At 73.0% G+C, this 57,245-nt stretch carries 47 protein-coding genes and 1 tRNA gene (1 of these 48 running past the window's edge); 28 read left to right on the forward strand and 20 right to left on the reverse strand.

Annotated features, from left to right (window positions below; genetic code table 11):
- The first annotated feature begins 108 nt into the window (after positions 1-108).
- On the forward strand, positions 109-507 hold the full coding sequence (locus ABZ883_RS00005) for a VOC family protein (protein ID WP_360898801.1): 399 nt from the start codon (positions 109-111) through the stop codon (positions 505-507).
- Entirely contained in the window at positions 507-1,100 is a 594-nt protein-coding gene (locus tag ABZ883_RS00010) for a histidine phosphatase family protein (protein WP_360898804.1), read from the forward strand. Before ABZ883_RS00005 ends, ABZ883_RS00010 begins: the two co-directional genes overlap by 1 nt.
- 12 nt (positions 1,101-1,112) lie before the next feature.
- On the opposite strand, the gene ABZ883_RS00015 is transcribed toward ABZ883_RS00010, so the two are convergent.
- On the reverse strand, positions 1,113-1,487 hold the full coding sequence (locus ABZ883_RS00015) for a cupin domain-containing protein (RefSeq protein ID WP_360898807.1): 375 nt from the start codon (positions 1,485-1,487) through the stop codon (positions 1,113-1,115).
- A gap of 89 nt (positions 1,488-1,576) precedes the next feature.
- Between ABZ883_RS00015 and ABZ883_RS00020 the strand changes: the two genes are divergently transcribed.
- From ABZ883_RS00020 to ABZ883_RS00030, 3 genes are all read left to right on the forward strand, one after another.
- A complete protein-coding gene (locus ABZ883_RS00020) occupies positions 1,577-2,029 on the forward strand; it encodes a MarR family transcriptional regulator (RefSeq protein WP_360898810.1) in 453 nt (150 codons plus the stop codon).
- A gap of 43 nt (positions 2,030-2,072) precedes the next feature.
- On the forward strand, positions 2,073-3,062 hold the full coding sequence (locus ABZ883_RS00025; RefSeq protein ID WP_360898812.1) for a nucleotidyl transferase AbiEii/AbiGii toxin family protein: 990 nt from the start codon (positions 2,073-2,075) through the stop codon (positions 3,060-3,062).
- Positions 3,063-3,165: 103 nt separating this feature from the next.
- Complete coding sequence (locus ABZ883_RS00030; protein ID WP_360900166.1) at positions 3,166-5,103, forward strand: hypothetical protein; 1,938 nt, start codon at positions 3,166-3,168, stop codon at positions 5,101-5,103.
- An 836-nt stretch (positions 5,104-5,939) separates the two neighbouring features.
- Here the strand turns inward: ABZ883_RS00030 and ABZ883_RS00035 are convergent.
- The 7 genes from ABZ883_RS00035 to ABZ883_RS00065 form a co-directional block, all read right to left on the reverse strand.
- Positions 5,940-7,049 (reverse strand): protein phosphatase 2C domain-containing protein, encoded by a 1,110-nt coding sequence (locus ABZ883_RS00035; protein ID WP_360898815.1) that lies wholly within the window; start codon positions 7,047-7,049, stop codon positions 5,940-5,942.
- Positions 7,022-8,008, reverse strand: a complete 987-nt coding sequence (locus ABZ883_RS00040) for a hypothetical protein (protein ID WP_360898818.1) — start codon at positions 8,006-8,008, stop codon at positions 7,022-7,024. The genes ABZ883_RS00035 and ABZ883_RS00040 overlap by 28 nt, the downstream gene beginning before the upstream one ends.
- Position 8,009: 1 nt before the next feature.
- Positions 8,010-9,389 (reverse strand): hypothetical protein, encoded by a 1,380-nt coding sequence (locus ABZ883_RS00045; RefSeq protein WP_360898821.1) that lies wholly within the window; start codon positions 9,387-9,389, stop codon positions 8,010-8,012.
- Between the two features lie 55 nt (positions 9,390-9,444).
- On the reverse strand, positions 9,445-12,840 hold the full coding sequence (locus tag ABZ883_RS00050) for a hypothetical protein (RefSeq protein ID WP_360898824.1): 3,396 nt from the start codon (positions 12,838-12,840) through the stop codon (positions 9,445-9,447).
- Complete coding sequence (locus tag ABZ883_RS00055) at positions 12,837-15,473, reverse strand: dynamin family protein (RefSeq protein ID WP_360898827.1); 2,637 nt, start codon at positions 15,471-15,473, stop codon at positions 12,837-12,839. The genes ABZ883_RS00050 and ABZ883_RS00055 overlap by 4 nt, the downstream gene beginning before the upstream one ends.
- A gap of 98 nt (positions 15,474-15,571) precedes the next feature.
- Positions 15,572-16,126, reverse strand: a complete 555-nt coding sequence (locus ABZ883_RS00060; RefSeq protein WP_360898830.1) for a hypothetical protein — start codon at positions 16,124-16,126, stop codon at positions 15,572-15,574.
- The gene (locus ABZ883_RS00065; protein ID WP_360898833.1) at positions 16,123-17,835 is read right to left on the reverse strand and encodes a hypothetical protein; all 1,713 of its coding nucleotides are present in this window, start codon (positions 17,833-17,835) and stop codon (positions 16,123-16,125) included. The genes ABZ883_RS00060 and ABZ883_RS00065 overlap by 4 nt, the downstream gene beginning before the upstream one ends.
- A gap of 304 nt (positions 17,836-18,139) precedes the next feature.
- Between ABZ883_RS00065 and ABZ883_RS00070 the strand changes: the two genes are divergently transcribed.
- Positions 18,140-18,502: a UBP-type zinc finger domain-containing protein gene (locus ABZ883_RS00070; protein WP_360898836.1), complete on the forward strand. Its 363-nt coding sequence runs from the start codon at positions 18,140-18,142 to the stop codon at positions 18,500-18,502.
- 129 nt (positions 18,503-18,631) lie between these two features.
- Here ABZ883_RS00070 and ABZ883_RS00075 read toward each other — a convergent pair whose 3' ends face one another.
- From ABZ883_RS00075 to ABZ883_RS00090, 4 genes are all read right to left on the reverse strand, one after another.
- Entirely contained in the window at positions 18,632-19,477 is an 846-nt protein-coding gene (locus tag ABZ883_RS00075) for a thioesterase family protein (protein ID WP_360898839.1), read from the reverse strand.
- On the reverse strand, positions 19,474-20,097 hold the full coding sequence (locus ABZ883_RS00080; RefSeq protein ID WP_360898842.1) for a TetR/AcrR family transcriptional regulator: 624 nt from the start codon (positions 20,095-20,097) through the stop codon (positions 19,474-19,476). The genes ABZ883_RS00075 and ABZ883_RS00080 overlap by 4 nt, the downstream gene beginning before the upstream one ends.
- Before the next feature lie 56 nt (positions 20,098-20,153).
- On the reverse strand, positions 20,154-21,005 hold the full coding sequence (gene fdhD, locus ABZ883_RS00085; RefSeq protein WP_360898845.1) for a formate dehydrogenase accessory sulfurtransferase FdhD: 852 nt from the start codon (positions 21,003-21,005) through the stop codon (positions 20,154-20,156).
- A gap of 157 nt (positions 21,006-21,162) precedes the next feature.
- Positions 21,163-22,056 carry a hypothetical protein gene (locus ABZ883_RS00090; protein WP_360898848.1) on the reverse strand — a complete coding sequence of 298 codons (894 nt, stop codon included), beginning with the start codon at positions 22,054-22,056 and terminating at the stop codon, positions 21,163-21,165.
- A gap of 126 nt (positions 22,057-22,182) precedes the next feature.
- Between ABZ883_RS00090 and ABZ883_RS00095 the strand changes: the two genes are divergently transcribed.
- Both ABZ883_RS00095 and ABZ883_RS00100 read left to right on the forward strand, forming a co-directional pair.
- A complete protein-coding gene (locus ABZ883_RS00095; RefSeq protein ID WP_360898851.1) occupies positions 22,183-23,127 on the forward strand; it encodes a rhomboid family intramembrane serine protease in 945 nt (314 codons plus the stop codon).
- 120 nt (positions 23,128-23,247) lie between these two features.
- On the forward strand, positions 23,248-23,928 hold the full coding sequence (locus tag ABZ883_RS00100) for a GntR family transcriptional regulator (RefSeq protein WP_360898854.1): 681 nt from the start codon (positions 23,248-23,250) through the stop codon (positions 23,926-23,928).
- Between the two features lie 49 nt (positions 23,929-23,977).
- On the opposite strand, the gene ABZ883_RS00105 is transcribed toward ABZ883_RS00100, so the two are convergent.
- On the reverse strand, positions 23,978-24,493 hold the full coding sequence (locus tag ABZ883_RS00105) for a VOC family protein (RefSeq protein WP_360898857.1): 516 nt from the start codon (positions 24,491-24,493) through the stop codon (positions 23,978-23,980).
- A gap of 69 nt (positions 24,494-24,562) precedes the next feature.
- Here ABZ883_RS00105 and ABZ883_RS00110 point away from each other — a divergent pair, with 69 nt between their 5' ends.
- Together ABZ883_RS00110 and ABZ883_RS00115 are read left to right on the forward strand one after the other, a co-directional pair.
- Complete coding sequence (locus ABZ883_RS00110; RefSeq protein ID WP_360898860.1) at positions 24,563-25,201, forward strand: LysE family translocator; 639 nt, start codon at positions 24,563-24,565, stop codon at positions 25,199-25,201.
- Between the two features lie 28 nt (positions 25,202-25,229).
- Complete coding sequence (locus tag ABZ883_RS00115; protein WP_360898863.1) at positions 25,230-25,547, forward strand: chorismate mutase; 318 nt, start codon at positions 25,230-25,232, stop codon at positions 25,545-25,547.
- 111 nt (positions 25,548-25,658) lie between these two features.
- Here the strand turns inward: ABZ883_RS00115 and ABZ883_RS00120 are convergent, their stop codons facing one another.
- A complete protein-coding gene (locus ABZ883_RS00120) occupies positions 25,659-27,050 on the reverse strand; it encodes an OFA family MFS transporter (RefSeq protein WP_360898866.1) in 1,392 nt (463 codons plus the stop codon).
- Between the two features lie 535 nt (positions 27,051-27,585).
- On the opposite strand from ABZ883_RS00120, the gene sucC reads away from it, so the two are divergent.
- The 4 genes from sucC to ABZ883_RS00140 all read left to right on the forward strand — a co-directional run bounded on the left by sucC (position 27,586) and on the right by ABZ883_RS00140 (position 30,285).
- Complete coding sequence (sucC, locus tag ABZ883_RS00125) at positions 27,586-28,725, forward strand: ADP-forming succinate--CoA ligase subunit beta (RefSeq protein ID WP_360898869.1); 1,140 nt, start codon at positions 27,586-27,588, stop codon at positions 28,723-28,725.
- Between the two features lie 5 nt (positions 28,726-28,730).
- On the forward strand, positions 28,731-29,603 hold the full coding sequence (gene sucD, locus ABZ883_RS00130; RefSeq protein WP_360898872.1) for a succinate--CoA ligase subunit alpha: 873 nt from the start codon (positions 28,731-28,733) through the stop codon (positions 29,601-29,603).
- Positions 29,603-30,022, forward strand: a complete 420-nt coding sequence (locus ABZ883_RS00135; RefSeq protein WP_360898875.1) for a carbonic anhydrase — start codon at positions 29,603-29,605, stop codon at positions 30,020-30,022. Before sucD ends, ABZ883_RS00135 begins: the two co-directional genes overlap by 1 nt.
- A gap of 178 nt (positions 30,023-30,200) precedes the next feature.
- Positions 30,201-30,285: transfer RNA gene (locus tag ABZ883_RS00140), tRNA-Leu, on the forward strand.
- 162 nt (positions 30,286-30,447) lie between these two features.
- Here ABZ883_RS00140 and ABZ883_RS00145 read toward each other — a convergent pair.
- Positions 30,448-31,629 carry a glycosyltransferase gene (locus tag ABZ883_RS00145; RefSeq protein ID WP_360900169.1) on the reverse strand — a complete coding sequence of 394 codons (1,182 nt, stop codon included), beginning with the start codon at positions 31,627-31,629 and terminating at the stop codon, positions 30,448-30,450.
- A gap of 359 nt (positions 31,630-31,988) precedes the next feature.
- On the opposite strand from ABZ883_RS00145, the gene ABZ883_RS00150 reads away from it, so the two are divergent.
- The 6 genes from ABZ883_RS00150 to ABZ883_RS00175 all read left to right on the forward strand — a co-directional run bounded on the left by ABZ883_RS00150 (position 31,989) and on the right by ABZ883_RS00175 (position 40,640).
- Positions 31,989-34,268, forward strand: a complete 2,280-nt coding sequence (locus ABZ883_RS00150) for a SpoIIE family protein phosphatase (RefSeq protein WP_360898878.1) — start codon at positions 31,989-31,991, stop codon at positions 34,266-34,268.
- 305 nt (positions 34,269-34,573) lie between these two features.
- Positions 34,574-35,269: a hypothetical protein gene (locus ABZ883_RS00155; protein WP_360898881.1), complete on the forward strand. Its 696-nt coding sequence runs from the start codon at positions 34,574-34,576 to the stop codon at positions 35,267-35,269.
- A gap of 181 nt (positions 35,270-35,450) precedes the next feature.
- On the forward strand, positions 35,451-36,680 hold the full coding sequence (frc, locus tag ABZ883_RS00160; protein WP_360898884.1) for a formyl-CoA transferase: 1,230 nt from the start codon (positions 35,451-35,453) through the stop codon (positions 36,678-36,680).
- 55 nt (positions 36,681-36,735) lie between these two features.
- On the forward strand, positions 36,736-39,057 hold the full coding sequence (locus ABZ883_RS00165) for an FdhF/YdeP family oxidoreductase (protein WP_360898887.1): 2,322 nt from the start codon (positions 36,736-36,738) through the stop codon (positions 39,055-39,057).
- 11 nt (positions 39,058-39,068) lie between these two features.
- Entirely contained in the window at positions 39,069-39,632 is a 564-nt protein-coding gene (locus ABZ883_RS00170; protein ID WP_360898891.1) for a carbonic anhydrase, read from the forward strand.
- A 207-nt stretch (positions 39,633-39,839) separates the two neighbouring features.
- Complete coding sequence (locus tag ABZ883_RS00175; protein WP_360898894.1) at positions 39,840-40,640, forward strand: acyl-CoA dehydrogenase family protein; 801 nt, start codon at positions 39,840-39,842, stop codon at positions 40,638-40,640.
- A 12-nt stretch (positions 40,641-40,652) separates the two neighbouring features.
- On the opposite strand, the gene ABZ883_RS00180 is transcribed toward ABZ883_RS00175, so the two are convergent.
- Positions 40,653-41,342 (reverse strand): GntR family transcriptional regulator, encoded by a 690-nt coding sequence (locus ABZ883_RS00180; protein WP_360898897.1) that lies wholly within the window; start codon positions 41,340-41,342, stop codon positions 40,653-40,655.
- 405 nt (positions 41,343-41,747) lie between these two features.
- Between ABZ883_RS00180 and ABZ883_RS00185 the strand changes: the two genes are divergently transcribed.
- From ABZ883_RS00185 to ABZ883_RS00210, 6 genes are all read left to right on the forward strand, one after another.
- A complete protein-coding gene (locus ABZ883_RS00185; RefSeq protein WP_360898900.1) occupies positions 41,748-42,233 on the forward strand; it encodes an NAD(P)H-dependent oxidoreductase subunit E in 486 nt (161 codons plus the stop codon).
- A complete protein-coding gene (locus ABZ883_RS00190) occupies positions 42,230-43,846 on the forward strand; it encodes an NADH-quinone oxidoreductase subunit NuoF (protein ID WP_360898903.1) in 1,617 nt (538 codons plus the stop codon). The genes ABZ883_RS00185 and ABZ883_RS00190 overlap by 4 nt, the downstream gene beginning before the upstream one ends.
- Positions 43,843-46,659, forward strand: coding sequence for a formate dehydrogenase subunit alpha (gene fdhF / locus ABZ883_RS00195; RefSeq protein WP_360898906.1), 2,817 nt, complete (start codon positions 43,843-43,845; stop codon positions 46,657-46,659). The genes ABZ883_RS00190 and fdhF overlap by 4 nt, the downstream gene beginning before the upstream one ends.
- A 31-nt stretch (positions 46,660-46,690) precedes the next feature.
- On the forward strand, positions 46,691-46,873 hold the full coding sequence (locus ABZ883_RS00200) for a formate dehydrogenase subunit delta (RefSeq protein ID WP_360898909.1): 183 nt from the start codon (positions 46,691-46,693) through the stop codon (positions 46,871-46,873).
- A gap of 255 nt (positions 46,874-47,128) precedes the next feature.
- Complete coding sequence (locus tag ABZ883_RS00205; RefSeq protein WP_030069301.1) at positions 47,129-47,332, forward strand: cold-shock protein; 204 nt, start codon at positions 47,129-47,131, stop codon at positions 47,330-47,332.
- Between the two features lie 85 nt (positions 47,333-47,417).
- On the forward strand, positions 47,418-49,064 hold the full coding sequence (locus ABZ883_RS00210; protein WP_360898912.1) for a DEAD/DEAH box helicase: 1,647 nt from the start codon (positions 47,418-47,420) through the stop codon (positions 49,062-49,064).
- Between the two features lie 122 nt (positions 49,065-49,186).
- Here ABZ883_RS00210 and ABZ883_RS00215 read toward each other — a convergent pair whose 3' ends face one another.
- Positions 49,187-49,741, reverse strand: coding sequence for a YciI family protein (locus ABZ883_RS00215; protein ID WP_360898915.1), 555 nt, complete (start codon positions 49,739-49,741; stop codon positions 49,187-49,189).
- A 553-nt stretch (positions 49,742-50,294) separates the two neighbouring features.
- Between ABZ883_RS00215 and ABZ883_RS00220 the strand changes: the two genes are divergently transcribed.
- Positions 50,295-51,722: an OFA family MFS transporter gene (locus ABZ883_RS00220; RefSeq protein WP_360898917.1), complete on the forward strand. Its 1,428-nt coding sequence runs from the start codon at positions 50,295-50,297 to the stop codon at positions 51,720-51,722.
- 208 nt (positions 51,723-51,930) lie between these two features.
- Here ABZ883_RS00220 and ABZ883_RS00225 read toward each other — a convergent pair whose 3' ends face one another.
- The 3 genes from ABZ883_RS00225 to ABZ883_RS00235 all read right to left on the reverse strand — a co-directional run bounded on the left by ABZ883_RS00225 (position 51,931) and on the right by ABZ883_RS00235 (position 55,857).
- Positions 51,931-52,626 (reverse strand): GntR family transcriptional regulator, encoded by a 696-nt coding sequence (locus ABZ883_RS00225; protein ID WP_360898920.1) that lies wholly within the window; start codon positions 52,624-52,626, stop codon positions 51,931-51,933.
- Between the two features lie 201 nt (positions 52,627-52,827).
- Positions 52,828-54,303, reverse strand: a complete 1,476-nt coding sequence (gene pntB / locus ABZ883_RS00230; protein WP_360898923.1) for a Re/Si-specific NAD(P)(+) transhydrogenase subunit beta — start codon at positions 54,301-54,303, stop codon at positions 52,828-52,830.
- A gap of 6 nt (positions 54,304-54,309) precedes the next feature.
- Positions 54,310-55,857 (reverse strand): Re/Si-specific NAD(P)(+) transhydrogenase subunit alpha, encoded by a 1,548-nt coding sequence (locus tag ABZ883_RS00235; RefSeq protein ID WP_360898926.1) that lies wholly within the window; start codon positions 55,855-55,857, stop codon positions 54,310-54,312.
- A 437-nt stretch (positions 55,858-56,294) separates the two neighbouring features.
- On the opposite strand from ABZ883_RS00235, the gene ABZ883_RS00240 reads away from it, so the two are divergent.
- Positions 56,295-57,245, forward strand: the 5' portion of a protein-coding gene (locus tag ABZ883_RS00240; RefSeq protein WP_360898929.1) for a 2-dehydropantoate 2-reductase. It continues 63 nt past the right edge of the window; only the first 951 of its 1,014 coding nucleotides appear in the window; it begins with the start codon at positions 56,295-56,297; its stop codon lies off the right edge, out of view.

A 57,245-nucleotide genomic window follows, 5' to 3' on the forward strand; every position in this document is an offset into this window, starting at 1 on the left:
CGGCGCCCTCGGCGCCGTACGGGCCGGTGACCGAGGCGACCCCGGGGAGCGCCGCGACCTCCTCCAGGGCTCCGGTCAGCCGCTCCTTGACGGGCAGACACTGTCCCCGTGACCTCAGAGGGCTCGGCGGAACGGTTTCTGCACCACATCGGCGTCTTCGCCGCCGACCACGAGGCCAGCCGCGCCTTCTACACGGCCGCGTTGGCGGCCCTCGGCGTGTCCGTCGGCCACGAGGCGGAAGGGGTCGTCGAGTACTGGCACCCGGACCGCGACACTCCGTCACTCTCCCTCGAACGGGCGGACGGGCAGCCCACCCGCGGCGCCCACATCGCCTTCGCCGCGCCCGACCGGGCGGCCGTCGAGGCCTTCCACGCTGCCGCGGTCTCCGCCGGCGGCACCTCGCGCCACGCCCCGCGTCACTGGCCCGAGTACCGCGCGTACTGCGCTTTCGTCAGCGATCCGGACGGCAACAACATCGAAGCCGTCCACAAGGAGGTGGCTTCCTGATGGCCTCGCGCCTCGTGCTCGTGCGGCACGGACAGACCGAGTGGTCCAAGAGCGGCCAGCACACCGGCCGTACCGACATCCCGCTGACCGAGGAGGGGCGCGAGGCCGCGCGGCTGCTCGGCAAGCGCCTCGCCCGCGCCCCCTGGCACGACTTCCCGGGCGCCCGGGTCCGCACCAGCCCGCTCCAGCGCGCCCGCGAGACCTGCGAGCTGGCCGGTTTCGGCGACCGCGCGGAGACCTGGGACGCGCTGCGGGAATGGGACTACGGGGAGTACGAGGGCCGCACCTCGCCGGAGATCCGCGAGGAGCGGCCGGGCTGGGTGATCTGGCGGGACGGCGTCGTGGGCGGCGAGACCTCCTGGCAGGTCGCCAACCGCGCCGACGAGGTCGTGGCCTGGGCCAAGTCCGAGGACAGCGACGCCGTGGTCTTCGCGCACGGCCACTTCCTGCGCACCCTCGCCGCTCGCTGGCTGCGCCTGGACCCGATGCGGGGCATGGTGCTGAGCCTGGCGCCCGCGTCCCTCTCCGTCCTCGGCTGGGAGTACGGCGACCCCGCGATCACCCTGTGGAACGACACCGCGCACCTGCAGTGAGGCCCGGCCGCCTCAGCGCGCCCACGGCGGGCTGAGGCGCGAGCCGTCGGCAAGGGACGCCTCCAGCCCGGTGCTGGTGGTCACCCACAGCACGGCGGGTTCGTCCGCCGGATTCTCCAGGAGCAGGGAGCATCCGGCGGGCGCGATGGCCACGTCGCCGGGGGAGAGGTCGTGGCGCTCGCCGTCCAGGGAGAGCCGGGGCGTGCCGCCGAGCACGAGGAAGACCTGCTCCCGGCTGATGACGTGCGCGGGTCCGGCGGTGCGCGGCGGCACCTCACCGCGCCAGGCGCAGAGCTCCCGGCTGCCGGTGGCGGTCGCGGCGTACGAGACGAAGCGGACGCCGTGCAGGTCGTGCACAAGGGCGTCGGAGGCACGGACGACGGGCATGGTGGACTCCTGTCGATATAGGCAAGCAGCTTGCGCAAGTGACTTGCTCATATGTTCAAGCTGCTTGCGCACTGTGTCAAGGTGATTCCATGAACGACGAGGAGGCCCTGGCCACGGCCCTGGGCGTCAACCTGCTCGCGGCGGCGGGCGCGCTGACCGCCGCAATCCACGAAGGCGTCGTCGCCCGCGGCTACACCGACCTGCGCCCCGCCCACGGCTTCGCCTTCGCCCGCATGGCCGCGGGCGGCGCCACCGTCACCGAACTCGCCGCGCATCTCGGCGTGACCCGCCAGGCCGCCGGTCAGCTCGTCGACGAACTCGTCGCCAAGGGCTACGCCGAACGCCGCCCGCACCCCGACGACGCACGCGCCCGGCTCGTCGTCCTCACCGGCCGGGGCCACGACTGCACCCGCGCCGCCGAGGCCGCCGCCGCCGACGCCGTCCGCCCGTGGACCGGCATCCTCGGCCGCGACCGCCTGCGCGCCCTCGCCGAGGACCTGCACCGCGTCGCCCCGAACGGCCCGGTCCGGCCCACGTGGTAGCCGCGCGGCGGACGGCACGCCGCACCGGCGGGGAGCCCGGCCGGTGAACGCCCGCGAGGAACGCGACCCCGCGGCCGCCGTGCACCGGGCCGTACTCGACCATCTGCTCGGCCTGGTCGCCCGGTCCCCGCTCGGCGACCTGCTCGTGCTGCGCGGCAGTATGGTCATGCCCGCCTGGGTCGGCGCCGCCGCCCGCGAGCCGGCCGACCTCGACTGGATCGTGCCGCCCTCCTTGGCCGTGCCGGTCGATCCGCTCCACCCCCACCCGTACGTCGACGAGTTGGCGATCGTCCAGCAGTGGCCCGAGGCGGCCGACGGCGCCGCCGGCCCCGAGATGTGGGCGGACGAGGAGTTCGGTACGGGCGGACTGCTAGTCCGCGTCCCGCCCGAAGGGCTGCGCTGGATCACCGATCCGGAACCCGACCCCTCCGACGGCCCGCCCGGCGAACTGCTGGAACTGGTGCGGCGGCGCCCCGAAGCCGCCCCCGGCGTGCGGCTCGACGCGAACGGCGCCCGCCACGACGGCAACTGGACGTACACGGACTACGACACGCCCGGCGTGCGCCTGGTCATCCCCTGGCACGCCGACGGACTGCCCCCGGGCGAGGTGCGCCTCGACTTCGCCCGCGACGAACGGATGCCCGAGGCCCCGGTGCTGACCGCCGTGCCGCGCGGCGACGGCGGCGCCCCGGCGGTGGTGCGCACCGCGAGCCGCGAACTCTCCCTCGCCTGGAAGCTGTTGTGGCTCCAGGCCGACGCCGCGGCGGAGGGCCGCGCGCAGGGCAAGGACCTCTACGACGCGGTCCTCCTCGCCGAAACGCCCGGCATCGCCCTCTCCCCGCGCCTGCTGCGCCAAGTGACGCGCCGGGAGCCGGGCCACCCCGCCGCGGAGCCGCGTCTCGTGCGGGTCGCGCCGCACTCCGTCGACTGGGACGCCTTCCGCGCCGCCCACCCCCGGGTCGGCGGCACCGCCGCGCAGTGGCTGGACCGCCTGGGACGGGCCCTGGACGCCATGCCGGACGGGGACGGCTGACACCCCTCCCATCGCCCGGACGGGGCCTACGCTGTCCCCGGGGCCGTCACCAACGGAACGAAGGGCCGGGACCACCGTGGCAGCAGCACCCGGGACCGACCCGGTGTACCTCACCTACCAGCGCGGCGCCCTCCACGATCTGCCGGACGCGCCGGAGGCCTACGACACCGTGCTCGCGCGCGTCGCCGAGGAGGCGCTGGAGCGCGTCACCGAGGACGGCAACCTGGAACGCCCCGGCTGCGTGCTCGACGTCGGCGACACCTCACTGGGCGTCACCTCGCTGCTGGCGCTCGCCTTCCGGCGCTCCGGCGGCGCCCTGGAGCACCTCGCCGAGCCGGTCCGGCGAAGCCTCGCGTTCCACCTGCGCGAACGCGTCTACGTGCACGACAACCCGGGCTACCCCAACCTGCGGGTCCGCGACTCCGGTGTGCCGTACGCCCGTTACTCCCTCGGCGACGGCGAGCACCCCCTCGGGGACTGGCCCAGCACCGTGTGGGCGCTGCTCCAGGCCGTCAACATCCTGGACGCCGCCGACGGGCTGCTCGGCGCCGCCCAGCGCGCCGCCCTCACCGAACTGGCCCGCGGCTACTGGCGCCGGCTCACCGAGATCACCTTCTTCAATCCCCAGGACGCCACCAACCAGGCCATCGGCTGCGTCGTCGCCGGCCTCATGCTCGCCCGCCACCTGCCCGCGGCGCCCGGTGCGGCCGTACGCGCCACCGCCATGGAGCTGTACGAACGACAGGTGCGCGCCCGCCGCCTTCCCGACCGGGGCGCGCTGCTGCCCGCGGAGCACGGCGGCGCGTACGACAACAACTACGGCCCGATCTCGCTTTCCTTCCTCGCGCAGGCCCACCGCGTCAGCGGCGAGGAGGTCTTCGCCACGGACGGCGACGAGATCGCCCGCTACATCGACGCCCGCCTCTCCTCCGGCGGCTACGACGTCGGCGGCCCCCGCTACAGCGAGCAGCACTGCGGCTTCGAAGCCGTCCTGGGCCTGCGGTACTTCAGCCGCCGTGTCCACGCCGACCTCGGCCGCTACCTCGGTGACACCCGCTGGGCGCGGCACGCCGCCGGACCCGACGGCGCGCTCGACGGGCACTTCGCCTTCATGCTGGTCTGGCAGACCCAGGACCCGCCGGGCTGGCACCGCGCCCCGCGCGAGGGCGCCGTGCGGCACCAGTTGCGCCGCGACGGCGTCAGCGTCTCCTTCGACGACCGCCTCACGCCGGCCGTCGTCGAGGCGGGACGCACGGTGCTGCTGCCCGCGGCCGTGAGCCGTCAGCACGGCATCGGCCCCGCCGAGGACGGCTTCCTGCTCACCCGGCCGTTCGGCCGGGTCCGCGTACGGGACGCGGCCGCCGCGCCCGGCCTCACGGCGAAACTGGTCACCAAGCCCGTGGTCACCAGGGTCGGGGACCTGGTCCACACCCGGTCCCTGTACGTCACCGACGGCGGGCGCCTGTGGCTCGTCGTCGCCGTCGACCGCCGCCCCGGCGCGCCCTACCTGCTGGCCGGCCTCCCGTACGCCACCGCGCACGGCGACCGCCTCGCCAAACTCCGGCACGCCGCGGGCGTGGACTTCGCGGTGAAGGGCCTGCGGCACACCACCGACGGCGCGCTCGTCCTCGGCGGCATGGCGGTCGTCGGGGCGGCCGGACTCCGGCTCACCACACCGGACTTCCCCGGCACGGACGGCACCGCGTACTTCAACAGCCCCACCACGATCGGCCTCACCCAGGAGCAGGCCGCCTTCCGCCTCGCCGCCGACCCCCGCGGCTTCGGCAACCCCGACGAGGGCTGGCGCCACATCACCGCGACCACCGCGCTCGAGGCCCCCGCCGTACCGCAGGGCCCGGACGGCCTCCACCTGTTCGCCGTCCGCTACGGTCCGGCCGCCACGGCCGCGGAACCGTTCGAGCCGTCCTTCGATGTGGAGGGGGCCGATCTCGTCGTGCGGGCGGAGGAGTTCACGGCCGTCGTCGGTCCGCCGTCGGGCGACCACGCGGGCGAGCCGACGCTGCGGTTGCGGGGCCGCTGAGGCGGCGCTGCCGACAGGGTCCGGGCGTCCCGCACGTGTTCGCCGTCCGCTGCGGTCCGGCCGTGGAACCGATCGCCCTGCGGGCGGGGGAGTCCACGGCTGTTGCCGTGCCGACGGCAGGTCGGTCCCGGGCCGTCATGCGGTTCCCCGAGGCACACCGGTGTCCGGTGGATGTCGGCGCGGGCCCTCCGCGGGGCCCGGACGGCCTCCACCTGTCAACCGTCCGCTCCGCTCCGGCCGTCACGGCGGCCGTGGAGCCGTGGGCCGCGTTCCTCGGTTTGGTGGGGGGAGGGTCCCGGCTGTTGGCGGGCCGCCGTCGAGGGATGACGCGGGCGAGCCGGCGTTGCGTCTGCGCGGCCGTCGACGCGCCGTTGCCGGGTCGTCAGGGGGCTTCCCCGCCGGCACACCGGTGTCTCTTCGCCCCAGCGGTCCGGGCCTGCGGCCACCGCGCCGCCAGGGGCGGCGGCCGACGTTGCGCTTGCGAGGCCGTTGACGCGGTGCTGCCGGGTTGCCAAGGCTTCCCCGCGGGCGCACCGGCGACCGGCAAGGTACGGGGGCGGCCTGCGCGTGTTCGCCGTCCGCTGCGGTCCGGCGCGCACGGCCGATGTCGTGCTGCGGGTGGGGGGAGTACACGGCCGTCCGGCGCGGGTCGAGAGCCGGGGCCCGCCAAGGGCTTCCTTCGGGCACACCGGCGTCCGGCAGGGTCCGGGCGGCCTGCACCTGTTCGCTGTCCGCTGCGGTCCGGCGGTCGCGGCCGGTGAGGCGTGGCGGGCGGGGGAGTTCACGGCCGTTCGGACGCAGGCCGAGAGCGCGTGGCCGTCGGGGGCCATCCGCCGTCAGGCGGTCTCCCACAGGCACACCAGTGTGCGGTCGGTGTCGGCGGCGGCCGTGCGGAACGCGGACTGCTGGAGGAATCCCAGGAGGTCGGGGGAGCCCACGGTCCAGGCGTCGGCGAGGTGCTTGGCGACGTCGGGGCGGCGGATCAGTTCCGCGGTGGCGCCCGTGCACAGCACCAGCACGTCGCCCGGGCGGGTGTGCACGGACCGGTGGCGCAGTTCGCACCCCGCGGGCAGGGCCCGGCCCGGCGACCAGGCGGTCGACTCGGAGAGTTCCAGCACCGGGTGCCAGGCGCCGTCGCGCAGCAGGAACGCCACGCCGGTGCCGGTGCCGAGGACGAGATGGCGGCGGACGGGGGTCTCGCCGAGCGGGGAGAGCACCGCCAGGACGTCCGCCGACACGTCCCTGGTGTCCGCCTGGTGCCGGTGGCCGAGCCGTTCGAGGCTGTTGGCCGTGCCGCGGAGTGCCGTGCGCAGCAGGTCGGTCACCGTCTCCGGCGACGCGTCGTCCGCCAGGGCGGTGTCCAGCGGCTTGGCGAAGGCGTCGAGTTGGGTGCCGAGCGACTCGCAGAGCAGCTCGGCCGCGGTGCGCGACCACAGGCCCAGCGGGTTGCCCGCGGCGACCGCCGACAGCAGTGTGGGACGGGGGAACTCCGGGAGCGTGCGGGTCAGGAAGGCGTCGCGCCGGAACCTCTGGTCGGCGCGGTGGCGCCCGCCCCGCAGCGAGCCGCCGCGTACGTGGAGCGGCCCGAGGTCGGCGCCGTCGACGACGGTGTCGTGGACGCCGTCCCGGCCCAGCGCGAGGGCACCGGGCACGGCGAGCGGGAAGGGCCCCGGGCCGAACTCCGGGGCGGGACCGACCCGTACGACCCGCTCCGGGCCGGGGACCTCGACGCGGACGATCCGCTCGGGGCCCGGTATCTCGACCTTGACCATGCGTTCCGGGCCCGGGACCTGGACGACGCGTTCGGGGCCGGGGACCTCGACGCGGACGATCCGCTCGGCCACCTCCGCGGGGCCCGCGCCGGGACGGCGGCGTCGCACCGCCCACAGCAGCAGCGCGTTGCCGGCGAGGGAGACGCTCAGGACGACGTAGACGAGGGTTTCCACCGTGGTTCCTCCTGGAGTGCGCGGAGCGCGAGGGCGGTGAGCGGGGCGCAGGACGCGGCGAGGAAGCGGGCGCGCAACTCGGCCGCGTAGGAAGGGTCGAGCAGGCGTACGGGGTCCGGCGCGTTCGCGGCCCGGTCCGGTCCCGCCGCGCGGGCGAACCCCTGCCGGGCCGAGCGCAGGGCGGCGGCGTAGCGCCGCGCGGAGAGCCTGGCCACGGTGCCGCCGGCCGTGGCGGTCCACGGTCCCAGGACCCGGTCGGCGAGCTCGGTCAGGCCCGCGGCGGTCTGCTCGCGCCCGGTGCCGGCGGCCGCGGCGTACCCGGGCAGTACCGGCACCACGGTGAGGGGCGCGGCCGCCTCGCCGAGCACGCGCCGGACCGCCGCGGCCGACCATTCGCGCAGGCGCGGCCGCGCGCCCACCCCGAGCGTGTCCGCGCCCAGGACCAGCACCGCCGTACGGTCCGCGCCCACGGCGGCCACCGCCGTCGGGAGGACGTGGCGCAGGGCCCGGAGCCGGGCCCCGAGCCGTGTGCCGGACGCCGCACCGCGCGCGGCCGGTTCCAGTTCCCCGTACTCCACCGCCACCAGCGCGCCGTGCGCCTGCCGTACGACGCGCTCGGCCGCGCGGTCCTCCCTGTCCGGCGCCGCGGGTCCGACCGCGGCGTCCAGCAGTTCGTGGCGGACGAGCGGTCCGGGTCCTTCCCGGCCGCCCGCGGTCGCCGCGTCGAGAGCGGCGCCCAGCACCGCGCGGAACCCGGCGGGCAGCGGTGCCGCGCGCACCAGGGCGATCCGGTGGGCCACCGCGTCCGCGGAGGCCGGATCGCGTCCGACGTCCCCGGCGAGCGCCGGTCTGAGGCCGGCCCGCTCCCCGGTCGGGGTGGCGCCGAGGACCCGGGCCACGTCGGCGGCCCAGGACGGCGGCGGGGGTTCCGGCAGGTGCCGGGGCGGCGGCGCGGGCACGTCAGCCGTGCCCGCGCGGGGTCCAGATCACCCGTCCCGGCCGCAGCACGGCCTCGCCCTGACGGGTGATCACGTACGGCAGCCGGACCCACCACAGGACCTCGGCGGTGTCGCCCCGCCCGTACACCGTGATCGAGTCCTGGACGAGGCTGTCCAGGTTCTCCTTGGTCTGGTAGTTGGCGAAGCCGCCGCGCTGCTCGGCACCTTCGCCCTTCAACAGGATCCCCACCTGTTCGACGGCCTCGCGCCGCCGCCTCTCCCACCAGCTGTCACGAGGCGGGACAGGGTCCGGCACGATCTGCGCGAGGATCTCGTCGAGCTGGATCAGGGTCGCCACATGGGCCTCCCGGTCGGGGCCCGCGGCGCGGCTCGACGACTGCCGGCGCAGCGTGCGCAGGCACCGGTGCAGATGGGTCTTCCAGCCGGCGACCCGCAACCGGTCGAGGTGCCGGACCCCTTGGTCCCCCGCCGGCTGGTCGATGAGCGCCAGGCCGCCGCATCCGGAGCGCGTGCTCTCGTCGACGACGGCGACGAGCTGCACCGCGCCGGCGACCAGCCGGCCCAGCGCCGCGGCCTCGCCGGGGTTCTCCGTGTGCGGCGGCGACGCGTCCTGCGGATCGCCGGAGGGCGCCAGCAGGCCGACCAGTTCGCGCCACAGCGACGGCAGGCCGTCGTCCGCCGCCTGCCGGGTGCCCGGGATGCCGACCGCCTCCAGCACGTCGTCCCAGCCGGGCAGCAGCGCGTCCCCCGGGGAGCGGGCGCCGAGCACCTTCTCCAGGTCCAGCAGGGGCGAGGCGTCGTCGTGGGGGTTCACCCGCAGCGTGTCCAGGCGCAGTCCCCGCGCCAGCGCCTCCGGCGTGCCGGGGGTGCGGAGGCGCTCCTTCGCCACCTTCGTCTGGAGGCCCGGGAGCTCCGGGTGGAACCGGGCGGGACGCCCCTTCCCCCCGGGGGTCTCGGGCCACCAGGTCTCGGTCAGCCTCCGCAGCTCGGCCTCGTGGCCGTCCGGCGGGGAGGCCGCCGCGGTGCGGGAGGCGGTCCGTGCCGGTGGCCGCCGCGGTGCCGGGTCCTGGGGTGTCGCCGCCGCCGGGGTCTTCGCCACCGCCGGCGCGGGCGGTGGTTCCCCGGGCCCGGTCGCCCTGCGGTGCTGGAACGCCAGCACCGCCAGCTGCAGGTCGTCCAGGTGCCGGACGAGCGTCATCAGGGCGATGCGGCGGGCGTGTTCCGCCGGGTCCGTGCCCCCGCAGAGCGCGTGCAGGCTCGTGGTGGCGCTGTGCAGCCACGTCAGCGCGTTCTTCTCGTCCTCCTCGTGCTCCAGCGCGGTCAGGGCGCCCGCGAGGCCCTCGGCCGCCCGGCGTACGGCTTCTGCGGTGTCGTCCGGCATACGGACCGCCTTCCTTGGCTCGGCCGCGCGTGCGGCGTCCGCTCGCGACAGCGGTTCAGTGCTCGCCACTGAAGGGGTTCCAGTCGGGGTACAGGCTCTCCAGGTCCTGGCGCATCGGCGCGGTGTAGACCGCCCCGGGGTGCTCCTGCATCGCGCGGATGGTCTTGAACGTCAGGTACGGGGGCCGGCCGCCGTGGACCCGCAGCCGCCCGCGGCTGTCGAGGCCGAGGAAGTGCTCGGTGCCGGACCGGCGGCCCGCCGGGACGGGCACGTTGCCGAGCGTGTGGGCCCGCCCGTCCCCGTCCACCACCTCGATCACGTACTCGCCGGAGCCGGCGAGCGGCGCGAACGGGACCAGCAGCCCCGGCAGCGCCTCGGCCGAGGCGGCCGGGTCGTGGTCGGTGTGGAAGGTCTCGGGCAGCCGCTCCGCGAGCGGCGCGCCGTCGTCCTGCCAGGGCCGGACGAGCTCGACGGACTCGGTCCGCTCGCCCTGCCGGTTGACCCCGTGCAGCCGGACGGTGCCGAGCAGCGCGGTGAGGTGGCCGTCGACGTCGAAGGCCGCGTGCCGCGTGCCGCCGAGACCGGTGCCCCGGCCGTCCGCCGGGCCGACCACGAGGTGCGCCCGGCGGCCGTGGCAGAAGTGGATGCAGGGTTCGAGGCGTTCGTCGATCTCCAGTTGCATGCGGATGCCGGGCTTGACGCCCTCCGACAGCCGGCCCCACCACAGGTCCTCGTCCAGCTGGACGTCCTCGGCCAGCGCGGTGCGCAGCACCGAGAAGGAGCCCCAGCTCATGCTGACCCGCCCGTTGAGCGGCCGGTGCAGGTCGAGCACCCGGCTCGGGGCGCGCCAGTCCGAGCGCACGGCGAGCCGTTCGCCCGCGAGCGACTGGTACGGGGTGCCGACCGTGAAGACCTTCTCCAGGTCGTTGTTGGCGTCCACGAGGCTGAAGTCGCACGGCAGGGTCGGGCAGATGTCGCCCACCACGATGTCCACCGAACTCGTCCGCGGCGCCCCGCCGGTCCCCTCGGCCCATTGGTGCCTGGCGGCACGGCTGCGGGCGTGCGCCCAGGCCGCGCCGATCGAGGTGGCCTGCTTGGCGAACGGCGCCTCCACCTCGATGGCGGCCGGATTGCGGAACAGCGGCTTGTCGTCGGGGAGACTGCGCGGCGCGATCTCGTCGGCGACGGACTCCCGGGCGACCGGCATGGAGGTGCTGCGCCCGGAGAGGATGATGCGGTCCAGCGTGAGGGAGTCGTCGAGCGCGAAACGGCTCTGGACGAGCTCCACCGCGATGGTGGCCGCCTCCCGGAAGACGGGCCCGGCGAGCCGGTCGAAGTGCGCCTTGCCCAGGGTCAGCACCTCCGGGTCCTCGATCTGCTCGACCAGGTCCAGGACATCGGGGCCCGAGCCGTCGCCGGTCAGCCCGGAGAGCCACTTGATGACGTCGGGGCGCAGCGCGCGCCAGGAGTCGGCGCCCTCCCTGCCCAGGTGGATCTTGGCGTCCTCCGCCGCCGACCACAGGGCGTGGAAGACCGGATTCTCCCGGGTGTCGCCCCGCTCCCACCCGGTCGGCAGCACATTGGCCAGCGCCGACCTGACGGTCTCCGGGGCGAGTTTCTTGGGCAGTTCGGAGCCGGAGAGATGGGAGAGCACGGCCGTGGCCAGGCTCGGCGGGCCGCCCGCGGAGCCGGTCAGCAGCGACTCGGGGATCAGGTCCAGCAACTGCCGGTAGGTCTCGGATCCCTGGGCGCCGCCCGCCTCCTGGGCCTCGTACGCCTGCCGCACCAGACGGTCGATGAGTGTGGCCTTGAGCAGGTAGTACACCCTCAGGGTGAGGTAGTCGCCGCCGAGGTCGGGGTGGCCGGTGGAGCCCAGCACCTCCGGGCGCAGCTCGTAGCGGCGTCCGCGCGTCCTGGCCTCCTCGTCGGTCAACTCACCGCTGTAGTCGGTGAGGGTGAGGCCGAGCAGGGCGATGTCGGTGGTGCCGCCGCCGATGTCGACGACGAGCATGGTCTGCTGCCAGGTCGGCCACGCCGCCCCGGGCACCGGACGGGCCGCGGCGCGCAGCGCCTCCACGCCGGAACCGGTGTTCCCGGAGAAGTCCCGCAGCACGAAGAACAGTCCGGCGGCGACCCCTTCGTCGTAGCCGACGTAGACCTGGCTCAGGCCGGCCTTCGACTGCAGCAGGTTCTCCAGCCTCCGCTGCACGTCCGGCGCCGTGGTCGTCGGATAGGTGACGACGATCTCGGTGAGGTGCCGGGCCTCCTGGGTCTGCGGGTGCCGGGTCCTGGTCTCGGCGGCCTCGATCAGCCGGACGAAGGCCAGGGCGACCAGGTCGTCGGAGTGGTGGGCCACTCCGTCGCCGAGCCGCGGCACGGGGACCTGCGCCGGGCGCCGCAGCATCCGCTTGAGTCCGCGCAGCGACCCGGAGTGCTGGTCGGAAAGGTGCAGGGCGCCGTTCCTGACGTTCAGCGCGCTGGGCACCTCGTAAGTGTCGGTGGTCTCCCCGAAGTTGATCCGCTCCAGGCCGAGCCGCTTCAGGGGCGGCACGCGGAAGGCCCGGTTGTAGGCCCGGAACAGGCGGGGCACCAGCCAGTCGCCGTGGTCCGCGGTGCGGGCCAGCCGTTCCAGTTCCTGGGCCGTGCGCTCGATCAGCCGGCGGTCGGGGCCCTCACCGCCGACGGTGAGCAGATCGACCAGGTGGGCGCAGGTGCGTTCGTCCTGCGGCCGGTCGGACAGGACCACCGCCGCGATCTCGTCCGCCGACTTCGGCCAGTCGGGCGGTGTCCTGTGCGGGGCGGCGGTCACGGGGGCCGGGCGGGCGTCCGGGCGCAGCGTGGCGGCGAGTTCGACCGCGAGGGCGCGGCCCTGGTCGGGGTCGATCCGCCAGGTCGTGTTCTCCTCGCCGTTGTAGAGCGTCGCCGTCGAACTGGTGTTGCCGAAGTCCACCGCGGCGAAGTGCACGAAGACCGGACGGTCCCCCACGTGCCGCGGGATGCCGTCCAGCAGGGGTGCCGCGGCGGGCGGCCCGTCCTCGGTGCTGAAGGTCAGCTCCACGGAGGCGAAGTCCTCGCCGGGAGCGCTCTTCTCATCACGGAACGCCAGCTTCCAGCTGACGGTGACCCGTATGTCGCCCGGGGGCGTGCCGGCCGGACGCACCACCTCCGCGGGGATGCTGAAGGCCGGGATCACCACCTGACGCCCGTAGACCGGGTGCTTGCCCGTGAAGGCCCCGCAGACCCAGTTGTTCTCCAGCCACTGGCGCAACGGCACGGGCCCGCCGCCGGTCTGCACCACCGTCAGGTCCTGCGGGTAGCCCAGCATGGCGTTGACCGAGTCCAGCGCCACCGCGGGCAGGGGGTAGCGGCCCTCCTGCTCGACGCTGGTGAACGCCTGGTCGATGCCGTTGAGACCGGGCACCGGTTCGAACGTGATCTGCAGGATGCTCACTTCTGCGCCTCCCAACGGCGCAGGACGGCACGGAGCGACTGCCGGGCGCCGTGGTCCTGCTCCTCGTCCTTCGCGCCGCCCCGGGCGGCCGCGCTGATCATCTGTGCCACCTGGAGCGAGTCGGGCACGGCCTTCGCGTTCTCCTGGACCATGCCGATCATCTGGGCCAGCGCCGCCGCGAGCATGTCCGCGAACGCCGCCGCCGTCTGCTCGTACACCGAAGCGACCAGCCGGTCGCGGAACAGGGCGACGGCGTACTGGCTGCTCTCCGCGTTCCGCCGCTCGGGGGAGGGGTCGTCCCGGTACTCGTGGCTCCACGGCAGGACGTGGTCCTGGAGCTGCGGGAAACCGCCGACGGGTGCCTCGGTCCGCGCCTCGGCCCGCTTCCGGGCGCCGCGTTCGGCGGCCGAGGCGAGCGCCGAGGTACGGGCCAGCACCTTCAACTGGGTCACCCGGAACGACGGGGTCGTGGCCCGGTCCGGCAGCTCGGCGAACAGGCTCTCCAGCCGTACGGCGGTCTCCTCCTCGGCGAGCCACGCGACCGACTCGCCGAACGCCTCGTCCTGTTCCGCGGCCCATGCCGCCGCCCACAGCGTCAGCTGCTCGAACGCGTCGTCGTACAGCGAGCGCACGGTCTTCTCGTACTGCTCGTGGAAGGCGGCGGTGGTGTCCGCCTGGCGCTCTTGGGTGCGGCCCCTGAGGTTGTCCAGGAACTCGTGCCGTTCCTCCTCCGGCAGGGCGTAGACCCATTCCGGGACGTCCTCCGGGTCCGTCCTGGGGGCCTTGGCGACCACGCCGTCCTGGAGGGTCGCGTACAGCTCGCCCCACAGCGGCCAGGTGAAGACCTGGGCGACCGCGCGCTCCTCCAGCCGGGCCAGCACCGAAGCGCCGCCGTCCCGCCGGGCCTTGGCCGGGTTGCGCAGCTCGTGCAGGCCGGTCATCAGCCGTTCCGCCGCGGTGCGCAACTGCTCGAACCGCTGGATGATCCGGGCGTGTTCCGGGCTGCCCGCGGCCACGCCCCGCGCGCCGGCCCGCACGTCCACGGTGCGCCAGGCCCGGTGGGTGCGCAGGAACTGCTCCTTGATGGTCTGCCGCTTGAGCCGGGCCCCGTGCTCCTCGATGTGGCGCGCCAGCAGCCCGCGCAGCGCGAGCAGCCCGCCGTCACGGGCGTACTCGCCCAGCTGGTCCACCCAGTGGTGGCCGGGATCTGCGGCGGCGATGCGCCCGGCGAGCCGCCCCCACGCCAGGCGCTTCCTGCCGAGGGCGGCGATCTCCTCCTCGCTGGGCGAGGCCAGGTCCCGCAGGGTGCAGTCGAGTCCGGTGCCCTCGGTGGTCAGCGCGGTGAACACGGAGAACGGCTGCATCCGGTCGCGCCGCTGGAACAGCAGCTTGGCCGCGTCGGTGCGCAGGGAGTACAGGTCGTCGGAGTGCTCGGTGACGGTCTCACCCGTCGCGGCGACGCCGTCGGGCAGCTCCGGGACGTCCGCGCAGTCCCACTTGTTGAAGGCGACGAGGATGGAGTCGCGCAGCGCCGCCTGGTCGGGCCGCTGGGTCTCCATCATCCCGTAGAAGCTCGCGGCCAGGTCGGAGCCCATGAGGTCGCCGCGTGCCACCACCAGGATGGTCTCGACGTTCTTCAGCTGCGACTGGCACAGGTAGTCGTCCCGCCGGCCGGCCGCACCCAGGCCGGGGAAGTCCAGCAGCACCGCCCCGCCGTCGCCGGACTCGACGGGCGCCCAGGTGCCGGGGCGGACGGCGACGTCGAGGTTGATCCTGCGGATGAGGGGCGGGACGAGCCTGCGCCGGTCGGCCTCGTGCCGGCCCTCGGGGTCCGGCCGCAGAAGGCGGGCCAGCACCGCGGCGTCCAGCCGTTCCCGTGCGGGGGAGCGGCCGGGATAGGGGGCCCCGGGTGTCCCGGGGCGTCCCATGTCGGCCAGTTTCAGCGCCTCCTGGGCCGGCAGGGTGTGGGTGGTGCCGAACAGCGAAGGCTCGGTGCTCAGCACGGCGTCGCTCAGCGCGTGCAGTTCCCTGACGTGGCCGCGTATCTGCTCGTTGTCCTCCGGACCGGCCCACAGCGCGCCGCGGGCCCATGCGTCGAACCGCTGCCAGGTGCGCGGATCCCGCCAGGCGGGCAGCTCGGACGGGTTCGCGGACGCGGGGGTCCCGGAGCCGGCGAGGGCCGCGAGGAACTCCTGCAGGGGACGGCGGTCGACGGCGGGCTTGGACCGCTTGAGGTCGTCCGCCAGCTTCTCGGCCATGTGCGTCAGGCAGGCCGCGAGTTCGGCCGGGCCGAGCAGTTCCACGGTGGCGTCGGGGCCCAGCGCCGTGGGGACGCCGTCCGGGCCGGGACGCAGCCGCAGCGCGGTGACCTGCGCCGTGGCGGCGCGGCGCGCGACCGGCAGGAGGTCGGGCTTGCCCAGGATCGCGCCGACCACACTGGACTTGCCGGCGGTGAACTCACCCACCACACCGATCGTCACCGGGGTGGTGGCCACGGCCTCCAACTCGTTCGTGTGCTGTCCGGCGTCGGCGAAGTCGTCCACGGCGTCGTCGGGGATGTCCGGCCAGTCCTCGACGGCCTGACGGACCTCCCGGACGAATCGCAGCGCCTGTGCGGGGTCGTCCCATGTCACCTGCGTTCTCCTCAACGGTCGTGCTCGGCGCCGGTGTCCCGCGCGAGGGGTCCGGCGGTGGCTGGTGGGCGGGGGAGGCGCCGGCTCCGGGCCGGCGCTCAGGCGTTGTAGAAGAAGACCTCCATGCGCAGGGCACCGGAGCCGCCGCTCAGGTCGATGTAGCCGCGGTAGAAGGCGGCGTCGCGGGGGAGCAGCCGGTGGTGGCCCCGCAGTATCGCCTCGGCCGCCGCGTCGGCGTAGCGGGAGCTGCGGTCGGAGTCGGCCGCGCATCCGGCGCACCCGCCGTCCGAGCCCCAGACGAAGATCATCGCGCCGCGCCGTTTCTCGCCGGCCAGAACCCGGTCCACCTCCTTGTTGATCCGGCGCCGCGCCGCCTCCCGGGCGCTGCCGGAGCCGCGCAGGTCGTCCGCCACGTCCTGGCTGACGAGCAGTTTCAGGCGCTTGCTGACCGGGTCCATGCCGATCCTGGGCGCCGCAGCGGACGGCGTGGTGGACGGTGTGGCCGAGGGCGCGGCGGAGGCCCGCGCGGCCGGTGCGGGTGCCGCGTCCTGGACGGTGTGGACGGTCTGGCCGCCCAGCACGATCAGCACGAGGACGAGCAGCAGGTCGGCGAAGAGCCAGCCGGCCAGGTGCGTCACCCCGGGGCCTCTCATGCCGCGCCGTCCGTTCCGTCGTCCCGCGCCGCGTGGCCGGGGGAGCGGCGCAGCAGCACCGTGCCGCCCCGCAGGGGCGGTTGACCGCCGTCGGGGACCAGGGAGTCGTCCGACGGCTGCCGGTCCGCGGGCGCGGCGTCGGCGGGAGATCGCCGCAGCGCGTCCGCCGGGTGGCCGGGCGCGGGCACCTCGGCGCCCACGTCGCCGTCCGGCACCCGGTCGCGGACGGTGTCGCCGTCCGGCACCCGGAGGGCGCCGACCGTGCCGTCGAGCCGGCCGACCGCCTCGGTCAGGGCGGCCAGGGCGCTCTCCACGCCGCCGCCGGCCTCGTGGAACCGTCTGCTGAGTTCCACCGCCGCGGTGGCGATGGCGAGTTCATAGGTGCGGGCGATGCGGTCGGCGCCCTCGCCGAGCGTGTACTCCAGCCACTCCGACAGCCCGCCCCCGGCCGCGCCGAGCCGGCTGCTGGAGCGGTCGAGCGCGGCCGCGGCGACCCGTACTTCGTCCAGCAGCCGGGTGAGCGAGGCGCCCGCCTGGGCCGAGGCGTTGCCGACCAGCTGCCGGCCCTGCTGCGCGGTCACTTCGAGCGCCTTCTCGACCTGGCCCCCGATGTCCGCCATGCGCTGCGTGGCCGCGTCGGACAGGACGGCGACCGTGCGGACCGCCTCGTCGCCCAGCGTCGCGACACGCTGCGCCGAGGTCTCCGACGCCCGCCGGATGTCGTCGGCCGTCGCGCCCGCCGCCGCGGCCAGTTCCGTGCGCGCCCGTTCGATGTCCTCCGTGACCAGCCGGCCCATCGCCTCGGCGGCCACGGTGGTGCGTTCGGTCGTGGCGGCCATGCGGTCGCCCGAACGGTCCAGCCGCGCCGCGGCGACGTCGAGCGCGCCGGCCGCCGAGGAGAGCTTCTCGATGTCCTGCTGTGCGGTGCGCAGCAGCGCGACCGTGGTGTCGGTGACCTTGCGGCTCTCGGCGTGGGTGCGGTTCGCCGCCTCCAGCAGGGTGGTGAGCCGGGCGGCGGCGCCGCTCAGCTCGGCGGCGAACCGGGCGGGTGTCTCCAAGCGCACTGGCAGCAGGTGGAGTTGGGTTTCCGTGAGCAGCGGCAGCAGCCGGTCGGCGGCTTCCCGTACAGCCGCCTCCGCGGTTTCCTCCTGGCCGCGGCGCAGCAGGCCGGAGGCGAGGGTCACCACGACGAGGAGGCCGAGGGACGCCAGTGTCCACCACACCTGCGCGCCGAAGGTGAAGGCCCCGCTGAGATGGCCCGCGAAGCCGTCCTGCCACAGGTCGAGGAAGGTGCGGCCGTCGGCGATGCGCCGTCCTTCGCCGGTGGCACGCAGTTCCTGGTAGGCGTGGGTCGCCCGGCTCAGCCCGTACCAGGTGACCACCAGGGGCAGGAAGACCAGCAGGGAGGGGAGCAGGCCCAGGACGGAACGCACCCGCGCCTCGCCCGCCGACGGACCCGGCACGCGGTACGTGTCGGGGCGGCCGAACAGCGTGAGCAGATCGAGCTGGGCCCAGGTTTCGGCGTCCGCCTCCAGCACGGGCCCGGGGTCGCCGCTCCGCCTGCCCCCTCTCGGGGGTGTCCGGCCCGCCTGCCGGTCGACGGCGGCGGCGAGGCCCAGCAGCCCGGACCGGTGGACGGCCAGGGCGGGCAGCGCGGCCGCGGCCCGCAGTCGGTCGCCGAGATTTTCCGGCAGCGTGGTGTGACGCACAGTATTGTCCCCCCGTCAACGAGGCCGGTTTGTGCCCTTTGGTGCCTCGCTGAGAGGACAAGTGTGAAGGCGACGTGGAGGACAAGGCAAGGCATAGACCGAAAAAGCCCTTGAATGCCATGAGTTGCCTGTTTGCCAGGACAGTTCCCCCGGCCCGGTGGTGGCAGCGGGTCCGGCGGGGATGCCACCGGGCCCCCGCGTCGCCCGCGCCGCCGGCGGGCCTGCCGCTTCGAGCGGTGCGGGAGCGGCGGGATGGCTAGCATGCGGGGAGGACATGATCGCGCGCGAAGGAGGCGGGTCCACCATGGCGGACGACCGTACGATCCCGGGCATCGACCCCACGGCCAAGCCGAGCGGCGAGGGCTGCGCCGACTGCGGCGCGGGCCAGGGGCCGGGCTGGTGGCTGCATCTGCGGCGCTGCGCCGAGTGCGGGCGGATCGGCTGCTGCGACTCCTCGCCCTCCCAGCACGCCACGCGGCACGCCCGGGAGGCGGGACACCCGTTCATCACCAGCTTCGAGCCCGGTGAGGACTGGTTCTGGAACGTCGACACGGAGGAGTACTACGAGGGGCCCGCCCTGCCCCCGCCGACCTCCCGCCCGGAGTCCCAGCCCTCCCCGGGCCCGCACGGCAGGGTGCCCGAGGACTGGCGTCAGCAACTGCACTGACGCGGTGCCCCCGGCGCGGGCGCGTCAGGGCGCGGTAGCTGGGGTGGGGGCACGTCCGGGCGGTAGCTGGGGTGGGGGCACCTCCGGGCGGTAGCTGGGTGGGGGCACCTCCCAGCGGTAGCTGGGGGCCTATGCGTCCTCCGGCAGCCGCACCCGCGCCAGTTGCCGCGACTGCGCCACGAGACGGCCGGCCGAGTCCCAGACCTCGGCGTCCTCCTCCATGTAGCCGTCGGCGAAGTTGCGCGTGGAGTGCTTGAGCCGCAGCCAGCCCGGCGCGGGGCGGGCCCGGACGTGGGCGGTCAGTTCCAGGGTGGGGGCCCAGCCGCCGACGCCCAGGTCGAAGCTGGCCGGGGGGAGTGTGTCGACGGCCAGCAGCAGCATCAGCGGATCCGGCTCACGTCCGTCGGGCAGCCGCAGCCAGCCCTGGATCAGACCGCGTCCGGAGGGGGCCCCGACCGCCCAGCCGACGGTGTCCGGGTCCAGCCGCAGCTCGATGCGGTCCAGCATGGGCGCGATCTTCAGGAAGTCGGGCGGCGCCAGGTCGGTACCGGCGCACCGCTCCGGCGGCGGCATCTGCGGGGGCGTGGCGGAGGTCCGTACGTCACCCGCGTGGTCGTGGCCGTCCAGGTCGCCGTAGGTGGCGATGGCGCGCAGCCGCTCCTGGCCGTCCTGCACGACCGACGCCGTCCCGGTGGAGACGGTGCGGCCGCGGCGCAGCGTCTCGGTGCGGACGGTGACCGGGCCGGGGCGCGAGGCCGACAGGTAGTACGCGCTGATCGAGAACGGGTCGCGGTGCCCGCGGTCGTCCCCGCCGAGTTCGGCGGCGAGCGCCCGCCCGGCCAGGGCCAGCAGCAGGCCGCCGTTGATGCCCATGCCGATCCGCCAGCCTTCGTGGAGCTCGCCGTCCCGGAGCGAGGGGTCGTCCGGGCGGGGGGTCAGGGCGGTCTCGCGGTCGAAGCCGTAGGTCTCGGTCATCGTCGGCGTTCCTTGAGGTCGTACGAGGTGAACAGGGCGTCCAGCGCCGCGTCTGCGGACGGCGCGCCGGTCGCCAGGGCAAGGGAGCCCCACAGCCAGAGTTGCACCAGGCCGTGCAGTCCCGACCACAGGGCCCCGGTGAGCGCGCGGGAGTCGGCCTCGGGGTGCCAGCCGTCCGCCTGGGCGGCGCGTACGAGCACGAGCAGCCGGTCGTCGAAGGCCGACAGGCTCACCCGGCTCAGTTCCTTGTCCTGGGGGTCGAGCAGGTCGTGCCGGAACATCAGCGCGAACATGGCGGGCCGCTCCAGTGCGTAGGCCACGTACCCGCGGGCGCCGGCCCGCAGCCGCGCCGTCGCCGAGGCCCCTTCGGGGCAGTCCCGCACCGCGGCCTCCGCCGAGGCGTTGAGCTCCCGGAACCCGGCCGTCGCCACGGCCGACAGGAGTGCCGCGCGGTGCGGGAAGTGCTTGAGCGGGGCGCCGTGCGACACCTCGGCCCTGCGGGCGATGGCCCGCAGGGTCAGCCCCTCGACGCCGTCCTCGTCGAGGACGGCGAGCGCGGCGCCGAGCAGCCGGGCGCGGGGGTCGGTGGCCGTGGCGGGCATGGCGGGCACAGCGGGCATGGTGGACAGTGTCCACCGCGTGGTAGACGCTGTCTACCCCCGGCGGACCGGCGGAATCAGCCCCGGCCGGCCACCGGCGCGGGCAGGGCGATCCGCTCCTCGCCCGCGTAGACGTTCATGGAGGTGCCGCGGAGGAAGCCGACGAGGGTGAGGCCCGACTCGGCGGCCAGGTCGACGGCGAGGGAGGACGGGGCGGAGACGGCGGCCAGGACGGGGATGCCGGCCATGACCGCCTTCTGGGCGAGCTCGAAGGAGGCGCGGCCGGAGACCATCAGGATCTTCCCGGCGAGCGGGAGCAGGCCCTGCTGGAGCGCCCGTCCCACGATCTTGTCGACGGCGTTGTGGCGGCCGACGTCCTCGCGGACGTCGAGCAGTTCGCCGTCGGCCGTGAAGAGCGCGGCGGCATGCAGTCCGCCGGTCCGGTCGAAGACCTGCTGGGCCGCGCGCAGCCGGTCGGGGAGGGCGGACAGCAGGGCCGGTTCCAGTCGCAGGGGGGAGGCGTCGGCGATGGGCCAGCGCGCGGTGGTGCGGACCGCGTCGAGGCTGGCCTTGCCGCACAGGCCGCAGGAGGACGTCGTGTAGACGTTCCGCTCCAGGGTGATGTCGGGGACGGGGACGCCGGGCGCGAGCCGCACGTCGACGATGTTGTACGTGTTCGACCCGTCGACGGTCGCGCCCGCGCAGTAGACGATGTTCGCGAGTTCCTCGGCGCTGCCGAGCACGCCCTCGCTGACGAGGAATCCGGCGGCCAGGGCGAAGTCGTCGCCCGGTGTGCGCATCGTGATGGCGAGCGGCTTGCCGTTCAGCCGTATCTCCAGCGGCTCCTCGGCGACCAGGGTGTCCGCCCGGTGGTCGATGGCGCCGTCCCTGATCCGCAGTACGCGGCGCCGTTCGGTGACCCGTCCCATGTCGATCAGTCCCGGTTCTGTCCGTGCGGGCGGCCGGTTCGGCCCTTGGTACAGAGGTTGCCACGCGCGGGCGCGGTGGCGCGCGCCGCAGGTGCTCGTAGATTGTCTACAACATTCAGCGAGGTGGTCAAGTGCCGCGTGCGCGGGGGCGCGGGGGTCAGAACACGTCCACGACGCTGCCGACGGTCAGGTAGAGGGCGCCGGCGAGCAGGGCGAGGGTGAGCAGGCCCAGCGCGGTGATGCCGGTCAGCCGGGCGTACCAGCCGGTGCCGGAGACCACGTCGGGGTGGTCCGGGTCGTACGTGATCTCCACGCGCCGCGCGTCCCCCTCGACCTTGCGGCCGGAGCCCCGGTAGTCGTGCACGACTCCTTTGAGGTCGGTGAAGCGGTAGACCGTCACCGCCGACTGCTCGCTGTCCGCGGGCTCCTCCTTGCGGTCGAACACGGCGACCACCGTGATGCCGCGCCGACGCAGGGCCAAGCCCTTGTCCAGTTCCGAGACGAACCCGTACAACGCGCCGCCGCCGATCAGAAAAGGCAGGAAACCGAGGCCCCAGCGGAGCGCCTGTCCTCCCTCGCCGTCGACGAGCAGCCAGATCAGACCCGTCAGCCAGCCCAGCGCCAGGAGCAGGAGCACGATCCCCCCGGCGGCCTCGCCCGCGGTCGCCTCCTCGGCGGGCTTCGCGTCGCCGCGGGCGGGACGGGACTTGGTGGAGGTCACCTCCACCAGGGCCGTGCCGTCCTCCCGGGGTTCGTGGGCGTCGCGCGGCGGGACCGCGGCGTTGACGGCCGCGGCGAACGCCGTCACGGCACGGGAGTTGTGGTGCGTGACGGAGTGCACGGTCGCGGGCCCGCCCGCGGTGGTGAGGACGATCTCCGCGGTGCTGCCCTGCGGACCGGCCGCACGGACCTCCTCGATCGCGGCGACCGGGATGCGGCGCCGCTCGTGCCCTTCGCTCACGTGCACGTCGTCCCCGTCGAAGCGGGCGGTCACACCGCCCCCTCGCAGGACCAACTCCGGCTGCTCGGCGGCGGATACGTCGCTCGTCACGGGATCACTGTATTGGCCGGTCGCGGAGCGCGGAACAGCCTCGCGGCCATGGTTTGACGCGCGGTACCGCAACTGGGTACAACCGTGCGAATCCGCTGCGCCGTACGCCGACAGGGGCTGTCAATCGTGAGCACCACGGACGCCGATCAGGGGACCCAGCCCCCGGTCACCACCTGCTACCGCCACACCAACCGCGAGTCGCACGTCCGCTGCACGCGCTGCGACCGCTTCATCTGCCCGGACTGCATGCGTGAGGCGTCCGTCGGCCACCAGTGCCCGGAGTGCGTCCGCGAGGGCAACCGCGGTGTCCGCGAGGCCCGTACGGCCTTCGGCGGCAGGATCGCGACCTCGGACGTGCCCACGGTGACGTACGCGCTGATCGCGCTGAACGTCGCCCTGTACGTGGCCGAGTTGATGCGCCCGGACATCGTCGTCCGGCTGGACGCCCTCGGGTCGGGCCTGCTCGGTCCCGACGGGAACAGCTACGTCCACCGCGGCGGGCCGGTCCCCCCGGGCTTCCGGGAGATCGGCGTCGCGCACGGCGAGTGGTACCGGCTGATCACCTCGTCCTTCCTCCATCTCGCCCCGACCGAGGGGCACTTCGGGATCACCCACATCCTGTTCAACATGGCCGCGCTCTGGAACATCGGCCGGGTCGTCGAGGGCCAGCTCGGACGCGTCCGCTACCTGGGGCTCTACCTGCTCGCCGCCCTCGGCGGCGGTGTCGCCACGTACGTGCTCGCCCCGTACACGCCCGCGCTCGGGGCCTCCGGGGCCGTCTTCGGGCTGGGCGCCGCGTACTGGGTCCTGAGCCGGCGGCTGCGCTACGACCCCCTCGGCGGCAACCAGCTGATCGTGATGCTGCTGGTGTGGATGGTGATCTCGGCGGCCATCACGTCCTGGCAGGGCCATCTCGGCGGCCTGCTCACGGGCGGCCTGTTCGGCCTGGTCATCGCCTGTGCCCCCGCCCGTCACCGGACCCTCGTCCAAGTGGTGGGCGCGGTCGCTACGCTGGCCGTGCTGGTGGCGCTGGTGATGGTCAAGACCGCCCAACTCACCGGCGCCGCATAGGGGAAGGCCCGCGTCCCAGGTGTGAAGAGGGTCACGCGCCGGGGCGGTGTCCTCAGCGGGTCCCACCCCCGGTAGACTGTAGACGAAAGCCAATCATCCCCGGAAAGGTTGGGGGCCGAGATGCTGTCCACTGGGCTGTCACAGGGATCCGTGCCCAAACTGGAGCGTCCAGGACCCCTGCGCGAGCGGGTGTACGAGGCACTGCTCGAACTCATCATCACCCGGGCGCTGAGCCCTGGCCAGCATCTGGTGGAGACCGAACTCGCCGGCCACCTCGGGGTGTCCCGCCAGCCCGTGCGCGAGGCCCTGCAGCGGCTGAACACCGAGGGGTGGGTGGATCTGCGCCCGGCCCAGGGTGCGTTCGTCCACGAGCCCACCGAGGAGGAGGCCGACCAGCTGCTCGTCGTCCGCGCGCTGCTGGAGACCGAGGCCGCGCGCCTGGCCGCCGCCAACGCCGGCACCGAGGGCCTGGAGCGGCTGGACGAGCTGTGCAGGACGGGCGAGGCCGCGGTCGCGGCGGACGACGTCGACGCCGTCGTCGCGGCGAACGCCGCCCTGCACGCCTACGTGATGGAGCTGGCCGGCAACGCGGTCCTCGCCGAACTCTCCCGGCAGGTCGACCGGCGGGTGCGCTGGTACTACACCCCGGTCGCCCGGCAGCGCGGCATGCAGTCCTGGATCGAGCACCGCGAGCTGATCGACGCCATCGCCGCGCGCGACGCCGCGCGGGCGAGCGAGGTCATGCGCGGCCACACCGAGCAGACCCGCACCTCCTACCACCACCGCGCCGACAAGGACTGAGCGCGGCGCCCCGCGGGACCGGAACGGCCCGCGGGACCGCCCTCGTGGATCAGAACAGCGCGTTGCCCTCGAAGTAGCCGAGCCGCTCCCGGTACAGCTCCAGGTTGAGGCCGTTGGGGTCGCGGATGTACAGGCTGTTGTCCACGCCCCGGTCCGGCCCGAGGTACTCGGTGCCCGCCGCGTCCAGGCGCTGCTTCGCCGCGTCGAACTGCTCCGCCGTCACCGACAGCGCCATGTGCTGCAGACCGCCGATGGTCTCGTGCTGTTCGGGGTGCTCGTGGCCGGGGAAGTCGAAGAAGCCCAGCAGGTTCCCGTGACCGATGTCGAAGAAGAAGTGGCTGGAACCCGCGTAGTCGCGGTTCTCGACCAGTTCCACCAGCGGGAAGCCCAGGAACTCCTGGTAGAAGCGGATGGTCTCCTCGACGTCGCGGCAGATGAACGCCACGTGGTGCACCCCCGCCGCCGTCGTCTCCGGCCGCTTGCCGGGCTCGCGCAGATAGGCCGCGCGCAGCTCCTCCCGCCGCGCCCGAACCGCCTCCAGCTCCTTGCCCTGCGGCTCACCCATGTCCGTCCCGCCTTTCAGCCCCGCCGATAATCCAGTGCGCCGGAAGATATACCCGATTACCCTCCCGCCATGGTGACCTTCGACCGACTGGCGGCCTTCGCCCTGGTATCGCTGGTGCTGGTGCTCATCCCCGGCCCCAGCGTGCTGTTCGTCATCGGCCGCGCGCTGGCGCACGGCCGCCGCGTCGCGCTGACCTCCGTGGCCGGCAACACCCTGGGCTCCTACGTCCTCGTCCTGGCCGTCGCGTTCGGCGTCGGCCCGGTGGTGGAGCGCTCGGCGCTGCTGTTCGCCGCGCTGAAGCTCGCCGGCGCCGCGTACCTGGTGTACCTGGGGGCCAAGGCACTGCGGCACCGCAAGGCGCTCAGCATGGCCGCCGCGGAGGCGGGGGCGGCGCGCGGCGCGCTGCGCACGCTGGCCGAGGGCTTCGTCGTCGGGGTGTCCAACCCCAAGACGATGGTCTTCTACGCCGCCGTCCTTCCGCAGTTCGTGGACCGCGCCGCCGGGCACGTCACCGTGCAGATGCTGCTGCTCGGCCTGGTCTTCAACGTCATCGCCCTGGCCTCCGACAGCACCATGGGCCTGGTGGCGTCCGCGGCCCGCTCCTGGTTCGCGCGCTCGCCGCGCCGGCTGTCGATGGTCGGCGGCGCGGGCGGCCTGGCCATGATCGGCCTGGGTGTCACGGTCGCCGCGACGGGGCGTACCGACTGATCACCGCGGCGCTGGATAGGCTGGGCGGATGGACGAAGGACACGCGGACGACGCGGCGGCGCTGGAGCGCCTGCGCCACCTGCGCGGCAGTATCGACAACCTGGACGCGGCCCTGGTCCACCTGCTCGCGGAGCGCTTCAAGGCGACGCAGCAGGTGGGCGAGTTGAAGGCCGCCCACCACATGCCGCCCGCCGACCCGCGGCGCGAGGCCGAGCAGATCGCGCGGCTGCGGCAGATGGCCGAGGAGGCGCACCTCGACCCGGCCTTCGCGGAGAAGTTCCTCAAGTTCATCGTCGAAGAGGTCATCCGGCACCACAAGGCGATCGCGGCCGACCGCTCCGGATGACCTCCGCGTGGGCCTCAGCCGTGGAGGTTCCACGGCTGAGGCTCCCGTCATGCTGTCCTTGCCGTCCGGCGGCCGGATGCCGCCGGGGTCAGCCGGTGCCCGGTGGGCACCTCAGACCATCTCCCGGCTGATGGGCTGCGGGTTCGGCCGGATGTCCTTGGCGCGGGGACGGCCCGGCTGCCGCAGCAGCAGCGACAGACCACCGGTGAACAGGCCGATGCAGCCGGCCAGGATGAAGGCGCCGCCATAACCCCAGGCGTCCACGACGATCTTGCCGACGCCCGCCCCGACGAGGCCGGAGACCAGCTTGGAGCTGTAGACCAGGCCGTAGTTGGAGGCGTTGTTGTTCTCCCCGAAGTAGTCCGCGGTCATCGCCGCGAACAGCGGGAAGATCGCTCCGCCGCCGAAGCCCGAGATCATCGACGCCAGCAGGAACAGCGGCATGCTGCCCATCGAGCCGGAGAAGTAGACCGCGAACTGCGCCAGGCCCAGCACCACGCAGACGAAGGTCAGCGTCTGGCGCCGCCCGTACCGGTCGGAGATCCAGCCGATGACACCGCGGCCGGTGCCGTTGACGATGGCCTTCAGGCTCATGGCGAGGGCCACGATGCCGCCCGCGAAGCCCATCTCGTCACCGAAGTCGACCTGGAACGAGATGCCGAAGATGTTCACGCCCGCCGTGCAGAGCAGGCAGAACCACATCAGGGGCAGGACGCCGGTCTTGACGGCCTCCATCGGGGTGTACTGCTTGACCGCCGGCGGGTTCTTCTCCAGCGCCCGGCGCACCCGGGGGTCGTCGGAGACCGCGAGCGGGTCGATGTGCGCGGGCCACCAGTTCTTCGGCGGGTCCTTGAAGAAGAAGCCGCTGACGGCGACGGCGAGCGCCAGCCCGATACCCACCACGACCAGGACGTTCCCGTAGTTGTCCAGGTCCATGTAGTTCTTGAACAGGAAGATGAAGGGCACCGACCCGTAGGCGAAACCGCCGTTGACGAAGCCGGTCTTGCCGCCCTTGCGCTCCGGGTACCACTTGCCGACCATGTTGATGCAGGTCGCGTAGACGAAACCGGCGCCGCCGCCGCCGAAGAAGCCGAAGCCCAGGTACGCCCAGAAGACATTGGGCGCGTGGGCCAGCGACAGGTAGCCGAGCAGGGTGCCGCCGGCGCCCAGCACCATGGCGGCGCGGGCCGACAGGGTGCCGTTCTCGCGCATCTTGCCGGCCGGGAAGGCCACCGCCGCCTGGAAGAGGATCCAGACGCCCAGCAGCCAGAAGATGTGCGCGCCGTGCCAGTTGTGCGCGTCGGCGAGCGTGTCCTCGGCGGAGGTGAACGCGTACTCCGAGGAGCTGATGGCCATCATGGCGACCCACGGCAGGATCACCATGGTCCACCGGGGCCGCCCCATGATCTGCCGGTCGGTTTCGCCGATCCGGTACGTGCGGCCGTTGCGGTCCGTCACCTCCGTGTATGAGCTGGGTGGTTGAGACGATGTCGATGACGCCATTGTCGTTCCCCTTGCCTCGTAAGAGCCGGGCCAGCGCCCCCTGGACGGTTCTCTTGTGGTGCTTCCGGGGCGGGCGGTCCGGTCGCGTGTCACGGGACCGGTGCCGCCCCTTGTGCTCCGCTCGCAAGCGGGAGCGACTGCCCGGTACGACGTCGTCCGGGCAGGATCAGTGGCGGGCCGAGTGTGCGGCCCGGGCGCGGCGGTTGGGCCGCGCTCGCGGAGGGACGTGCGTGCCGTCCCGTCCGCCTACGGCGGCGTACCGCCGGTGATGTTCCTGGCGAGGGGTGCCGCGCGTGAGGGCGCGGTGGGAGAAGTACCGGCGGCGGGTGCGGAGTTGCCCTCGTACATGGCGAGCCGGGGTCCTTCCGTTCGGGGCCGGTGAGTGGGTCGTTGGTGCGATTCCGTTCAGGAGTCTGTACATTGCATACAGCCGACGAATACTGTATGCAGACGTTTATCCCTCATCGGCCGTCCGGTGTCCAGAGGTGTGCACCGGATTCTCCGCCGACCCCAGTCAGGGCAGGTGCGTGTGACGATGGATCTGTTCGAGTACCAAGCACGGGAGCTCTTCGCGGACCACGGCGTCCCCGTGCTCGACTCCTCCGTGGTGGACGACCCCGCCGAGGCCCGCGCCGCGGCCGAGCGCCTGGGCGGACGGGTCGTGGTGAAGGCCCAGGTCAAAACCGGCGGCCGGGGCAAGGCGGGCGGTGTGAGACTCGCCTCCGGTCCCGCGGACGCGGAGGACAAGGCCCGCGCGATCCTCGGCATGGACATCAAGGGGCACACCGTCGGCACGGTCATGCTCACCGAGACCGCCGACATCCAGGACGAGTTCTACGTCGCCTATCTGCTCGACCGCACGGAACGCACCTTCCTCGCCATGGCCTCCGCCGAGGGCGGCATGGACATCGAGGAGGTCGCCGCCACCCGCCCCGGGGCCCTGGCCCGCGTCCCCGTCGACGCCGACGAGGGCGTCACGGAGGACAAGGCGCGCGAGATCGCCGCCGCCGGCGGCCTGCCGGACGAGGCCGTGCCCGTCCTGGTCGCCCTGTGGGAGGTCTTCACCGAGGAGGACGCCCTCCTGGTCGAGGTCAACCCGCTGGTACGGACCGAGGACGGCCGCATCCTCGCCCTCGACGGCAAGGTGTCCCTCGACGACAACGCCCGCTTCCGCCACCCCGCCCACGCCGCCTACGAGACCCCCGGCGAGGGCAACCCCCTGGAGGCCGCCGCCCGGGCCAAGGGCCTCAACTACGTCAAGCTCGACGGCACGGTCGGCGTCATCGGCAACGGCGCGGGCCTCGTCATGAGCACCCTCGACGTCGTCGCCCACCACGGCGGCGCCCCCGCCAACTTCCTCGACATCGGCGGCGGGGCCTCCGCCCAGGTCATGGCCGACGGCCTCGGCGTCATCCTCTCCGACCCCGACGTCACCTCCGTCCTCGTCAACGTCTTCGGCGGCATCACCGCCTGCGACGCCGTCGCCGACGGCATCGTGCAGGCCCTCGGTCTCGTCGACCTCACCAAGCCCCTCGTCGTGCGCCTCGACGGCAACAACGCCGAGCGAGGCCGGGCCGTGCTCGCCGCCGCGGCACCGACGCTGGGGCCGCTCGTACAGCAGCTGGACACCATGGACGGCGCGGCCGCGCGGGCCGCCGCGCCCGCAAGGAGCTGATCGCGATGGCCATCTTCATCGACCGCAACAGCAAGGTGATCGTGCAGGGCATGACCGGCTCGGAGGGCATGAAGCACACCCGGCGCATGCTCGCCTCGGGCACGGACGTCGTCGGCGGCGTCAACCCGCGCAAGGCCGGCACCCATGTGGAGTTCGACGGGCGCATCATCCCGGTCTTCGGGTCGGTCAAGGAGGCGATCGGCGCCACGGGCGCGGACGTCAGCGTCGTCTTCGTGCCGCCGCCCTTCGTCCGCGCCGCCGTCGACGAGGCCGCGGACGCCGGAACCCCCCTCGTCGTCGTCATCACCGAGGGCGTCCCCGTGCACGACACCGTCGCCTTCCGGGCCCGCGCCACCGCGGCCGGGACGCGCGTCATCGGCCCCAACTGCCCCGGCCTGATCAGCCCCGGGCAGTCCAACGCGGGCATCATCCCCGCCGACATCACCACCGCGGGCCGCATCGGACTGGTCTCCAAGTCCGGCACCCTCACCTACCAGCTGATGTACGAGCTGCGCGACCTCGGCTTCTCCACCGCCGTCGGCATCGGGGGCGACCCCGTGATCGGCACCACCCACATCGACTGCCTGCGCGCCTTCCAGGACGACCCCGACACCGACCTCATCGTCATGATCGGCGAGATCGGCGGCGACGCCGAGGAGCGGGCCGCGGCCTACATCTCGCGCCTGGTCACCAAGCCCGTCGTCGGGTACGTCGCGGGCTTCACCGCCCCCGAGGGCAGGACCATGGGCCACGCCGGCGCCATCGTCTCCGGCTCGGCGGGCACCGCCCGGGCCAAGAAGCAGGCCCTGGAGGCCGCGGGCGTCGCGGTCGGCAGCACGCCCTCGGAGACCGCCCTCCTCGTCCGCGGGCTGCTGTGATGACGGGCACCGAGGACCTGCTGGTCCGTCGCCACGACGTCGGCGCCGCCCTCATCCCGCTCGACCCGAGGAAGCGGGAGCCGCAGACCCGGGTCGCCATCCTCGCCTGCATGGACGCCCGGCTCGGCGTCGAGGCGATGTTCGGCCTGCGTGCGGGCGACGCCCATGTCATCCGCAACGCGGGCGGGTGCGTCACCGACGACGCGGTCCGCTCGCTGCGGCTGAGCCAGATACGGGAGGGCACCCGCGAGATCGTGCTGGTGCACCACGAGGACTGCGCCGCGCTGAGCGACCCGGACGAGGACCTGCGCACCTGCATGGCCCGCGTCGAGGACAACCCGCAGCTGCCGCACACCGAGGCGGTACGGGGCTTCCTCTACACCCGCAGCGGCGCACTGCGGGAGGTGCGTCCGGCGTGAGTCGGGCCCGATGACCGCTGCCCGATGACCACAGACCGCGGCACCGTGCGCCCCGCGACCCCCCGGGGGAGGGCGGCGTACGGTGCCGCGGCCCCGCGGATACGCAGGTGAAACCCGCCCCGAATCCTTGGTATCGTTGTCCTTGTCGCCGCGGGGATGCCCCGCGGTCGGACACCCGGTCCGGGTGGCGGAATGGCAGACGCGCTAGCTTGAGGTGCTAGTGCCCTTTATCGGGCGTGGGGGTTCAAGTCCCCCCTCGGACACAGCAGTCGAAGCAACGGAAAGTGCCGGCAGGGAGTGATCCCGGTCGGCCTTTGTGCTTTCCGCGGGCGCGACGTGCCGACGGGGACGCCGCGCGGGGCAGCCGGTTCCCCGGCTGCCCCTGGCGCCGCGGAGCGTGGTCGCCCCGTCGCCCGCCGTGTCCCTCAGAGCGCCTCCGGCAGCGGGGCCGCGCCCATCCCCTGGTGCACGCGGTCGAGGAGCGCGGCGTACGCGGCGATCATGCGCGTGCGGCTGAAGCGCTCGCGGCTGAGGGCCATCGAGGCGCCGAATTCCGCCCGGCGGGCCAGGGCGTCGGCCCAGGCCTCCCCGATCGCCTCGGGGTCCTGCGGGGTGATGATGCCGTGGCCGGCCACGATCGCCGCGGTGTCGCCGACGTCGGTGGCGACCGGGACGGCGCCGCACATCATGCCCTCGATCAGGCACAGCGGCGCTGCCTCCCCCGAGGAGGACGTCAGGGCCACCACGTCGGCGGCCGCGTAGACCGTCTCCATGTCGCCCCGCACACCGAGCAGATGGAGTCCGCGGGGGAGCCGCGACCCGTCGCCGAAGGCGTCCGCGATGTCCGCGCGCAGCGCGAGGTTGGCCTCGGTCATGCCCGCGCCGCACATCAGGACATGCCCGTCCGGCTCACGCCGCAGCCACGCCTGCGCGGCCCGCAGGAACAGCGGGACGTTCTTCATCGTGGCGTAGCGCGCGGCGAAGACCACCGCCGGCGCCTGGTCCGGGATGCCCAGCGCGGAGCGCAGCAGCACCCGCCGCGCGGGGTCGGGGCGGAAGCGCAGCAGGTCGACGCCGTTGGGGATGACATGCAGCAGCTCGCCCGGGATCCCGGCGGCCTCGTACGCGACGCGCGTGGACTCGGCGCAGCAGACGCAGGCCGCGATCCTGCCGCTCGCGACGGCGGCCTTGAGCTCGTCGAGGGCCTGTCCCTGGTTCTCCGGGTCGGAGCGGTGCAGGCAGACCACGACGGGCCGCAGCGGCAGGCCGGCCTGGTTGAGCAGTTCCAGGGGCTGCTCCTTGAGCGACAGGATGACGTCGGCGGCCGCCGTCGCCCTGGCGGTGGCGGCCAGTTCCGGTCCGGTGAAGGCCGTCGGGCCCCCGGTCGGCCCGAAACTGCGGCCCAGGGAGGTGACTTCCACCCCGGCCGCCGTCAGCGACCGGTAGCAGGCGTCGTTCTCCATCGGCTGGCGGGTCGCCTCCCGATGCACCTCACCGTGCATGCTGAGCACGCTGTGGTGCTGACCGCCCTCGCGCAGTCCGAGGACGACGTCGCTGTGCAGGATCCGGGCCCCACCGGAGAAGAAGCCCTCATAAACGGAGAGCACACGCAGTCCGTGCGTCACGCGCACACCATCACCCGCCTTGCAGAAGTTCTGAACGACCCCCGTGATCTGCGGGTTAGCCGATATCTGGGGGGATGGAGATGACGCCGTCCTGAACACGGCCCTTCGCCTGGACGTACGATCGGTTGTCTGCGACCCAACAACCTGAGCCAGGGTCTATACGGTACAAGTCGGGCCCCGGCGAGGTCACCCCGGCTGCGCGAACTTCGGCGGGTTTGCCCGGATGTACGGGCGGCCCGCGCCGCCGGACGCGTCGACCCGCGGGTCAGCGGGCACGGGCATTCCGATAGGAACCGCGCATACGCCGCACATATACTGCCAACGGACAGGAAACCTCCGTGATGAGCAGCCGGACAGTCACAGGACACGACCGCGAGGCGGTCCCCTCCCCGGCGCTGGGCGGCGATCTGGCGGCGGTGATCCACCGTGCGCTCCGCGAGGCCGCGGACCGGCTCGACGGTGTCGCGGCGGCCGTGTACCTCCTGACCGCGGACGGCGGCGAACTCAACGCGGCCATGATCGGCGGCAGCTCGCCCTCGGTGTTCACCCTGCCGGGACACATGGCACTGGACGCCCCCTACGCCTCCTCACGCGCCCTGGCCGCCGAGGCGGTCGTGGTCCTGACCGATCCGGACCCGCAGGTCGAGGACCGGTCCGATCCGCCGCTCGACCTGCCGCACTACCCCTTCGCCGTCGCCGCGACCCCGCTCGTCTGCGAAGGAGTGCGTTTCGGCGCGCTGTCCGTCCTCCGGCCGGAGACCCGCGGCGGATACGACGACGCCGACCGCGCGCGGCTGGCGGCACTCGGCGACCGGCTCGCGCAGACCTTCGCGGCGCTGGCCGGGCGGGGCACGGCGATTGTGCCCGGCCACATGCCCGCGGTGGTCCCTATCGACCGCGCCGCACGCACCGAGGTGGTGGACGAGACGGCGGGGGACGTGCTGTGGGGAGTGCGCGGCGTCGCCGGCTCCGTGGGGCTGAGCCTCATGTACCCGCTGCGCCGGCTCTCCGAGATGGTCAACCAGGCCACGACCCTGGACCAGCTCGTCGGTGCGGCGGGCTTCTGCGTCATGGCGCCGTTCCGGGCCAAGGCCCTGGTGCTGGCGTCCGTCGGCCGGGGGCGCCTCTGGGTCGTCGGTCACAGCGGGGACTCCGCGGACCTGGTGCGGCGGATCCACGGCAGCGGGCTGCACACCGCGCAGCCCGCGACGGAGGCGGTCCGGCGGCGGACACTGGTCGTCGCCGGCGGGTGCGCTCCGCTCGCGGCCGGACCGCTCCTGCCCGACGACGGGTCCCCCTCCGCGGCCTTCCTCCCGCTCGTCGGGAACCAGCACGTCATCGACCTCCCCTTCATCGGGAAGGACGACGTCGTCGGCGTGTGCTGCCTGGAGTTCGCCGGCCCGCGCCGCTTCTCGCCCGAGGAGCGGGCGGTGCTGGCGATGATGGCGGGCACGCTGGGCCCGGCCGTCGAACGGGTGGAACTGGGCCGCAAGCGGCACGCACTCGCCGAGACCCTGCAGAAGAGGCTGCTTCCGCCGGTGCTCTCGGAATCGCCCCAGCTGACGACGACGGCCCGCTACGAGCCCGCCGTGGCCGCCTCCGAGGTCGGCGGCGACTGGTACGACGTGATCGACCTGCCGGGCCGCCGTGTCGTGCTGGTGGTGGGCGACGTGGAGGGGCACGCGATGGAGAGCGCCGCCCTCATGGGCCAGTTGCGCGGCGCGGTGGTGGCGTACGCGACCGAGGGGCACAAGCCGGCGGCGGTGATCGACCGGACCGGCAGACTGCTCGCCCGGCTCGGCACCGACCTGCTGGCCACCTGCTGTGTCATCGCCCTGGACACCGCCGACGGCGTGGCCGAGGTGGCCCTCGCGGGCCATCCACCGCCGCTCGTCATGGGCCCCGACGGAGGTGTCGCCGTCCTGGAGGCCCCCTCCAACGTGCCGCTCGGCGTGGCCGCGGGCGGGGCCTGCCGGGCGCGGGAGCACACGGTCGCGCCTGGGTCGGTGCTGATGCTGTACTCGGACGGGCTGGTGGACGCGTGCGCGCCCGACCCCACCGCCGCCGCGGCCGGCTTGTTCCGTACCGGCGGCTGCATGGCGGGGGACAACCTCGAAGAGCTCGCCGACGGCGTCGTCGCCGAGATGCCGGGGTTCGACCAGCGCCGCGACGACGCGGTACTGCTGCTGGCCCGTTTCGAGGGCGCCGACGTCCGCGACGGCTCCCGGACGGGTCATCTCCACCTTCAGGAGCACGACCTGCTGGGCGTCAAGGCGGCCCGGGGCTTCGTGCACGACTCGCTGCGCGCGTGGGGCCTGGAGGAGATGACGGAGGACCTCCAGCTCGTCGCCTCCGAGGTCGTGACGAACGCGCTCATCCACGCGGGAAGCGACGTCGACGTACGGCTGCGGGCCTTCCGCGACAACATCCGCATGGAGGTCCGCGACTCCGACAGCGACCCGCCCGTCCCCTCGGCCTTCTCCCTCACGGAGGAGGGCAGTTCCCAGGCGGAGTCCGGACGCGGCCTCTTCCTCGTGGACGCGCTGACCAGGGCGTGGAACAGCTCCCCGAACGGCCGCGGCAAGACGGTCTGGCTGGAGATGGCCATCCCGGGCGCCTGAGGGGCCGCCCAGGGGCGGCGGAGGGTCTCGTGCGCCCCTGGGCGGTGCCGCCCGTCAGGCGCGTCCTGGGCCGCCTTGAGCCACCGGCGGGGCCGGTCGCGCGGTCGGGGCCCGGCGGCCTGCCGCACCGGTGTCGTTCCGGAGACCCCGGGCCGGTCACCGGGACGTCCCGCGAGGGGGAGGGCCGCGACCGGGGCAACCGGTGCCGGTTGGAGCGCTCCGTGGCGCGAGCACGACGCCCGGGCCGGCTCCCGCCCCCCCGGGCCGCAGACCGCTGTCGGACCGCGCTGTTACGGTCCCCGGTCATGGCGGCAGACGACGGCATCGCATGGATCGGCGCACGGTGGCCCGACGACGACGCGGACCCCCTCCTCGGGGTGCAGGCGGGTCTGGTGTTCGCGGAGGGCATCGCACCGCAGGACCTGGCGGTGGTGTTCGGCGCGGTTCCGTGGGAGATGCCGGAGCCGGTGGGCGCGGAGGCCAAGGCGGTCTGGGACCGCACGCATCCCTCCACGTGCGTCCCCGACGAGCCGCTGGTGACCGTCTACGGCAAAGAGGGCGAGTGGTCGTTCCTCGCCGGGCACTTCGACTACCTCGTCCCGTTCCGCGAGGACTTCGCGCTGCCGCGCGGGCCGGGCCGGGCCGTGCTTCTCTACAACATCGCCGCCAAGGGCATGTACTGCATGGCCTGGTTCGAGGGCGGCCGGCTGGTGTGGCAGGGCGAGCTCCGCCGCCGGTTCGACGGACAGGCGGCACTGGACGGCCGGCACTACTTCGACGACGTGCCCGAGCCGGCCTTCCTCAACTGGGCCATGCACGACGCGGGGTGCCGGCCGGAGGTCCGGTACACCGACGGGCGTCCGGTCTTCGAGGACGACGGCCGCATAGCCGACTGGCCGCAGCGGTTCCTCAAGGGCCTGGAGATCGCGTTCGGCTTCTCCGTGTGCCAGGAGACCTTCGACGCGGGCGGGTACCCGCTGGCCGCCGTCCACTGGTCCTGAATCGCCGGGCGCTCCCCGCCCGGCCCCGCGGGGTGCCCGCACGGGCAAATATTTGCCGGCGCGCTCTGGACATCCGTCACGCCTGCCGCGACCATGAAGGAACTCCATACGGTATGCAATCTACAGTCCAGGAGTCAGTCAGTCGGTCGGGTCGGTGTGGACAGGTGAGGTGGGGACGGCGATGAGCAGGGCACTCGAAGGCATTCGTGTTCTGGACATGACGCACGTGCAGTCCGGGCCGTCGGCGACGCAGTTGCTGGCGTGGCTGGGCGCCGACGTGATCAAGCTGGAGGCGCCGGGGGGTGACATCACCCGCAGTCAGCTGCGCGACCTGCCGGACGTGGACAGCCTGTACTTCACGATGCTCAACGCCAACAAGCGGAGCATCACCCTGAACACCAAGACGCCGCGCGGCAAGGAGCTCCTGACCGAGCTCATCGGCCGCAGCGACGTGATGGTGGAGAACTTCGCCCCGGGCGCCATCGACCGGATGGGCTTCACCTGGGAACGCATCCACGCGATCAACCCGCGGATCGTCTACGCCTCCATCAAGGGCTTCGGCGACGGCCCCTACACCGACTACAAGGCGTACGAGGTCGTCGCGCAGGCGATGGGCGGGTCGATGGCCACGACCGGGTTCGACGACGGCCCGCCGATGGCGACCGGTGCGCAGATCGGCGACTCCGGCACCGGCATGCACGCGGTGGCCGGCATCCTGGCCGCGCTGTACCAGCGCACCCACACCGGACGCGGTCAGCGGGTGCAGGTCGCCATGCAGCACGCGGTGCTCAACCTGTGCCGCGTCAAGCTCCGCGACCAGCAGCGCCTGGCCCACGGCCCGCTCGCGGAGTACCCGAACGACGACTTCGGCGACGAGGTGCCGCGGTCGGGCAACGCCTCCGGCGGCGGCCAGCCCGGCTGGGCCGTCAAATGCGCGCCCGGCGGGCCCAATGACTACGTGTACGTCATCGTCCAGCCCACCGGCTGGCCGCCCATCGCCGAACTCATCGGCCGCCCGGAACTGGCGCGGGACCCCGAGTGGGCCACCCCCCAGGCGCGGCTGCCGAAGCTCGCCAAGATGTTCCAGCTCATCGAGGAGTGGACCAGCACGCTGCCCAAGTGGCAGGTCCTGGAGCAGCTCAACGGCCACAACATCCCGTGCGGGCCGATCCTGTCCACCAAGGAGATCATCGAGGACGCCAGTCTGCGCGCCAACGAGATCGTCGTGGACGTCCCGCACCCCCAGCGCGGCTCGTACACCACCGTGGGCAACCCCCTCAAACTCTCCGACTCGCCCACCACCATCACCCGCTCACCCCTCCTCGGTGAGCACAACCACGACATCTACATCTCCGAACTCGGCATCGACGAGGCCGAGTTGCCCGACCTCAGGGCGCGGGGCGTGATCTGACGGCGACCGCGATCCGCAGGTACCGGGGCAACAGCAGAAAGGCACAGGCCAGAACGTGAGCACCATCGAGGACCCGAGCGACGAGCATCTGGAGGTGACGGCGCCCAAGACCTGGGCGACCGGACTGCCGGCCGTGACCCACGCGATCCAGTACTCCCTGGGCCAGACCACGGTCCGGCGGACGGCGCTGACCCTGCTGAACATCAATCAGGCCAAGGGTTTCGACTGCCCCGGCTGCGCGTGGCCGGAGCCGGACCCGGCACACCGGCACCTCCAGGAGTACTGCGAGAACGGCGCCAAGCACATCAGCGACGAGGCGACCTCGCGCCGGGTCACCGCGGACTTCTTCCGCGCACACCCGGTGTCCGAGCTGGACGGCAAGTCCGACCTCTGGCTCAACCAGCAGGGCCGGCTCACCGAACCCATGGTCAAGCGGCCCGGCTCGGACCACTACGAGCCGATCGGCTGGGACGGCGCCCTCGACCTGCTCGCCGGTGAACTGCGCGCCCTGGACTCCCCGGACGAGGCCCTGTTCTACACCTCGGGCCGCGTCGGCAACGAAGCCGCCTTCCTGCTCCAGCTCTTCGCCCGCGCCTACGGCACCAACAACCTGCCCGACTGCAGCAACATGTGCCACGAGTCCAGCGGCTCCGCCCTCAACGAGACCCTGGGCATCGGCAAGGGCAGCGTCTCCCTGGAGGACATCCACGGGTCCGACCTGGTCTTCGTCGTTGGCCAGAACCCGGGCACCAACCATCCGCGGATGCTCTCCGCGCTGGAGGAGACCAAGCGGCGCGGGGGCCGGGTCGTCGCGGTCAACCCGCTGCCCGAGGCCGGGCTGATGCGGTTCAAGCACCCCCAGAAGGCCCGCGGCATCCTCGGCCGCGGGACGGCCATCGCCGACCAGTTCCTGCAGATCCGGCCCGGCGGCGACCTCGCGCTGTTCCAGGCGCTCAACCTGCTCCTGCTGGAGGCCGAGGACGCCGCGCCGGGGACCGTGCTGGACCACGCGTTCATCGACACCCGCTCCACGGGCTTCGACGAGTTCGCCCGGCACGCCCGCAAGACCGACTGGGACGACGTCCGCGAGGCCACGGGGCTGACCCGCGAGGAGATCGAGCAGGTCCACGAGCGGGTGCTGAACAGCAGGAGCGTCATCGTCTGCTGGGCGATGGGCCTGACCCAGCACAAGCACGGTGTGCCCACCATCCGCGAGGTCGTCAACTTCCTGATGCTGCGCGGGAACATCGGGAAGCCGGGGGCGGGCGTGTGCCCCGTGCGCGGCCACAGCAACGTGCAGGGCGACCGCACCATGGGCATCTGGGAGCGGATGCCGCAGGCCTTCCTGGACGCGCTGGAGCGGGAGTTCGGCTTCACGCCGCCCACCCGGCACGGCTGGGACACCGTGGACTCCATCAGGGCCATGCGCGACGGACGGGCCAAGGTCTTCGTCGGCGTCGCCGGCAACTTCGTCCGGGCCGCGCCCGACAGCGAGCTGACCGAGGCGGCGCTGCGCAAGTGCCGCCTCACCGTGCACATCTCGACCAAGCTCAACCGCTCCCACACGGTGTGCGGCGAGACGGCGCTGATCCTGCCGACCCTGGGCCGCAGCGACCGGGACGTCCAGGGCGGCGTCGAGCAGTTCGTCACCGTCGAGGACTCGATGAGCCAGGTGCACGCCTCGCGCGGCCGGCTGGAGCCCGCCTCCCGCACGCTGCTCAGCGAGGTGGCGATCGTCTCGCGGCTGGCCGCCCGGACCCTCGGCGACACCCCGTCCCTTCCCTGGGCGGAGTTCGAGGCGGACTACGGCGCCGTCCGGGAGCGCATCTCCCGGGTCGTGCCCGGCTTCCACGACTACTCCGCCCGGGCGGCCGAGCCGGGGGGCTTCGCGCTGCCGAACCCGGTCAACCACGGGACGTTCCCCACCCCGAGCGGCAAGGCGGTCTTCACATGCAACGACTTCGCGATGGTGCAGGCCCCCGAGCGGCACCTCGTCCTGCAGACGCTGCGCTCGCACGACCAGTGGAACACCGTCCCGTACGCGATGAACGACCGCTACCGCGGCATCCACGCAGGCCGCCGCGTCGTCCTGGTGAACCCCGCCGACCTGGCGGCCCTCGGCCTCGCCGACCGTGACCTCGTCGACCTGGTCGGCGTGTGGCACGACGGGGTGGAACGCCGCGCCCGCGGCTTCCGGGTGATCCCGTACCCGACGACTCCGGGGTCGGCCGCCGCGTACTACCCGGAGACCAACGTCCTGGTGCCGCTGGACAGCGTGGCCGACATCAGCAACACCCCGACATCGAAGGGAATCGTGATCCGGCTCGAACCGTCCGGCAGCCCGGCACGGGTCCCTTCACCCCGACGACCGGAATGAGGCAGCCCAGCATGTCGACGTCGACGCAACCCCCCGCGCAGTCCTCCGGCGGCCCCCGCGGCCCGGAGACGGTCACCGACCGCCTCGTGGCGTCCAACCGGAAGTACGCCGCCGGGTTCACCGATCCGGGCATGGGGGCCCGCCCCGTCCTGGGGGTGGCCGTCGTGGCCTGCATGGACGCGCGGATCGATCTGCACGCCGCCCTCGGCCTCGCACTGGGCGACTGCCACACCATCCGCAACGCGGGCGGCGTGGTCACCGACGACACGATCCGCTCCCTGACCATCAGTCAGCGGGCCCTGTCCACCCGCAGCATCGTGCTGATCCACCACACGGGGTGCGGCCTCCAGACCCTGACCGAGGACTTCCGGCACGAACTGGAGCGGGAGGTCGGGCAGCGGCCGGCCTGGGCCGTGGAGGCGTTCCAGGACGTCGACCAGGACGTCCGGCAGTCGATGCAGCGGGTGCGGACCTCACCGTTCCTCCCGCACACCGACGACGTCCGGGGCTTTGTCTTCGACGTGTCGACCGGGCTGCTGCGGGAGATCGGCCCCCAGGCCGACGCGCGGCCCTGAGCCGGCCAGGTGTGCGCGCGGGCCGGCGGACGGCAACCGGCCGGGCCGCCCGACGACGGGCCCCGGCACACGGCCCGCGCGCACGGTGGCGGGGCCGGCCGGCGCGGACGTGCTCCGCGGCGGCCGGCCCCGTACGCCCGGGAACCACGACTCCCGTACGCCGACCGGCCCCCAGCGGGCCGGAAACCACTCCCGAGGGGGCACCCCGTGCCGTACCGCACCGCTTTCTCCCACGTCCTGAGCAGCGTCATCGAGCCCTCCGCCGAGCGGACCGGCACGGAGGGCAGGTTTCCGCGCGGTGCGGTGACGGCTCTGGGCCGTGCCGGGCTGCTCGGACTCACCGTCTCCGCGGACCTGGGCGGCGGCGGCCTCGGCCTGTCCGAGGCCGCCGAGGTCGTCGCGCGGATCGCCCGGGTGTGCCCGGCCACCGCGGCGGTGCTCCAGTCGCACTACGCGGCGGTCGCCGTCCTGGAGGTCCACGGCAGCCGCTGGATCCGCGGCGAGATCGCCGCCGGCCGCCACCTCGGCAGTCTCGCCCTGACCGAGGGCGCCCCCGGGGAGCGGGTCCCCGCGAACGGGCCCTGGACCCCGCGCTCGACGGCGTCCCGCACCGGTGACGTGGTGGCCCTGAGCGCCCGCAAGCGCGAGGTGGTCGCCGCCGGAGAGGCCGACAGCTACGTATGGTCCTCCCGGCCGCTCGCCGCGGAGGACGGGATGACGCTCTGGACGGTGCCCGCGCACGCCCCCGACCTCTTCGTCCCCGCCCGCACGGACGGGGCGGGACCGTACGGCAGCGCCACCTCCGGCGTCGTCGCGGACCCGGTCCTCGTCCCCGCGGACGCGATGCTGGGGGAGGACGGCGGAGGGCTCGGCATCGTGCTGGGCACCGTGCTGCCGTGGCTGCTGGAACTGCGGGAGGCCCTCGGCGAGACCGCCGTCCACCCCTCCGTGGCGGTCGTGGCCGACGCGGGCCCTGACCGGCGTCCCGCCGGCGCCCTCGCGTCCTGAGGGGGCCGGAGGTCAGCCGCGGCCGGACGCCTTGCCGGCGACGGCCCTGCGGAACTCGCCGGTGCGCTGGGTGTGCTTGCGCATGATCTCGCTCGCGCGGTCCGCGTCGCCCTTGGCGATGGCCTTGATGAGCGAGGCGTGCTCGTTCCAGGCCTCCTTGCCGCGGGGTCTGGCGATGGGGGTGTAGTACCAGCGCACCTTGCGGCTCACCTGCGAGATCAGCTCGGCCAGTACGGCGTTGCCGGCCACGGAGGTGATGAAGGCGTGCAGCGCGATGTTGGCTGCCACCAGGCGCTCGATGTCGCCGCCGGCGAGGGCGTCGACGCCGTCCTGGTGCAACTCCCACAGGCGGGCGACGTCCTCCGGTGTCGCGTTGCGCGCGGCGAGTTCGGCCGAGTACGTCTCCAGGACGCCGCGGACACCGAGCAGTTGGCCGGCTTCCTCTTCGGTGGGGGAGTGGACGAAGGCGCCTTGTGCGGGGCGGAGGTCGACCCAGCCGTCGGTCTGGAGGCGTTGGAGGGCTTCGCGTACGGGCTGGCGGCTGACGCCGAGGTGTTCGGCGAGTTCGGCCTCGACCAGGTGCTGCCCGGGCGTGAGGGTGCCGTTGATGATCAGTTCGATCAGTGCGTCGTAGACGGCCTGGCGCAGCGGCGCAGGGCGGGCGACGCGATGACCGGCCGCCGCCGTCAGGGCCTCGCGCATCGTTCCCCCGTTCTGCCGGCGAGCCTGCGGGGCCGACGGCTCTGCCAGTGGAGTCCGCCGAGAGGGGCCTGGACGGCGGCGCCTGAGTATACAGGTTTTGGTATGCAACATGGCGTGTGCTGCCGGTGTGCGGAGGCGTGTTGATCCTGCGTCAGGGCGCGCCGGGCGGCGGTGCCGAACCGGTAAAAGTTCGACAGCATTCTGTATGCAGAAGCTTGTATGCGTTATCTTCCTAGGAGTACCGCCAGCACCGCCTGAAAACCGAAGCGGCTCTGTACGTCGGTCACGGACCCCGCGCATCCGCAGGAGAGGTCAAGGGGCCCGCATGTGTGTGCATCGAATGTGCCGTACGGCAGTTGAGCGTCCCGCGCCCGGACTCCCGCGCGCCGCGAAGGCGGAGCGGTCATGACGCCGGGGAGCACCGACGGGACCGACGCGTCCGTCGAGCAGGTGGTCCGGGCGGCCGCCGCCGACCACCGGGGTGACCGGGGGCCGCTGCTGCCGATCCTGCACTCCGTCCAGGCCGAGTTGGGCTGCGTGCCGCAGGAGGCCGTCCCGGTGCTCGCGGACGAGCTCAACCTCTCCCGGGCCGACGTCCACGGAGTGGTGACCTTCTACCACGACTTCCGGCGCGAGCCCGCGGGACGTACCACCGTGCGGATATGCCGCGCCGAGGCCTGCCAGGCCGTCGGCGCCGAGGACCTGATGGACTGGGCCCGCGAGGCCGGACTGAAGCCGGGCGGCACAACCGCCGACGGCTCGGTGACCGTCGAGCAGGTCTTCTGCCTCGGCAACTGCGCCCTGGGGCCCTCGGTCGAGGTGAACGGCCGGCTGTACGGACGCGTGGGCACGGCCCGGCTGGGCTCCCTCCTCAAGGGGACGGTCCGATGACAGAGCGCACTTCCGACCCCACTGTGACGATCTGGGTCCCCCGCGACTCGGCGGCCCGGTCCGTCGGCGCGGACGAGGTCGCCGACGCGCTGCGCCACGCCGCCGCCGAACGGGAGCTGCCCGTCGAGATCGTGCGCAACGGCTCCCGCGGCATGCTCTGGCTGGAACCACTGGTGGAGGTGGCCACCCCCGCCGGCCGCGTCGGCTACGGACCCGTTGCTCCCGAGGACGTCGAGGGGCTGCTGACCGCCGGCCTGCTGGAGGGCGCCGACCACCCGCTGCGCCTCGGCATCGTGGACGAACTGCCCTGGCTGGCACGGCAGAAGCGGGTCACCTTCGCCAGGATCGGCGTGACCGACCCCCTGTCGGCCGAGGACTACCTCGCCCACGGCGGACTGGAGGGGCTGCGCGCGGCACTGGCCCTCGCCCCCGCGGACGTGGTCACCGAGGTCACCGACTCCGGACTGCGCGGCCGCGGCGGCGCGGGATTCCCCGCCGGCATCAAGTGGAAGACCGTCCTCGGCTGCGCCGACGAGCTGAAGTTCGTCTGCTGCAACGCCGACGAGGGCGACAGCGGCACCTTCGCCGACCGCATGGTCATGGAAGGCGACCCGTTCATGCTCATCGAGGGCATGACCATCGCCGCGCACGCGGTCGGCGCCCGCGAGGGCTACCTGTACATCCGCTCGGAGTACCCCGACGCGGTGGCCACCATGCGCGCGGCCATCGACATCGCGCGGGAGCACGGATGGCTCGGCAAGGGCGTCCTCGGCTCCGCGCTCGACTTCGACCTGCACGTGCGGGTCGGCGCCGGCGCGTACATCTGCGGCGAGGAGACCTCCATGCTGGAGAGCCTGGAGGGCAAGCGCGGCACGGTGCGCGCCAAGCCGCCGATCCCCGCGATCGAGGGCCTGTTCGGCAAACCGACCGTCGTCAACAACGTCCTCACCCTGGCCACCGTGCCCGTCGTCATGGCGCACGGCGCGAAGGCGTACCAGGAACTCGGCGTCGACCGCTCCCGCGGCACCCAGGTGTTCCAGCTCGGCGGCAACATCGCCCGCGGCGGCATCGTGGAGACCGCGTTCGGTATCACCCTGCGCGAACTGGTCGAGGACTACGGCGGCGGGACGGTCTCCGGGCGCCCGGTGCGCACGGTCCAGGTCGGCGGGCCGCTCGGCGCCTACCTGCCGACGACGATGTTCGACCTGCCGATGGACTACGAGGCCTTCGCGGCGGCGGGCGCCATGCTCGGCCACGGCGGCGTCGTCGTCTTCGACGACAGCGTCGACATGGCCGCGCAGGCCCGCTTCGCGATGGAGTTCTGCGCCGAGGAGTCCTGCGGCAAGTGCACCCCCTGCCGCGTCGGCTCCGTCCGCGGCGTCGAAGTGATCGACAAGATCGTGGCCGGTCACCAGCGGGACGAGAACCTCGCCCTGCTGGAGGACCTGTGCGAGCTGATGACCGACGGCTCGCTGTGCGCGATGGGCGGCCTGACCCCCATGCCGGTGCGCAGCGCCATCGCCCACTTCCCCGACGACTTCCTCGCTCGTGACACCGGCCAGGGGAGCCGGAACAGGCAGCCCAGCGGCGCCAGGACGGAGGGTCCGGCATGACACTTCTCAAGGAACCCGACTTCGGCACACCCGAGCGGCCCGGCGCGGCGACGGTGTCGGTGGAGGTCGACGGGATGCCGGTGACCGTGCCCGAGGGCACGTCGGTCATGCGCGCCGCCGCGCAGGCCGGCATCGACATCCCCAAACTCTGCGCCACCGACAGCCTGGAGCCCTTCGGCTCCTGCCGGCTGTGCGTGGTGGAGATCGACGGCCGCCGCGGCACCCCCGCCTCGTGCACCACGCCGGTGGCCGACGGCATGCAGGTGCGCACCCAGACGCCGAAGGTGGAAAAACTCCGCCAGGGCGTCATGGAGCTCTACATCTCCGACCACCCGCTGGACTGCCTCACCTGCCCGGCCAACGGCGACTGCGAACTGCAGGACATGGCCGGGGTCGTCGGACTGCGGCAGGTCCGCTACGGCTACGAGGGCGAGAACCACCTCGACGCCCCCAAGGACACCTCCAACCCGTACTTCGACTTCGACGCGTCCAAGTGCATCGCCTGTTCCCGCTGCGTCCGCGCCTGCGGCGAGGTCCAGGGCACCTTCGCGCTGACCATCGAGGGACGCGGCTTCGACTCCAAGGTCTCGGCGGGCGCCGGCGAGAGCTTCATGGACTCCGAGTGCGTCTCCTGCGGGGCCTGCGTGCAGGCCTGCCCGACCTCCACGCTCCAGGAGAAGTCGGTGGTCGAACTCGGCATGCCGACCCGCTCGGTGGTCACCACCTGCGCGTACTGCGGCGTCGGCTGCTCGTTCAAGGCGGAGCTGCGCGGCGACGAGCTGGTGCGGATGGTGCCGTACAAGGACGGCGGGGCGAACGAGGGCCACTCCTGCGTGAAGGGCCGCTTCGCCTTCGGCTACGCGTCGCACCCCGACCGGGTCCTCAAGCCCATGGTGCGCGAGAGCATCACCGACCCGTGGCGCGAGGTCGAGTGGGACGAGGCCATCGGCACCGTCGCCCGGCGGATGCGCGAGCTCCAGCAGCGCTACGGCTCGGGCTCGATCGGCGCCATCACCTCCTCGCGCTGCACCAACGAGGAGGTGTACGTCGTCCAGAAGATGGTGCGCGCCGCCTTCGGTAACAACAACGTCGACACCTGCGCCCGGGTCTGCCACTCCCCGACGGGATACGGGCTCAAGCAGACCTTCGGCGAATCGGCGGGAACCCAGGACTTCCGTTCCGTGGCCGAGGCCGACGTGATCATGGTGATCGGCGCCAACCCCACCGACGGGCACCCGGTGTTCGCCTCGCGGATGAAGCGCCGGCTGCGCGAGGGCGCCAAACTCATCGTGGTCGACCCGCGCCGCATCGACCTGGTGCGCTCCCCGCACATCCAGGCCGAGCACCACCTCCAGCTGCGGCCCAGCACGAACGTCGCCGTCGTCAACGCCATGGCCCACGTGGTGGTCACCGAGGGCCTGGTCGACCGGGCCTTCGTGGCCGAGCGGTGCGAGGACTTCGACGAGTGGGCCGAGTTCATCGCCCGCCCGGAGAACAGCCCGGAGGCGGCCGAGGAGATCTGCGGCGTGCCGGCCGAGGAACTGCGCGCCGCGGCGCGGCTGTACGCGCAGGCACCCAACGGGGCCATCTACTACGGCCTCGGCGTCACCGAGCACAGCCAGGGCTCCACCATGGTCATGGGGATGGCCAACCTCGCGATGGCGTGCGGCAACCTCGGCCGGGACGGCGTCGGCGTCAACCCGCTGCGCGGCCAGAACAACGTTCAGGGCTCCTGCGACATGGGCTCCTTCCCGCACGAACTGCCCGGCTACCGGCACGTCTCCGACGACGCGGTGCGCAAGGTCTTCGAGAACCTGTGGGGCGGTACCCTGCTCGCCGAGCCCGGGCTGCGGATCCCCAACATGTTCGACGCGGCGATCGACGGCACCTTCCGCGGCCTGTTCGTCCACGGCGAGGACATCGCCCAGTCCGACCCCAACCTCGGGCACGTCACCGCCGCGCTGGCGGCCATGGAACTGGTCGTCGTCCAGGACCTGTTCCTCAACGAGACCGCCAAGTTCGCGCACGTCTTCCTGCCCGGCGCGTCCTTCCTGGAGAAGGACGGCACCTTCACCAACGCCGAGCGCCGGATCAACCGGGTGCGCGCGGTGATGAAGCCGAGGACCGGCAAGCACGAGTGGCAGATCGTGAGCGAGATCGCCACGGCCATGGGCTACCCCATGGCGTACGACCACCCGAGCCGGATCATGGACGAGATCGCCGCGGTCACGCCCACCTTCACCGGCGTCTCCTTCGAGCTGCTGGACAAGCTCGGCAGCGTCCAGTGGCCGTGCAACGAGGCGGCACCGGAGGGCACGCCGATCATGCACGTGGACGAGTTCGTGCGGGGCAAGGGCAGGTTCGTGGTCACCACCTTCGTGCCGACCGCCGAGCGCAGCACCCGGCGCTTCCCGCTGGTCCTGACCACCGGCCGGATCCTCAGCCAGTACAACGTGGGCGCGCAGACCCGCCGCACCGGCAACGTGGCCTGGCACCCCGAGGACGTGCTGGAGATCCACCCGCACGACGCCGAGGTCCGCGGCATCACCGACGGTGCCATGGTGACGCTGGCCAGCCGGGTGGGGCAGACGACGCTGCGCGCGGAGATCTCCGACCGCATGCCCACCGGGGTCGTCTACACCACGTTCCACCACCCGGTCACCGGCGCCAACGTGGTCACCACCGAGAACTCGGACTGGGCGACCAACTGCCCGGAGTACAAGGTGACCGCCGTGCAGGTCGCCCTCGCGCGGCCGCCGCGGCACGAGGACGCCGAGCCCGCAGCCGACAGCCTGCTCACGGTGGGGGACTGAGATGGCCGCGGGAGTGCCGTCGGAACGGAGAATGGCGAACGACATCGCCGCGAACCTTGTGCACCTGCCCGGGGAGCGGGCGGCCGAGGCCGTCGCGGGCCACATCGGCAGGTTCTGGGACCCGCGCATGCGCGCCCGGCTCTTCGCGTACGTCGACGCCGGGGCGGACGGCCTGGACCCCTTGGTGGTGGCCGCGGTGCGGCTCATGCGCTGACCTGGTGCGGCACCGGCACCCGGACGGCGGAGGAGGCCCCCTCCGCCGTCCGGGAACCGGCTGTGGGCGGACTCACAGCCGGCCGCTCCCGAGCGGCGGCGGGGCCGGCGGGCGTCCTGTGCTAAGGTTGCCGTAGTTGCAGTTGTGGTACCCAAGGATCTTTATGCGCCTGGTGGGAGTGACTTCTCCTTCAGGCGCATTATTTGTTCTCCGGCATCTCCGGATGGGGCCTCTGCCTACTGAGGGAGAAAAGTCATGGCACAGGGAACCGTGAAGTGGTTCAACGCCGAAAAGGGTTTCGGCTTCATCGAGCAGGACGGCGGCGGCCCTGACGTCTTCGCCCACTACTCGAACATCGCGACCCAGGGCTTCCGTGAGCTCCAGGAGGGCCAGCGGGTCTCGTTCGACGTCACCCAGGGCCAGAAGGGCCCGCAGGCGGAGAACATCGTCCCCGCCTGATCGCCTGACGCGTATCTGCTCACCGGGGTCCGCACCGTCTGGTGCGGACCCCGTTTTGCGCTGGTTCCAGGAAGGCAGTAACCGCATGTCCCGCAGGCCCCAGAAGCCGGTCCGGCGCACGTCGCCGTCCGCATCGTCCGCAGCGTCGGCGCCGCGGGAGTTCCGGCTGCCGGAAAGCACCACCCCCGCCCTTCCCCCCGTCGAGGACTTCGCCGCCCTCGACATGCCCGCGGGGCTGCTGAAGACCCTCACCGCGCAGGGCGTCACCGACCCCTTCCCGATCCAGGCCGCCACGCTGCCGAACTCGCTGGCCGGCCGGGACCTCCTGGGCCGCGGGCGGACCGGCTCCGGCAAGACCCTCGCCTTCGGGCTGGCGCTCCTGGCCCGCACCGCGGGACTGCGCGCGGAGCCCAAGGCACCGCTCGCCCTGGTGCTGGTGCCCACCCGCGAGCTCGCCCAGCAGGTGGCGGACGCCCTGACCCCGTACGCGACGGCCGTCAACCTCCGGCTGACCACGGTGGTGGGCGGGCTGTCCATGACCCGGCAGGCCGCCACGCTGCGCCGCGGCGTCGAGGTCCTCGTGGCCACCCCGGGCCGGCTCAACGACCTCGTGGACCAGGGCGCCTGCCTGCTCGGCGACGTGCGCATCACCGTGCTGGACGAAGCCGACCAGATGACCGACATGGGCTTCATGCCGCAGATCACCAAGCTGATCGAGCGCGTACGCCCCGACGGCCAGCGCATGCTCTTCTCGGCCACCCTGGACGGCAACATCGACCGCCTGGTGCAGCGGTTCCTGACCGACCCGGTGACGCACTCCGTCGACCCGTCCGCGGGCGCGGTGACCACCATGGAGCACCACGTGCTCCACGTCCTGGACGAGACCGACAAGAAGGCCGTCACCACGCGCATCGCGGCACGCGACGGCCGGGTCATCCTCTTCCTCGACACCAAGCGGGCCGCCGACCGCCTCGCCAAGCGGCTGCTGTCCGTCGGCGTCCGCGCGGCGGCCCTGCACGGCGGCCGCTCCCAGCCGCAGCGCAACCGCACCCTGGAGCAGTTCAAGACCGGCCTGGTCACCGCGCTGGTCGCCACGAACGTCGCGGCGCGCGGCATACACGTGGACGACCTCGACCTCGTCGTGAACGTCGATCCGCCCACCGACCACAAGGACTACCTGCACCGGGGCGGCCGCACGGCCCGCGCCGGCGGTTCCGGCAGCGTGGTCACGCTCGTGCTGCCCGAGCAGAAGCGGGACGTCACCCGGCTCATGTCGGACGCGGGCATCCGCCCCCGGACGGCCCGCATCACCTCGTCCGACGCGGCGCTGACCACCATCACCGGCGCGCGCGAGCCGTCCGGTGTGGCCGTCACCATCGAGGTCCCCGAGCCGACGGCGCCGGCCCCCCGCACCTCCGAGCCCGGCAAGCGGCCCAGCCGCCGGCGCCGCAGCGGCGGCGGTGCGACCGCCGCCTCGACCGGCACCGGTACGGGCGGTCAGGGCGCGGACCGCCGCCGGGCGGGTACCCGCGGTGCCACGACCGGATCGGCCGCCACGGGCGGCGGGACCCCCCGGGGCCGCGACCGCCGTACCGGCTCCGGCACGGCGAACGGCACCGCCCGCCGTACGGCCTCCGGCGACGGGCAGGGCGGTACGGGTGGCCGCCGCGGCGGCCAGGGCGGTCAGGGCGGCCGCACCGGCCAGGCCGGCCGCCGCACCTCCGCGAACTGAGCGGCCGGGCTCAGGCCCGGCGGCCCCGAAGGCGGCTCCCGCACGGCGGAGAGCCGCCTTCGCCCCTGGGGGCCCGTGACGACCCGGCTCGGGCCGCCGGGCTCAGGCCCGGCGGCCCGGATTTACGACGGGCGCCCGCCGAACTGCCAGGGGTGCACCTCGATTGCGGCGTACCGGTCTTGGGTCAGGACGGCGCGTGCCGTCCCCGGGTCCGGTGCCCGCAGCAGGGCCGCCGTGCCGAGCCAGGCGCTGCCGTCGTCGGACAGCAGCGGCCCGTAGGCGATCAGGTCGTCGTCCCGGCCGGGCGGCGGGGTGAGGTCGGCGGCCTCCCCGGCGCCGAGGCCGAGCACGAGGTACCGGCTGCCACCGGTCCTGCCGCCGGGGAACTCCCACATGGTGCGCCCCAGCAGGTTGCGCCACCGTCGCAGCAGCACGTCCCGGTAGACGCCCGCCTGGTAGTTCGGCTCGTCGAAGGCGAACGCCCGGGCGGCGGCCGCGTCGGGCAGTTCGAGGATGTGCACGCTTCCGGTGGGTGTGTCGAGGTCGTCGGCGAGCGTCGGTCCGCGGGCGATCATCTCCTTCGCGTACTGATCCATGTAGGACCAGTGGTCCTCCAGCAGCGCGTCGCGCAACGCCAGGGATCCGGACCGGTCGCGGTGGTAGCAGAGAAACTCCATGCGCAGAGGGTCCCGGCAACGGGGTCCCCGGGTCGAGCGGGTTTCGCCGCGCGGTCCGCCCGTTAACTCTGATAGCCCGTCAATTCGGCCCTTTGCCGCGGTTCCGGACGCCGCATGCGGCCGTGCGCGTGTGATTCCGCAGGTCCGCCGCGTGAATCCCCGGGCGTAAGCGGGCCGTTGGCCGTCCGGGGGCGGGCGCCGATGGTAATGCGGTAGTCAATCTTCCCGACATCCTCTGGACACACGCTTCCGCGGATCCATACCGTATGCAATCTCCAGTATGTAATGCATCGCACAACGACCGGCTGACCAGCCACAACTGGGCCCCGGGCGCGGCTTTGCCGTGTGCCGCGGGGGTCCATGGATGTGCCACCGACCATGCGCCGCAAGGCCCGGGATGCCGCCCCGGACCCCGGCGGACGGACGGCGTACCACCGGCACGGCCGCGTGCCGGGCGTGCCGCAGGGATGGGAATCCGTACCACCCCGCCGCATGAGAAGAGATAGGCCCAGGGAGCGCACGCCAGGTTCTTTTCACGCAAGGGAAGGCACACATGTCAGCAATACCTGAGGTGGCTCCTGCTCCCTATCGGGAAGTCACCGACGTGAACGGCCGCGTGTACCGGATCGGCGAGACCGACCGGTCCATCCTGGGCAGGCCCCGGGCCTGGATGGTGTGGCTGCCGTGGTTCGCGATGATGGGTGTCAGCGTCTTCGAGTACGGCTACAGCTCCGCGGAGTCGACGCTGGAGACCGCCCACGGGTGGACGCTCACCGAGGCGTTCTGGATCGCCAGCATCTGGGCGGTCTTCCAGGCCGGTGTGGCGTTCCCCGCCGGGCGGCTGAGGGAGACCGGGGTCCTGCCGGCCAGGACGGCCATGCTCGCCGGCGCGCTGCTCTCCGGGCTCGGACTGTCGGCGGTCGCCCACTTCGGCAACCCCTTCGTCGTGATCCTCGGCTACTCCGTGCTCGGCGGCACCGGTGCCGGTCTGGTCTACGCGACCTGCATCAACATGGTCGGCAAGTGGTACCCGGACAACAAGGGCGCCCGCACCGGGTTCGTCAACGGCGGCTTCGCCTACGGGACCCTGCCGTTCATCTTCGTCTTCAGCTACTGGTTCCACCCCGGCAACTTCAAGCTGGTGCTCGACCTGATCGCCGTGTTCATGGTGATCGTCGTGGGCGTGTGCGGCATGTTCTTCAAGGACCCGCCGAAGAGCTGGTGGCCGCAGGACGTGGACCCGCTGAACCGGGGCACGACCGAGGACTCCGCGCGCGTCGCGAAGCGGCTGGCCAAGAACCCGCCGGCGAAGGCCCAGTTCACCCCGATGCAGGCGATCAGGACCGGGCAGCTGCCGCTGATGTGGTTCGCCCTGGTGTGCATCGGCGGTGTGTCGCTGTTCGGCATCAACTTCCAGGTGCCGTTCGCCAAGAGCCTCGGCTTCGGGCCGCTGGTGGCCGCCTCGTCGGCCGGTGTGCTGGCCGTGGTCAACGGCGTCGGCCGGGCGGCGGTGGGCTGGCTGTCCGACACCCTGGGCCGCAAGCGGACGCTGACACTGGTGCTGGTCGTCGCGGGCGTGGCGCAGTTCGGCGTCCTGTGGTCGGGCCAGGCCCACAACGAACCCCTCTTCCTGTTCTTCGCGTTCGTGAACGGCTTCGGCGGCGGCGCCTTCTACCCGCTGTTCGCCGCGCTCGTACCGGACTACTTCGGTGAGAACAACAACGCGCAGAACTACGGTCTGGTCTACAGCGCCAAGCTGTTCGGCGGTGTGTTCGGCGGCGGCCTGGCCGCCTCGGTGATCAGCGCCTGGGGCTACACGGGCGGTTACAGCCTGGCCGGAGGCATCGCCTTCCTGTCCGCGGCGATCACCTTGTTCCTGCGCCAGCCGAAGCCCTCGCACGCACAGGGCGCGCCCGCCGTGCAGGAGACCGCGGGCGGCCAGGCGGCCCAGCCGTCGCCCGCCGAGGCGAGCAGCGGCTGACCGTTCCGGTACCGGAGGGGGCGCCCGCCCCGGCGCCCCCTCCCGCATGACGTGCGCGGGCGAACGGAGCCCGGCCCGGTCCAGCGGCAGTTCCGCGCCGGGTCGTCCGCGTCACGGGAGCGGGGCCGGCCGGTGGGGTGCGCTCCCTGCTTCGTCCGGCCCCGCCCCATCTCCCCTGACGCCGAAGGGGGGACGGGGCGGCTGTGCGTCACCCCTTGCGGGCACCGGCGGCGGCGATCTGCCGGCCGTAGAAGTCGGTCGTGCGCTGGGTGTGACGGCGCATCAGTTCCTCGGCCCGTTCCGCGTCGCCCTCGGCGATGGCGTCGATGAGCGAGGCGTGCTCGTTCCAGGCCTCCTTGCCGCGGGGCTTGGCGATGGGCATGTAGTACCAGCGCACGCGCCGGTCGACCTGGGGGATCAGCTCCGCCAGGACCTTGTTGCGGGACAGCTCGGTGATGAAGCCGTGCAGGGCGGCGTTGGCCTCGACGATGCCCCGCGCGTCGTCCGCCGCCAGGGCCGCGATCCCGGCCTCCTGGAGCTCCCACAGCCTGGCCACGTCCTCCTCGGTCGCGTGCAGCGCGGCCCCGTGGGCGGAGTGCGTCTCCAGGACGGCCCGCACGCTGAGGAGTTGGGCGGCCTCTTCCTCGGTGGGGGAGTGGACGAAGGCGCCTTGTGCGGGGCGGAGGTCGACCCAGCCGTCGGTCTGGAGGCGTTGGAGGGCTTCGCGTACGGGCTGGCGGCTGACGCCGAGGTGTTCGGCGAGTTCGGCCTCGACCAGGTGCTGCCCGGGTGTCAGGGTGCCGTTGATGATGAGATCGATCAGCGCGTCGTAGACGGCCTGGCGCAGCGGCGCCGGCCGGTTGATCCGGACGGTGGCGGCTGCGGCGGTGCGTGTGTCGCGCATGGGCCCCCTCATCGGACTGCGGTTCGTGACGGAGCCAGGATACAGGTTTTAGTATGCAATCTACGTACAGTCTTGTCCAAGCCTTCGTCATCGAACGGCGGTTGACGCAGCGCAAGGCAGCGCAAGGCAGGACGCAGCGGTGCGGGCGGGGCGGGAAGGCCACGGCCTCCCGCCCCGCCCGCACCGTCGCGGGAGCGCCCGTCAGGCGTGCGTGGGCTGCTCGGCCGTACGGCCGCCCGGCCGCGCCGCCGCGGACCCGGCCTCCGGTGCGCTCAGCGCGCGCAGGATGCTCTCCACGCTCTGCTTCGCGTCACCGAAGAGCATGCGGCTGTTCTCGCGGAAGAACAGCGGGTTCTGCACGCCCGCGTACCCCGAGGACATGGACCGCTTGAAGACGACGACCTGCCCGGCCTCCCAGACCCGCAGCACCGGCATGCCGGCGATGGGGCTGGACGGGTCCTCCTGCGCCGCCGGGTTCACCGTGTCGTTGGCGCCGATGACCAGCACCACCGAGGTGTCGGTGAAGTCGTCGTTGATCTCGTCCATCTCCAGCACGACGTCGTAGGGCACCTTCGCCTCGGCCAGCAGCACGTTCATGTGCCCGGGCAGCCGCCCGGCCACCGGGTGCACGCCGAACCGCACCCGCACCCCGCGGTCGCGCAGCGCCTGGGTCAGCTCGGCCACCGGGTGCTGGGCCTGGGCCACCGCCATCCCGTAGCCCGGGGTGATGACCACCGAGGTGGCGTTCTCCAGCAGCTCGGCGGTCTCCTCGGCGCTGGTCTCGCGGTGCTCGCCCTGCTCGGCCTCACCGCTCGGCGCCGCCTCGATGCCGAATCCGCCGGCGATCACCGAGAGGAAGGACCGGTTCATCGCCTTGCACATCACGTACGACAGGTAGGCACCGGAGGAGCCCACCAGCGCGCCGGTGACGATCAGCAGGTTGTTGTTGAGCAGGAAGCCGGCCGCTGCTGCCGCCCAGCCCGAGTAGCTGTTCAGCATCGAGACCACGACGGGCATGTCGCCGCCGCCGATGGACGCGACCAGGTGCCAGCCCAGCGCGAGCGCCAGGACCGTGACGGCGATCATCAGCCCCAGGCTCGGGCTGACCGCGAACCAGACCGTGAGCCCCACGAAGACGGCCAGCGCGCCGAGGTTGAGTGCGTTCTTCCCCGGCAGCGTCAGCGGACGGGACTTGATCCGGGCCGACAGCTTCAGGAACGCGATGATCGAGCCGGTGAAGGTCACCGCGCCGATGAAGATGCCGATGAACACCTCGGCGTGGTGGATCCGCAGCAGGTCGGCGGCGATCCGGGTCTGCTCCGCTCCGTGCGCCTCGACCTCCAGGTAGCTGTTCCAGCCGACCAGCACCGCGGCCAGGCCGACAAGGCTGTGCAGGACGGCGATGAGCTCCGGCATCTGCGTCATCTCGACCTTGCGGGCCCGCCACAGGCCCACGGCGCCGCCGACGGCCGTGGCGGCCACGATGAGCAGGACGGCGCCGGCCGATATGTCCCGCGCGGCGACGACGACGGTGGCGACGAGCGCCAGCGCCATCCCGCCGATGCCGTAGGCCACCCCGGCGCGGGAGGTGCGGTGCTGGGAGAGCCCGGCCAGGCTGAAGATGAACAGCAGTGCGGCGACGATGTCGGCGGCCTGTGCGGCCGTTGTTGCGGTCATCGGACCTCAGCCTTTCGAGAACATGCCGAGCATGCGGCGGGTGACGGCGAATCCTCCGAAGATGTTCACGGTGGTCAGCGTGATCGCCACGAGCGACAGCACCGCGACGAGCACCCCGTCGTGGCCGATCTGCAGCAGCGCGCCGACCACCACGATCCCGGAGATCGCGTTGGTGACCGACATCAGCGGGGTGTGCAGGGCGTGATGGACCTTGCCGATCACGTAGTAGCCGATGACCACGGCGAGCGCGAACACCGTGAAGTTGCCGATGAGCTGGGCGGGGGAGAACGCGACGAGGAAGAACATCGCGAGCATGCCGAGCCCGACGAGCCCGTAGCGGACGGCCGGGGTCAGACGGGGCTCCTTGGCCTGCGGGGCCGCCGTCACCGGAGCCGGGGCCTGCTGGGCGGGCGCGGCGGCCGACACCTGCACGGGCGGCGGCGGCCAGGTCTTCTCGCCGTCCCGCACCACTGTCACCGACCGCTGCACGACGTCGTCGAAGTCCACCGTCAGCCGCCCGTCCTTGCCGGGCGTCATGAGCCGGAGCAGGTTGACCAGGTTGGTCCCGTACAACTGCGAGGCCTGGGCGGGCAGCCGGCCCGCGAGGTCGGTGTAGCCGATGATCGTCACGTCGTTGCCGGTGACGATCGCCTTGCCGCTGACCGTGCCCTCGACGTTGCCGCCCTGCGCCGCGGCCATGTCCACGATGACGCTGCCGGGCTTCATGGCCGCCACGTCCGCGGCCGTGATCAGCCGGGGCGCCGGGCGGCCGGGGATCAGCGCGGTGGTGATGATGATGTCCACGTCGGCGGCCTGCTCGTGGTAGATCTCGGCCGCGCGCCGGTCGTACGCCTCGGACGTGGCTTTGGCGTACCCGTCGCCGCTCGCCTGCTGCTCGACCTCCACGGCGAGGAACTCGCCACCCAGCGAACGTACTTGGTCGGCGACCTCGGGCCGCGGGTCGGTGGCCCGCACCACGGCGCCCAGGCTGCCGGCCGCGCCGATCGCCGCGAGCCCCGCCACCCCCGCGCCGGCCACCAGGACCTTCGCGGGCGGCACCTTGCCCGCCGCGGTGACCTGGCCGGTGAAGAAGCGCCCGAAGACATGGGCGGCCTCGATCACCGCCCGGTACCCGGCGATGTTGGCCATCGAGCTGAGGACGTCCATCGACTGGGCCCGCGAGATGCGCGGCACCGCGTCCATCGACAGGACGGTGATCGGCCGCCGCGCGAGCTCGTCCAGCAGGCCGGGGTTGACGCCCGGTCCGATCAGCCCGACGAGGGTGGCCCCGTCGCGCAGCTTGGCCGTCTCCTCCTGCGAGGGCGGGTTGACCTTCAGGACGACGTCCGCCCGCCAGGCGTCGCCGATCCGTGCGCCGGCCTCGGTGTAGGCGTCGTCGGAGAAGCCCGAGGCCGTTCCGGCCTCCGACTCCACGACGACCTCGTAGCCGATGGCCAGGAGTTTGCGGACACTGTCCGGTGTGGCCGCCACGCGGGTCTCCCCGGCGGTGGACTCGGTGACGACACCGATCTGCTGTGGTGGTGAATCCGACATCGCTCTCCTGTTCCGTCCCTTCCGACTGACTTGACCGGTGCCGTTGTCAGTTGAGCCGTCCGCCGTGCTGTGCCCGTTCCTGTTCCTGTGCCGGGCGACCCGCCCTGACGTGGGCCTTCGCCACGGGCCGCCGGCGGACGTGCCCAGCGGTGCGTTCTGTTGCGACCGCGTGCCGGCCTCGGTGCGCGGTGGCGCGCGGCACAGCGTGTGCGGCGAAGGTTTCCCCCGCTGGGTGCCCGGCCAACCAGCCGGGGGTGTGAGTTGTGCCGCCTTGTGGGGCGTCGGAGCCGGCCCGACGGGGCGCCGGACCGCGGTCGGGCCCCGCGTCGCCCCGCGTCGACCGGCGTTCGGGCGTGCGCCTTTCCGTAGGGGGACTGTACATCGCGAGAGAGCACTGCATACAGTATTCATTCCCGCTCGAATCGAGAGGAGCCGCCGTGAGAATTGCAGTCCTCGGAGCCGGTGCGATCGGCGCCTACTGGGGCGCGGCACTGCACCGTGGTGGCGCCGACGTCCACCTGATCGCCCGGGGTGAGCATCTGCGGGCCATACGCGCGGACGGAGTCCGGGTACTCAGTCCGCGAGGCGACTTCGTGGCGCGCCCCAACGCCACCGACGACCCGTCCGAGATCGGTCCCGTGGACTACGTCTTCCTGGGGCTGAAGGCACACGCCTACCCGACCGCCGGATCACTGGTCGCCCCCCTGTTCGACGACAGCACCGCGGTCGTGGCCGCCCAGAACGGCATCCCGTGGTGGTACTTCCACAAGCTTCCCGGTCCCTACGAAGGGCGCCGCATCGAGGCCGTCGACCCGGACGGCGCCACCAGCCAGGTGCTGCCGCCGGAGCGGGCGATCGGCTGCGTCGTCTACCCCGCGACGGTCATCGAGGCCCCCGGAGTCATCCGGCACCTGGAGGGCACCCGCTTCTCCATCGGCGAGCCGGCGGGCGGGATCTCCGACCGGTGCACGGCCCTGAGCGAGGCCATGATCGCCGGTGGCCTGAAGAGCCCGGTGGAGCCGAACCTGCGCGACGACATCTGGATCAAGCTGATGGGCAACGTCGCGTTCAACCCGATCAGCGCCCTGACCCGGGCGACGATGGTCGAGATCTGCCAACACCCGCACACCAGGCGGCTGGTCACGCAGCTCATGGAGGAGACCCTCGACATCGCCGCCAGGGTCGGCAGCACCCCGGACATCTCCATCGAGAAGCGGCTGCGCGGCGCGGAGGGCGTCGGGCACCACAAGACGTCCATGCTCCAGGACCTGGAGGCCGGCAAGCAACTGGAACTCGACGCCATCGTCACGGCGGTGGTGGAGATGGCCGACATCTCCGGCGCCGAGGCACCCACCCTGCGCACCGTCCACGCCGCCACCGACCTGCTG

The organism is Streptomyces sp. NPDC046977, assembly GCF_040644455.1.
Taxonomy (GTDB): domain Bacteria; phylum Actinomycetota; class Actinomycetes; order Streptomycetales; family Streptomycetaceae; genus Actinacidiphila.

Excerpts from the sequence above, each read along its gene's own strand:
- ABZ883_RS00010 (WP_360898804.1), top strand. The coding sequence starts at position 507 with ATGGCCTCGCGCCTCGTGCTCGTGCGGCACGGACAGACCGAGTGGTCC.
- ABZ883_RS00015 (WP_360898807.1), bottom strand. The coding sequence starts at position 1,487 with ATGCCCGTCGTCCGTGCCTCCGACGCCCTTGTGCACGACCTGCACGGC.
- ABZ883_RS00020 (WP_360898810.1), top strand. The coding sequence starts at position 1,577 with ATGAACGACGAGGAGGCCCTGGCCACGGCCCTGGGCGTCAACCTGCTC.
- ABZ883_RS00045 (WP_360898821.1), bottom strand. The coding sequence starts at position 9,389 with ATGCCGGACGACACCGCAGAAGCCGTACGCCGGGCGGCCGAGGGCCTC.
- ABZ883_RS00060 (WP_360898830.1), bottom strand. The coding sequence starts at position 16,126 with ATGAGAGGCCCCGGGGTGACGCACCTGGCCGGCTGGCTCTTCGCCGAC.
- ABZ883_RS00070 (WP_360898836.1), top strand. The coding sequence starts at position 18,140 with ATGGCGGACGACCGTACGATCCCGGGCATCGACCCCACGGCCAAGCCG.
- ABZ883_RS00075 (WP_360898839.1), bottom strand. The coding sequence starts at position 19,477 with ATGACCGAGACCTACGGCTTCGACCGCGAGACCGCCCTGACCCCCCGC.
- ABZ883_RS00080 (WP_360898842.1), bottom strand. The coding sequence starts at position 20,097 with ATGCCCGCTGTGCCCGCCATGCCCGCCACGGCCACCGACCCCCGCGCC.
- fdhD (WP_360898845.1), bottom strand. The coding sequence starts at position 21,005 with ATGGGACGGGTCACCGAACGGCGCCGCGTACTGCGGATCAGGGACGGC.
- ABZ883_RS00100 (WP_360898854.1), top strand. The coding sequence starts at position 23,248 with ATGCTGTCCACTGGGCTGTCACAGGGATCCGTGCCCAAACTGGAGCGT.
- ABZ883_RS00105 (WP_360898857.1), bottom strand. The coding sequence starts at position 24,493 with ATGGGTGAGCCGCAGGGCAAGGAGCTGGAGGCGGTTCGGGCGCGGCGG.
- ABZ883_RS00110 (WP_360898860.1), top strand. The coding sequence starts at position 24,563 with ATGGTGACCTTCGACCGACTGGCGGCCTTCGCCCTGGTATCGCTGGTG.
- ABZ883_RS00115 (WP_360898863.1), top strand. The coding sequence starts at position 25,230 with ATGGACGAAGGACACGCGGACGACGCGGCGGCGCTGGAGCGCCTGCGC.
- ABZ883_RS00120 (WP_360898866.1), bottom strand. The coding sequence starts at position 27,050 with ATGGCGTCATCGACATCGTCTCAACCACCCAGCTCATACACGGAGGTG.
- sucC (WP_360898869.1), top strand. The coding sequence starts at position 27,586 with ATGGATCTGTTCGAGTACCAAGCACGGGAGCTCTTCGCGGACCACGGC.
- sucD (WP_360898872.1), top strand. The coding sequence starts at position 28,731 with ATGGCCATCTTCATCGACCGCAACAGCAAGGTGATCGTGCAGGGCATG.
- ABZ883_RS00135 (WP_360898875.1), top strand. The coding sequence starts at position 29,603 with ATGACGGGCACCGAGGACCTGCTGGTCCGTCGCCACGACGTCGGCGCC.
- ABZ883_RS00150 (WP_360898878.1), top strand. The coding sequence starts at position 31,989 with ATGAGCAGCCGGACAGTCACAGGACACGACCGCGAGGCGGTCCCCTCC.
- ABZ883_RS00155 (WP_360898881.1), top strand. The coding sequence starts at position 34,574 with ATGGCGGCAGACGACGGCATCGCATGGATCGGCGCACGGTGGCCCGAC.
- frc (WP_360898884.1), top strand. The coding sequence starts at position 35,451 with ATGAGCAGGGCACTCGAAGGCATTCGTGTTCTGGACATGACGCACGTG.
- ABZ883_RS00170 (WP_360898891.1), top strand. The coding sequence starts at position 39,069 with ATGTCGACGTCGACGCAACCCCCCGCGCAGTCCTCCGGCGGCCCCCGC.
- ABZ883_RS00180 (WP_360898897.1), bottom strand. The coding sequence starts at position 41,342 with ATGCGCGAGGCCCTGACGGCGGCGGCCGGTCATCGCGTCGCCCGCCCT.
- ABZ883_RS00185 (WP_360898900.1), top strand. The coding sequence starts at position 41,748 with ATGACGCCGGGGAGCACCGACGGGACCGACGCGTCCGTCGAGCAGGTG.
- ABZ883_RS00190 (WP_360898903.1), top strand. The coding sequence starts at position 42,230 with ATGACAGAGCGCACTTCCGACCCCACTGTGACGATCTGGGTCCCCCGC.
- fdhF (WP_360898906.1), top strand. The coding sequence starts at position 43,843 with ATGACACTTCTCAAGGAACCCGACTTCGGCACACCCGAGCGGCCCGGC.
- ABZ883_RS00200 (WP_360898909.1), top strand. The coding sequence starts at position 46,691 with ATGGCGAACGACATCGCCGCGAACCTTGTGCACCTGCCCGGGGAGCGG.
- ABZ883_RS00205 (WP_030069301.1), top strand. The coding sequence starts at position 47,129 with ATGGCACAGGGAACCGTGAAGTGGTTCAACGCCGAAAAGGGTTTCGGC.
- ABZ883_RS00210 (WP_360898912.1), top strand. The coding sequence starts at position 47,418 with ATGTCCCGCAGGCCCCAGAAGCCGGTCCGGCGCACGTCGCCGTCCGCA.
- ABZ883_RS00215 (WP_360898915.1), bottom strand. The coding sequence starts at position 49,741 with ATGGAGTTTCTCTGCTACCACCGCGACCGGTCCGGATCCCTGGCGTTG.
- ABZ883_RS00220 (WP_360898917.1), top strand. The coding sequence starts at position 50,295 with ATGTCAGCAATACCTGAGGTGGCTCCTGCTCCCTATCGGGAAGTCACC.
- ABZ883_RS00225 (WP_360898920.1), bottom strand. The coding sequence starts at position 52,626 with ATGCGCGACACACGCACCGCCGCAGCCGCCACCGTCCGGATCAACCGG.
- pntB (WP_360898923.1), bottom strand. The coding sequence starts at position 54,303 with ATGACCGCAACAACGGCCGCACAGGCCGCCGACATCGTCGCCGCACTG.
- ABZ883_RS00235 (WP_360898926.1), bottom strand. The coding sequence starts at position 55,857 with ATGTCGGATTCACCACCACAGCAGATCGGTGTCGTCACCGAGTCCACC.